Source organism: Shimia isoporae (genome assembly GCF_004346865.1).
In the GTDB taxonomy this organism is placed as follows: Bacteria; Pseudomonadota; Alphaproteobacteria; order Rhodobacterales; family Rhodobacteraceae; genus Shimia; species Shimia isoporae.
In genome coordinates this window covers 1-56,149 of sequence record NZ_SMGR01000001.1, presented here as the reverse complement: position 1 = coordinate 56,149, position 56,149 = coordinate 1, and the positions used below count along the sequence as shown (strand labels likewise).

Below are 56,149 nucleotides of genomic sequence, written 5' to 3'. Positions count from 1 at the left end.
CAGACGGTCCGCTTCGGCCTGAACCGCGCTGAGGTATTCGAATTCCGAAAAGCTCAACCCTGCATCGCGCGCCTGTTTGCTCCAGGCGCGGTGGCACAATTGATGTACTTGCTGTATCTGCTTGGCGCGGTCTGGCATTAGGGCTCCAACATAGTCAGCTTAACTAACTATATTAATCTGCCCCTGAGTCAATCCGACTTGCGCCCTCCCCCACTTTCGCTTAAACACCGCCCGTCCGCGTCTCTCATGAGTCGTTCGGGCCTGCTGTGCATTGCGCTTGGTGTCGGTTTCTTCGTCGCGCCCCTGCATCGTCGGCAGACACAGACAAGAAAAGACGACCTGATCTCTGGCGGGCGCAACATGCGGACCCGGAAGAAGACCGAGAGCTCTGAGGTGCATCAAACCTTTGCGGACCAAACCGCAAGCAGATTAGGAGATGGTCAGATGGATCTGATCGCACAGCTTGAGGCGGAACAAGTAGCCGCCCTGGGGAAAGATATCCCCGACTTCAAAGCCGGCGACACCGTTCGCGTAGGCTTCAAGGTGACCGAAGGTTCCCGCACCCGTGTGCAGAACTACGAAGGCGTTTGCATCAGCCGCAAAAACGGCGCGGGCATTGCCGGTTCGTTCACCGTTCGCAAGATTTCCTTTGGCGAAGGCGTGGAACGTGTGTTCCCGCTGCACTCGACCAACATCGACAGCATCACAGTTGTACGTCGTGGTCGCGTTCGTCGCGCCAAACTGTACTACCTGCGCTCGCGTCGCGGTAAATCCGCGCGTATCGCAGAAGACACCACCTACAAGCCCAAGAAAGCGTAAGGAGCGGTATCATGAAAAAAGACACTCATCCCGATTACCACTTCATCGACGTCAAAATGACCGACGGCACCATCATCAAGATGCGTTCGACCTACGGTTCCGAGGGCGACACTCTGGCACTCGACGTTGACCCGACCGTGCACCCCGCATGGAACGGCGGCAACACCCGCCTGATGGACGCCGGTGGCCGCGTGTCCAAGTTCAAAAAGAAATACGAAGGCCTGGGCTTCTAAGCACCGCTTTCATGTTTTCGGAAAACGCCGCTCCATTTGGGGCGGCGTTTTTTATTGCGCCAAAACAGGCGCAATTTCTGTCCCGCCAATTCCATATCACTTCACAACCAAAAGTATTGAAAAAATCACTTTTAAGATGAGTAAGACTCGCTTAACCCTAATGAAACGAACTAGAAAAGATCTTGGAAAATGGCAACTTATACGAATATCGAATCTGAAACTCTCCGCGATTATCTAACGACTGATTTCGCAGATTATCAGCAAAACAATACACCACGCGTTTTCCAAACGGCCGCCGGCGGCACAAACGTTGGCTTCTTCTTCGGGGAGGCCTTAGATGGCTCAATGCGTCTTTATGGAAACGATCTTGTCGTCGAGAACGGCGAGCTCGTGTCGGGTACGATAACATCCATAGATTTCAATGATCGCGGCTACGTTACCCTCGACAATATCTACGGCACCTCAGGACTTGGCCAACTGACCGGACTGAGTTGGTCTGCGCTCGAACTTCAATCCCTCTTGGACGCAGCAGCGGAGGGAGAGTGGTGGGTCTTCTCTGACGGTATTTTGGACTTGGTCGACACTGTCCACACAAAGACAACTGGTTGGGAATATTTTTCATTGGCAGACTACCCCGATGCAACAAAGTTTGTTTTAGGCAGAGGAGATACCTATTGCTACGTGAGTTTTGCAAACGAAGAAGCGCACGGGTCAATGACAATAAACGGCGGATTAGGGAATGACACACTAGCCTTTCTTGACCTACCGACAGACGAATTCGGAGTTTTGGGATCATTCACCATAAATCTCGAAGAAGGCACGTTCCAAACCCTCAACGGCATTACCCACCACTTTCTGAATTTTGAAACCGTGAACGCCACCCAAGCGGATGACACTTTCATCGGCTCCAAGGACGCAGAAAACTATATGCACGGCTATTCCGGGGACGATACTCTCATCGGTGGAAACCTGTCGGACACGCTCGAAGGCGGATACGGCAACGACTCAATTTTTGCGGGCGCCGGCGATGACATCATATACGGTACCCTGGACACGAACCTGTATACGGCGCACTCGGATACCATCGATGGTGGCGACGGTATCGACACTTTCTCGCTTCAATATGAGTGGTTGGACTCGCTGATTGATCTGACCAACTCTCAGCCTACGCATAATGGTTCTACCCACCATTTCACAGACGTGGAAAACGTAATTGCATCCTGGGGAGACGACACAATCATCGGAAGTGATGTCGCAAACAAAATTGAAGGAAGTGGCGGCGACGACTTTCTTTTTGGCGGTATTGGCGATGATACTCTTTTGGGCGGTTTCGACTCTGACCAGATGTACGGCGGCGCCGACAACGACCGGCTAGAGGGCGGAGACGGCTGGGACCTTCTGGAAGGCGGAGACGGCAAAGACGTTTTACGCGGAGACGACGGCTACGATACACTCATCGGCGGTACGGGTGCTGACATCCTGCACGGAGGCAACGGAAACGACACGGCCTTCGGCGGTCAGGGATCTGACCGGTTCTGGGGCGGCAACGGACAAGACTCCTTTGCTGGCGGCAACGGAAACGACAAAGCCTTCGGTCAGAACAACGACGATATCCTGGAAGGCGGCAACGGTGCTGATAGTCTGTTCGGCGGCAGCGGCTTCGATACGCTCACCGGCGGAGCAGGGGATGATCTTTTGAACGGTGGCGGCAACGGCGACACCTTCATTTTCAAAGACGGACACGGCGACGATACAATCACCGATTTCAACGAAGAAAACGATCTGGAAAAAGTCGATCTGTCGGCCATCAGTGACATCTCCGACATCAACGACTTGCTGACCAACCACATTCTCTCCTCCGTCGGAGGCGATGTGGTGATTGACACAGGGACAGGCACCATCACCCTTCAGCGCGTGGACATTCTGAAACTTGACGCGGACGACTTCATCTTCTGACGCTATTCTGACCCAACGGGAGCGCGATGCCGGCTCACTCGGTGCGCGCGCCCACCCAATCTCGAAATGTGTGGCTGAATCGGTCACCGCCACGGGTGTCTTGCGTCAAAGCCCCTTTGAAAACCGGTTTATCACCCGGATCGTCCTCATTCTCCCAACCGGATTTTCTGATTGGGAGTAGGCGTTTCTCGCAGGAGCAGGCCGTCATTACTGCGGATTGGCAAATTCGCTTTTTCGCAGTTGCCCCGGCCCGTCATTTCTCTGCCGCTGAAGTTCCCCAAGATAAAATTGCGGAATGCACGACAAACTGGCGCGCCGACCACGCTGCCTAGGCCATCAAAACAGCCGGAGCGCTGGCCTCGAGACCGAACACAGCCTCCTCCAAAAGGCAGACATTCCGACCGACGCTGGTGTATTTCCCAGTCGCCACAGAGACATAGCTACCCTTCTGTCTGATCGGGTATTCGTCGCGCCGATGAAATCCGCTTTTTGCTTGGTCGATGTCCGTGTCGCCCTGCGCAACGATCACGCCAGCCTTGACCAGTCGCAAGTTCGGCATTGGGAAGGTTGGGAACACCGTGCGAAATCCGGCCACGTTGTCCTCCAGAACCCTCTGGGCAACGGCCTGTTCGACTGGACCTGCCTGCAACGCCCGCCAGCGCGCCGGCAACGGTTGCAGCGGCAGCCTTTCTTCGATGCAGGACGGATACCAGGACAGAAAGGCATGTGGGCCAACAGGTGGCACAACCATGCTGCCAAAGGCCCCATGCGTGACCACGATGGATCCGATGTCCCGCAAAACATCGTTGCTTTCAACAACCACGCTGTACTTCAGCCGCAGGCTTTCCTCGGCGGCCACCTCCAATCCCATGGCAGCATCAAAGAGCCCCCGCGCTTCCCAAAGGCAATTCACCACCAAACCCGCAGTGCAGGTCGTCATCATGCCGTCCGTAGCCCGCAGGGACACGCTCATGGCTTCCGCACCCTTTGGCTCGATCGCCAGAACGTCACGGCCCAAGGCAAGCTCGATCCGGGGATGAGCCCGTACAGCCGCCTCGATCAGCGCGTTCAATCGCTGCTGATCCAAGCAAACTTCTGCACTCTCGAAAGCGCTCACAATAGCGTCCGAATTCACAGTCCGAGGCAATTCGGTGGGTCGGAAAAGCCTGTCGGGACGGGTTCCGACATACGTGACGCGCTGATCCCGCAGGCCTTCAAGAAACGCCCCCTCCAACCGTGCCCAGAACCTCGCCAAATCCTCCGGAGACAAATGGCTGTCGCGATGCACCAGATAAGTCGACGCTTTCGCTCGCAGCCCTGCCCAGTCAGGGGTCTGTCCCAGCAAACGCTCCACCGTTGGCGCAAAGGCAAGCGCATCCTGCACCATTCGCTCTGCCGTACGAAAGCTGGCATCCATTGCATAGAGCATGCCTGAGTGAATGCGTCCCTCGTAGTTGAGACTTGCTTTGCTCAACATAGCTTCAGCGCGATCCACCAAAGTGACTCGCCGCCCTCGTTGCGCCATCATCAGCGCCGCGAGTGATCCCTGTATACCTGCCCCGAGAACCAGAACATCACGCTGCATACTGATCCACCCCCGACCAGCGTAGGTCTGTTGCACGGCTGGCTTCCGCATCCGGTCCGCCCGCCGCAAGATACTCAAACCGTACGGGACCCTTGCTGCCGACGCTCTCCGCGAACCTTCCGCCATTTTCCAGCACGTCCGTCACCGCGTAGTTCGCGAGCGCGCTCTCGCCGAAACGTGCCTTTACCGCCTCGACCATGAGCTCTGTCGCATCCAGATACGCCTGCGACCCGAATTCCCACTGTCGATGCGTGCTCTCCGGATAATACCTCTTTGCCAATGCATCGACGGGTACAAAGGCCAGCCGTCCAGCCAGACCCAGTGAAAACAACCAGACCCGCTCCGAAAGGATTGTGCCGGGCGTTGCCTTGAACCGACACCGCGCATCTTGCGCCACTTGCCGGCGGATCACGCCCTTGAATGCGCCGTTAAATCGCCCCTGCCACACAAGCCGAAGCACATCGTCCAGCGTCCAACTGCGTGCATCTGGGTTTTCTTCCGCATTTAGCTCGTCACGGTCCTCAAGGCGGTTGCCGTCAAGATCGAAGGCCCGCACCTGTCCGCAGGCCAGCACCGCGTCCGGTTGCTGATCCAACGCGGCACAGAGCCGTCGGGTCGCCTCCTTGGTTGTACTGTCATCATGCGGCAGAATTTGCAGGTATTGTCCCCGTGCCAGCGTGATCAAGTCCGCAATATTCTCAACCCAGTTCATGTTGGATGCATCACAGATGACGCGCAGGTTTGCCACATCAGACAGCCTCTCCTGCAAGCGATAGCAAAACGCATGGTCCCCGTTGCGGTCCGCAAGGATGATCTCAACGTCACGCCCGGCCAATTCACGCACGTTTTCTTCGATGATCGCAAGAAACCGTTCGGATCGGTAAAGCGGGATAAGATGAGACACGCGCAAGTCCCTGCCGTCCGTCTTTCCGGTCGCGTTCAGAAAACGACGACCGCTAGAAATCAAACTTTTGAACAAACCGCGCATCCCGAGTTCCGACCTCACCTCCGAAGCCTGATGCCCTGCGTAGACTGAAACACAGCGCCAAGACAATGGAAACGTCGCCCCTTGCCCAGCCCGGCTACCCCTCAACGAAGAACGGGCCCTGATCAGGGCCCGCAATCGATTCACATGAAAGAGTGGCTCTCACCAGGCGTAAGTGACCAGTTCTTCATCACCACTGGTCTCGTATGCCGCGATCCGCTCCTTTGCGTGGTCCAGAAAAGCCGCCCGCGCCTCGGGCATCCAGCCCCGCATCCGCGCGAGGTTGTTGCCGTGATCGCCCCAGTAGTAGTGGCGGAAGTAACCGAGGTTCTCCAACAGGTATTTCTCCTCTTCCAGAACCTGCAACGCAGTAGGCATGACAAACTCACCTGACTTGACCTCTTGCTCCAGAACTGTTCCCGGCTGGATCGCCAGAGCCATTGGCGCAATTTCTTCAGGCTTCAGGATGTTCAAAAGGTCAGTGGTTTCCTTGATGTGCTGCTCTGATCCGTTTCGACCACCCAAGCCGAAGATGAAGGACAGCAAAACCTCGATCCCTGCGGCTTTGGCAAGCTCCATACCTTCAATGGCTTCCTGCGGAGTCATCCGTTTCTTCACGCGATCCAGCACAAACGGATCACCGGACTCAAGACCGGCATAAGCTTTTGTGACACCGGCCGCGCGCAGCGCTTTGAGTTCATCAAGCGATTTGCGCCGAAAGTCATTCAGACAACTATAAAGCGCGATGTTCTGGATCTCCGGAAAGGTCGCGTTGATCTTTTCGAGCACCTTCAAAAGGAACTCGGTCTTTAGAACCATCACGTTGCCATCAATCAAAAAGATTGATTCCACATGCGGATTGCGCGCGCGCAAGGCATCTATGTCGGCAAAAATCTCTTCCAGTTTCTTGCGGGTGAAACGCTTGTCGATGAACATGCTGCAAAAAGTGCAGGTGTTGTTGGAGCAGCCAAGCGTCACTTGTATTAACTCGCTCTCGGCTTCGATCCAGGGACGATAGAGTTTTCCTTCAAAGGGCATGATGCACTCCTTTCAAAGACGGCCTCCCAACCCGGGCGGCGTGTTCGGATCATCATGAAATAGCTGCTCTGCTGTCACGGAAAACCAGCGCAAACCGAAACGAGAATTCGGGTTTCGCGGATAATCGCCCAGACGTCTAAAGGCCTTCCAACCAAACCTTTCCTTTCCGAAAGCCGCCCTTGATCAGAAATCCGTCTCGTTCAACTTCGGGATATTCGTCGGCCCAATCCCGGAACTTGTCCTTGCTCACCACCCGTGCGCCCATTTCTCGTGCAGCCCGCAGGATCGTAGCATCCGCAGGCTCCCCCTTGGGCACCACCAACACGCGCTCCGGTGAAACGTCCAACGCCAAAGCAAACTCGGCGTCGTCCCAATAGTAATCTGCCACCAGATAGCCTGCGTTTGCGTCAAACATCACCCCAGGTACTAGTTCTGCCGCAATCAACCTATCCACAACCTCGCGCACGGCTTGCAGGTCAGGTTCACCATCCCGCCAGAAAAGAACATTGGAGCCATCAACGATCACATGATCTGCTTTCGCTTTCTCGGCACTGGATCGGCGTAGATGCGTCCACAGCCGTACCACCAGCCATCTTATGATCCGTGACAACAAGAAGGCCACACAAGCAAATGCAGCCATAAAGGCAATCACAAACCCTGCCTCGGGTTGCGAAAAAAATTCAGACATCAAATCACTCAAATAAGGCTCATCCAGTCAGAGGCAAACTTGCCTGCAACCAAGAACGCCTGCAACAAAATATTTTTTAATATCAGGTTGTTATGAAACTATGGAGTCACCAAAAAACCGGCACCGCGTTTCCGCGATGCCGGCCAATTTCTCGTCTGATCCAAATATCAGAAGTGTGCGGACTTCGTACCAGCAGGCACCTGCAGCGGCGGTGCGAATTTGGTCAGGTCAATGCCTTCGACCGCCTGCTTGTACTCTTCCAGAGTTGGCGTACGGCCAAGGATGGCAGAAAGAACCACCAGCGGGGTGGAACCCAGCAGGGATTCACCTTTCTTGGTCGCGCTGTCGGCAACGACACGCCCTTGGAACAGGCGGGTTGACGTCGCCAGCACTGTATCACCCTTTGCAGCCTTCTCCTGGTTACCCATGCAGAGGTTACAGCCCGGACGCTCGAGATAGAGAATGTTCTCGTACTCGGTGCGAGCCTGCTGTTTCGGGAACAGATCATCAAAGGTGAAGCCGGAGTAGCGTTCAAGGATCTCCCAGTCGCCCTCTTCCTTCAGTTCATCAATGATGTTGTAGGTCGGTGCCGCAACAACCAGCGGTGCCTTGAACTCGACCTTGCCGTTGGCAGCTTCGAGGTTCTTCAGCATCTGCGCCACGATCTTGATATCGCCCTTGTGCACCATGCACGAACCGACAAAGCCCAGATCGATGTGCTTCTCCGCTTTGTAGTAGGACACAGGGCGGATGGTGTCGTGGGTATAGCGCTTGGACACGTCCGCGTTGTTCACGTCAGGGTCAGCGATCATCGGCTCAACGATTTCGTCCAGATCAACAACCACTTCGGCAAAGTACTTTGCGTTTGCGTCCGGAGTCAGCGCCGGCTTCTCACCGGATTTGATTTCCGCAATACGCTTGTCCGCCTTGTCGATCAGGCTCTGCAGCATGCCGTTTTCATGCTCCATGCCTTTGTCCATCATGATCTGGATGCGCGACTTGGCCAGTTCCAGAGAGCCGATCAGGGTCTCGTCATTGGAGATACAGACAGAGGCCTTCGCCTTCATCTCTGCGGTCCAGTCGGTGAAGGTGAACGCTTGGTCCGCCAGCAGCGTGCCAATGTGCACTTCGATCACACGACCCTGGAAGACGTTGTCGCCGTGCTGCGCCAGCATCTGCTGCTGGGTTGCGTGCACCACGTCGCGGAAGTCCATGTGGTCGGCCATTTTGCCTTTGAAGGTCACTTTCACAGACTCAGGGATCGGCATGGATGCTTCGCCGGTCGCCAGCGCCAGCGCTACGGTGCCCGAGTCCGCGCCAAACGCGACGCCTTTGGACATACGGGTGTGGCTGTCGCCGCCGATGATCACGTCCCAGTCGCTGACCGTGATGTCGTTCAGCACTTTGTGGATCACGTCGGTCATCGCGTGGTATTCACCCTTCGGGTCGCGACCGGTGACCAGGCCGAAGTCGTTCATGAACTTCATCAGACGCGGGGTGTTGGCCTGTGCCTTGGCATCCCAAACCGACGCGGTGTGACAGCCGGACTGATACGCACCATCCACGATCGGCGACACAACGGTGGCAGCCATCGCTTCAAGCTCTTGCATGGTCATCAGGCCGGTAGTGTCCTGCGACCCGACGATGTTGACCTTTACCCGCACGTCGGAACCCGCGTGCAATGTTTTGCCCGGAGTGGTGCCCACAGCGTTCTTGTTGAAGATCTTCTCAACGGCAGTCAGACCCTGACCTTCGTGGCTGATTTCTTTGGATTTCGCGAACACCGGTGTTGGCTCAACGCCCAGCGCCTCGGCGGCGAATGTCTGCAGCTTCTTACCAAAGACGATGGCGTAAGACCCGCCCGCCTTCATGAACTCGACCTTCTGAGGGGTGAAGGCAGCGGACACATCCACCAGCTCGTCACCATCTTCGCTCAGCAGCTTCTGGTTCTTGGTGTTGATCTTGAGGACCGTGCCGGTTTCCACAGAGTACTTCTCTTCGAGAACCGGGTTGCCGTCGTTGTTCATTACGACGTTGCCGTCTTCATCAACTTTCTTGACCCAGTTCTTCAGGTCCAGACCAATGCCGCCGGTCACCCCAACTGTTGTCAGGAAGATCGGCGAAATGCCGTTGGTGCCCGCCACGATCGGCGCATAGTTCACAAACGGTACGTACGGGCTGGCTTGCTTACCGGTCCAGAGTGCTACGTTGTTCACACCGGACATCCGCGAGGAGCCAACACCCATTGTGCCTTTTTCGGCAATCAGCATGACCTGCTTGCCAGGATGCTGCAGTTTCAGCTCTTCAATGTGCTTCTGCGCGGCTTCGGAGATCATGCATTTGCCGTGCAGCTCACGGTCGGCGCGGGAGTGCGCTTCGGCACCTGGCGACAGAAGGTCGGTAGAGATATCGCCTTCGCCAGCCACAAAGGTCACAACCTCGATTTCTTCCTGCACGTCCGGCAGCTCGGTGAAGAACTCGGCCTTGGCGTAGCTTTCCAGCAGATCTTTGGCGACCGCATTGCCCGCGTCCAGCGCGTCCTTCAGACGGCTCATGTCCGCGTCATACAGGAACACCTGAGTTTTCAGAACCTCGGCAGCCTGCCTGGCAATGCCTTCGTCTTCACCCAGCGCCAGATCAATCAGAACATCAACCGAGGGGCCACCCTTCATATGGCTCAGCATTTCAAATGCGAACTCTTGGGAAATCTCGGCCACTTCGACGGAACCCAGAACGATCTCTTTCAGGAACGCTGCCTTCACACCTGCGGCGCTCGTGGTGCCGGGCAGGGTGTTGTAGATGAAGAAGTTCAACGCGCCTTCACGCGCTTCGTTGCCGGTGTCTTTGATCAGGTCGATCAGCTCTGCCACAAGCGGGCCGCCGTCGATGGGTTTCGGGCTCAAACCCTGCTCTTTGCGGGTTTCGATCTCTGCGAGGTAATCGGAATACAAGCTCATGATGATCCTAGCGATTTGGTGTTGGCTGATGCATGAACACCGAGTCTCAAGCTTATTTTTAAGGCTCGGGGGTTATTTGTATGCGGCTGTATACCAAACAGATATGACTTGCAAGCCGTTCCACAAGGTCAAAGCGGTCCGGAATAGGTCAAACTGTTTGCACTCATTGCCGCGTAGCGCCCTTCTGCCACAACCCGAGGGCCACTGCCAAACCTTTCAAACGGTCACAAGGCCGCACTAGGCAGCAATTGGCCGCGCGCCACCGCGTACCCGCATCAAAAGGGCAACCATGATCCCGATGTTGAGACCGTTCCACGCGATCCCGTTGATAAACGCCAGCCCGTAACTGCCGCTCACATCATATATCCAGCCAGACATCCAACCGCCCAGCGCCATGCCCATAATCGTTGCCATCATGACGAACCCGACACGGCTGCCGGCTTCTTTCGCGGGCATGTATTCACGCACAACCAAGGCATAGGCCGGCACGATGCCACCCTGCGCCAGCCCAAAGGCCGCGCTCACCAGATAAAGCGGTACAAGCCCGTCAAACGGCAGGAACAGGAAGAGCGCGAGGCATTGTAGAACCGAACCGATCAACAACGTGACAACACCGCCCAGCTTGTCCGCCACCAGCCCGCTCACCAGACGGGACACAACACCACCCAACAGCATAAGCGCAAGCATCTCCGCACCCACGGCTGGTCCGTATCCGAGATCCACACAGAAACTCACAATGTGCACTTGAGGCATGCTCATCGCTACGCAACAGCCGACGCCGGCAAGACCAAGCACCCACATCAAAACTGCAGGTTTGAAAGGGGCCGCAGCCTGACGCGCGTCAGCGGCCTGTTGCTGTGCCGCCAAAGCCTCTGCCGGCACGCGCGGGCGCAACAACAACGCGAGAGGCACCACAGCCAGCAGCGTTATCACCGCCAGTGCCACGAACACTCCGCGCCAACCATAGTCGGCCTGAACCCCACTCAGCAGCATCGGCCAAATCGCGCCCGACAGGTAATTCCCGCTCGCTGCAATGGCCACAGCGATGCCCCGCCGCTTTTGGAACCAAAGCGACACATCCGCGATCAGCGGCCCGAAACCGACCGCCGTTCCAAACCCGAGAAAGAAATGCACCAAAGACAGGATGGCCACCGAAGGGCTTACAGCGGCAAGCCCGTAGCTCACAGCGCTTAACACAGCTGCCCCGATCAGCGATTTCGTCACACCAAACCGGTCCACCGCCTGTCCAATGGCAAAATTACCGACCGCGAAACCGATCATCGTCAAAACGTAAGGCACACTCGCTCCGGCCCGATCAATCCCGAACTCGGCCTGAATTGACGGCATCACAACGATCACCGCCCACATGCCCACATTGGCAAAGACAGCGATCAAAAGAGTGATCGCGAGTCTTATCCAACTGTACCGGCTGTCGAGAACGGGATGGGTCATTCCGCCACGCTAGGGGGCAAAACCCGCCCTGTATAGCGCCAGAACGACATGTCCCTGCTGACAAACAAAAACGGGCCACCCCACCGGATGACCCGCCTCAATCTCATTCTGTCAATCTCAGGCCGAGTAACGGTCCATCACCGTTCGCGTCACCGCTTCCACGAATTTCTCGTTTTGCGTCAGCCCATGCACCCACTGCAACGTCCCCACACAGAAGACCTCGCCTTTGCCTTTCTTCATATTGGTGATCGCCGCGCAGCCGCGCACAAACTTGTCGAGGTTCTCAGGCGTCACCTCAAGTCCCAAGGTCTCGACGTATTGCACTGCGTCCCGCTCTGCCGGCCCAAGGAAATGCGCTTCTGGCGGATGGCCGTGATCGGTTTCCTCACCCGCAATCGCGGGAGCCAATGCAAGGATCTCAAGATCCATCGGCGCGCCATCTTCTCCCGTCGGATAGGGCAACCCGTAACGGAACGTGTACTCGATCCCGTCCACCTCGGAGCCAATCACCGGCACTGAACCGCCGAGGATGTCTCCGTAATACAAGTCCGCATCGGCAAAGGCCCAGTGCTTGTTGCGATATACCGTAAAGCCTCCGGACCCGCGCGGCGTCGCGCCGCCGATCATCGCGTAAACACCCTTGTGGCCGTTTACGCCCCAAGTGGTCACCGGCGGGTTGTTCGCCCCGTCATGCTGATGCCACCAGGTCGACGCCAGATGCCGCGTCGCCGGATCAGCCCATACCGGGTCTTTCTCGTGCTGGTGCTTGTAGCAAATCTGCACGCCGTCCTCGAACCGCACCTGCCAGTTGATGTTGCCCGCAAAGCGCGCAAACTTGCCGCCTGCCTCGATAAACCGGTCAAAGGCATTGCGGTTTTCCGGCGTGACATACTCGTCATGCCCCACAGTGACGCACATCTTGTATTTGTCGAGCAGGTTGGGATGCTCCACAAAATCATGCTGGCTGGCGTATTCGATATTATAGCCTTCCCGCTCCGCCCAGCGTGCAAAATGGCTGTCATAACCAGCCCAACCGGCCAGCATGTTTTTAAAGCTCAGGCCATTCGCAAGATAATATTCCGTAGACGGGTAACGGGGCGGTGCCCCAATCGGGAAATCTTCATACCGGCGCGGCTTCCAGCCCCATGTCGGCGTGCCTTCCGGCTGCCGGATAAACCCGCGCGCCCAAGGCCGGTGGATGTGCTGCGTGACCGAATAGGCGGTGTCGCGGGTTTCCATACCGCCGCCACCGGCTTCCGGCGGAATGCGATAGGCGCTGCCGCCGCCAAAGTCGGTATAGGCCAGCCATGTGCCGGTCGACAGAATGAACAGAATATCGCTGTTCGCACCGGGATCCTTGGCACGGAGCGTAAAAAACGCTTCCTGCTCAATCACCAACCCGTCGCGTTCAACCTCCAGCACAAGAATATAGCCGCCGGATTTCCAGTCTTCGGGAATGGTGAACCTGTGACTAACCGGCCAGCCGCATCCCTTCTCGTAACAATCAATCGGGGTCTCGTAGTAACCGGCGGTCAGGCCCTCCATGACCTCCTTGGTTTCCAACTCGGCGCCATCACGCTGGATGGTCAGCTTGTAGCTGTCTGCCGTGGTGTTCACATGCAGCGCCACCTCGTCACCGGGGGCATAGCTCATCTTGTCGGTATAGCCCCAGACCTCCAGGTCGTTGGGGTCATTGGACGGGAACTCATACCAATACGGCAGATTCATCACCCAGTTGCGCGCACCTTGCGTCGGCGGGATACGATCGCGCTGCAACGGCGAAACCAAGGCGCTTTCCAACCCGTCAAATGTCTCCGCCTCGGCCCTTGCACCAGTCAAAGCTCCCGCAGCAGCCGCAGCACCAGCCGCGCCTTTCAGAACCGTGCGGCGATCCAGTTTCCGTGGTTCCTGACCGTCCATCGGTTCGGTTTCCGGTGCTTTTTCGGGACCACTGCTATTGTCATGCTCAGACATGAGTTCTCCAAATAATTCTTAAAAAAATCAATTCGCTACCGCCGAAATACGGCGGAAAAATACTTTCGTTTCCGCGCAACCATCACGTGTCCTATTGCCAATGTCAAATGAACTCATGGCAACGAATGAACACGAATTCAGGTGCCGGCCACCTGTTGGTGCACTTCGATCACATTGCCTTCGGGATCGTGAAAAAACACCTGATGCCACTCTTTGGCAAACGCGGTTCCATAGTCTGAATACGGCACATTGTTTTCTTCCAGCACCTTCAGGAACGCCGCCAGATCATCGGTGCGAAACGCAATGTGACCCCGATCCACCGGATTGATCACCTGCCCGTTTACAAACGCCACATCCAGCCGCCGCTCCGCCAGATGCATCTGCATGTCCCCGTCCGTGGCAAAGCGGATCTTGCCATCATAACCTTTTCCGGAATCCGCCTCGGTCCGCGGAAACTCGGCTTGGGCGATATCATCGAGCCCAAGAACCCTGGTGTAAAAATCATGCAGCCGGTCCACATCTCGGGACACGAAATTGATGTGGTGGAATTCGAGTTTCATGGTCGGCTCCGCTAGAGACTTGGATGCCTACATAGAGCCGACATGACGCAACCGGTTCAACCCTCGCCGGACACCTTTGCCAAACTCTGCTCGGGAAACGGCGGCTCCCCATAACTATGGAACTCGCCATCCTCGGATTTGAACGCCCAGCGCGCGACCAAAAGCTGGTACTCGCGCTCATACCATTCTTCGTCGTCTTCAACGATGCGCGTGCGCCATGATCCCTGAACCCTGGTCGGAAGACGGACATCCCTGCGTTTGGGGGCCCTTGCGCCTTTCGGTCCATAAATGGTGGCATTCTCCCACATGTGACGCAGCAGCGTGACCAACTCGACGGCATTTTTCTTTCTGCGCCCGGCAAAGATCACATCAACCTCGACCCCGTTTGCCACAAGCCCTTTGATGATGATGTCCTGACGGGAGTTCTTACCGAACTTGGGAATCAGGTTCACGGTCAATTCCGTCGGGGGCTTTTTGAACAGCCCGCGATCTTCGTAGGCCGGAGTGACCATTGCAGGATTGGTGATGCGTTTCTTCAAGATTTCGGGTCCGGAGCTGCGCAGAGTGTAGGTAATGGTTAAGCAGCGCTATGTTTTGCCGAAATGCCTTAACAATTTATGTGCAGACCCAAGAGCAGCCCCGCAGAACGGGGCTGACGCTTTGCCGACGTAATACCGACGCTTTGCAGACAAGTGTTATTGGCCCAGCGCTTGCCCCAGATCCGCAATCAGATCATCCGCATGTTCTGCTCCAACAGAGATTCGCAGCAAAGTTTCCGGAATGCCTGTGTGCGGCTCAATCGTGTGGCGATGTTCGACCAGACTTTCCACGCCACCCAAGGAAGTCGCCCGATGAAACAGCTTCAGGCGTCCAGCCACTTTCAGCGCCGTTTCGCGATCGCCTTTGACCAAAAAAGACATCAGGAAACCAAATCCGCCCGGCATCTGCGTCCGTGCGAGGGCGTGTCCCTCATGGCTTGGTACCCCGGGATAAAGAACAGTTTCCACCTTCGGATGATCGCTCAAATAGTTTGCGATTTGCATGGCGTTATCCACCATTCTCTCGACTCTGATCGCCATGGTGCGCATACCACGCAGCAAGAGCCACGCCTCAAACGGCCCCATCACCGCGCCCGCACTGCCGCGGTCGGTTTCGATCTCTTCCCAGACCGGCGAAACTTCCTTGCAAATCAAAACGCCACCAAGCACATCCGAGTGCCCGTTGATCACTTTGGTGGTGGAATGCATCACGATATCTGCACCAAGTTTCAACGGGTTGGTCAAAACCGGAGAGGCTGCCGTGCTGTCTACGGCCAATAGGGCGCCACAGCTTTCCGCAGCCTTCTTCGCTGCGCCAACATCTGTGATCTTGAGCCATGGATTGCTCGGTGTTTCGACCCAGACAATATTGGCCGGTCCCTTGGAACAGACCGCCTCCAATGCCGCCGCATCGCTGGCATCCACTTCATCAACAACAATTTGCCGACGCTCGCAAAATTCGCGAACCCACTTGGTCGTGTTCCAGTAAATACCGGACTGGATCACAACCCGCCCGCCACTTGGAACAGTTCGGAAAAGCGCGGCGATTGCCGCCATACCGGAGGGAAACAACAACGCGGCAACACCGCCTTCGAGCTGCGCGAGAACGGTCTCGGCCTGACGCACGACGTCATTGTGAGGCCGCGCGTAAACGTTGTTTGGATTCAGAGGGTTATAGTATTCATCCCGCACATAGGTCGTGGCAGGTTGAATCGGTGGCACCACTCCACCGCTTTGCTCGTCGATCGCCCCGCCTGCTTGCGCCAACAGGGTTTCCGGCCGCATATCCTTGATTTCCATGATCTTTCCCTCTCGCTCTTGGCGCATAAATGATCCCAGCCAAACCAAACTTGCAACCCCACCGTATGCCCGTGTAACACCTCGTCATGGCCCGCGTGATACTCTTCAACAAACCCTTCGACGTCTTGTCGCAATTCACTGATAAAGGCACCGAAGGTTCCACGCGCCGCACGTTGTCCGAATTCATCGACGTACCCAAGGTCTATCCCGCCGGTCGCCTTGACCGCGACAGCGAGGGTCTGTTGGTGCTCACTGACGACGGCAAGCTACAGGCCCGCATCTCCAACCCCCGGCACAAGATGTCCAAAACCTACTGGGTTCAGGTCGAAGGTATCCCGGACGAAACCGCGCTGGCGGCTTTGCGCAATGGTGTCACTCTCAAGGATGGTCCGACAAAACCGGCGCAAGCAAAACGCATCGATGAACCCGCAGGTCTCTGGCCACGCACTCCACCCATTCGCGTACGTAAATCCGTGCCCGACAGCTGGATCGAACTGACCATTCGAGAGGGTCGCAACAGGCAGGTTCGGCGCATGACCGCCGCCGTAGGGCACCCCACACTACGCCTGATCCGCGCACGCATCGGGGACTGGTCGCTGGGCGACATCGAGAGTGGCCGCTGGCGCGACGCATAGTCACCTGAACATGGCAACAACTGCCCACTTTTCCTGTGGATAAACACCAAATATAGTGGACAGCAAACAACGACCGCCGTAACTGCGGCGGCACTAAACGGATCAAGGGCAACGGGCATGGCGCATATCATTGTGGTCGGCAACGAAAAAGGCGGCGCGGGCAAATCCACGCTGTCGATGCACATCGCAACCGCACTCACCCGCATGGGGCACAAGGTTGGTGCGCTCGACCTGGACTTGCGCCAAAAGAGCTTCGGCCGCTACGTAGAGAACCGGCGCAACTACGCCAAAGAGCATGGTCTCGAACTGCCAACGCCGGATTACCACGACCTCCCCGAAATAGATCCATCCTCGCTGCAACCAGGCGAAAACATTTACGACCACCGGCTTTCGGCCGCTGTGGCAACGCTGGAGCCTGACAGCGATTTCATCCTGATCGACTGCCCCGGGTCGCATACCCGTCTGTCTCAAGTTGCCCATTCTCTGGCGGACACATTGGTGACGCCACTCAACGACAGCTTTGTCGATTTTGACCTGCTGGCCCACATTGACGGCGATGCCGACAAAATCCTCGGCCCCTCTGTCTACTCGGAGATGGTCTGGAACGCCCGACAGCTTCGCGCACAGGCAGGCCTGCAGCCCATCGATTGGATCGTGATGCGTAACCGAATGGGCGCACAGCAAATGGTCAACAAGGAGAAAATGGGCAAGGCGCTGGACAAGCTGGCCAAACGCATCGGTTTCCGCGTCGCTCCGGGCTTCAACGAGCGTGTGATTTTCCGCGAACTTTTCCCGCGTGGTATCACTCTGCTGGATCTGCGCGACATCGGTGTGAAGCAGCTCAACATTTCCAACGTTGCTGCGCGTCAGGAATTGCGCGAACTGATCAAGGCGCTCAACCTGCCTGGCGTCACAGCCGATTTCTGATCGCCCCGTGACCGCGCCCACGGCCATAAACACGAGGCGCAATCGCCTGACTGTAATGGCGGGTCTTGCTGTCGCCGAGCTTTTCGCGGTGATCATTACTTATCAGGTCATGGCCTCTATCGAATGCCGCCAGACCGAGATTGAATTCGCCTGCCGTGCGTTGCGTTCCATGACCGCCCGCGGTCTTGCAGTGATCACGGTGCTGGCTTTGTGTTTCTGGCTGCGACCGCGCGCCTATCAAGCGCTGCGAGACAGCGCGAAATACACGCCGGGCCAAAGCATTTGGCTAGCGCTTCATACTCTAGGCGTCCTTATGATTTTTCTGCCGCTCCCTTTGTTCGGTGCGGCGGAAATCTCGCAGGAGTTCCTGCCGACGCTTCTCATCATGTCGCTTGGCGGAGCCTTTGCGGCCATGGGGGCGCTGTTCTGGATAACGCCTGCAAACAAGTGGTGGCGCTGGCTACGGTCGGAAGGGTATTTTCTGCCAATCGCTATTCTCGGCGCCTGCGTTGTGCCGGACCTTGCCGACTTGATCCGACCACTCTGGAACCTCTCCAACCTGTCCAGTCTGACGTTCTTTCTGGTTTTTCTCGTGCTTGTTGCACTTGGATTCGAGGTTGGTGTCGATCCGGCCACCTATGTCATCGGTTACGACGAGTTCTTCGTTCAAATTGCCGCTCAGTGCTCTGGTGTAGAAGGTATCGCGCTGATCACGATCTTCATGGCGCTATACGCCATGCTTATGAAAGATGATCTGCATATGCGCCGCTTCTGGCTGGTGCTTTTCCCGCTGGCCGTGCTTTGCAGCTGGTTCTTTAATATCCTGCGCATCGCGATCCTGATCATCATTGGGGCCGAAGTCTCGCCTGAACATGCATTGAACGGGTTCCACTCCTATGCAGGCTGGCTCATGTTTACTGCCGTTGCCCTCGCTGTTGTCGCTGTTGCGCACCGCTGGTCATGGCTACACCGGTCTCCCCGCGCCCCTGATCCGCAGACACGATTTGCCGAGGAAAGCCTCGCGGCACTTATCGTGCCGTTTATTGTGATGATGCTTTCGGGCGTCGTTGCGTCGGCCTTCTGGCCGACGCCATCCGATGCTTACCCCTACCGCGCTGTGGCGATGGCCTGCGCCTTATTGTACTTCCGCCCCGCTCTGCTGCGGCTGCTTCAGCGCCCTGAGGCAAAGTCAGTCCTGGTCGGACTGGCTGTTGGAGCACTCTGGCTGGTTACGGCGCCTGTCGCGATCAGCCAAGGCGAGCAACCTTCGGCCGTCTGGATTATGTTCCGTCTCATTGGCACCATCGCGCTTGTTCCCGTGATCGAAGAGTTGTTCTTCCGCGGGTATTTGCAAAACCGATTGTTGCGCGGCGGCATGATCTGGACTGTGCTGGCGCTGCTTTTGCCGAACTTGCTTTTTGGACTCCTGCACGAGCGCTACGTTGCCGGGATGTTGGCAGGCCTCGCCTTCGGCTGGCTCGCTATGCATAAACAGGGTCTCGCAAATGCAATCGCGGCCCATGGGGCCGCGAACGCTTTGATTGCTTTATATGCGCTGATCACCGCCAATTGGGCATTGATCTAGGAACCGATTCAATCCGCTTTTTTGCGGCGACGACGAAGTTCCCATACCAGCGCAAGCGTTGCCAGAACGGCAGCCAACGCCAGCAGGCCAGCGCCCGCATCGATTTCCGGAACGGCATTGGAGCCGCCCGTGCTACCGCCGGTGCTACCACCGCCCCAACGCTCGAACCAGCGCCACCACCAACCACTACGGCTACCGGAATCTTGCGCCAAAGCGGAAGTCGCAGTCATCAACGTTGTGCTTGCGGTAATCAGAGCCAACTTGGCTGTCGTTTTAAAACCCATAATCCCTCTCCCGGGAAAAACTAAACTTTGCGCCAAAATGCCACGACAGACGGGGGACAGGCAAGAGCAACGCCACATTTTCGCCGCAAAGCAGAGTGATTGTCTCCGCTCGGAAAACAATCCCCGCCAAACTTCCTTTTTGTTAGGGTTCGCCATCCCGCAATGCCTGGGAAACAGGCGTTTCGCCCGAATCGGGCACCCCGCCCAACCGCGCCAAAGTGCGTTTCAATTGTGCGACGTCTTCAGCAGAAAACCCATCCAAAAGACTTGCCTCATATCGCTCGGCCGTATCGCGCAGATCGCGATAGACAGTCTCTCCAGCAGCGGTCAGAACAAGCCACTCCACCCGCCGGTCCGTTTCGCTTGGAACGCGTTTCAGGTACCGCCGCTGGGCAAGTCGATACACAGCGCGGCTGATCTTGGTTTTATGGATTTTTGCACGGGTCCCTATCTCCGTAGCTGTCATTTCCCCGAACATCCCCAGGTGAAACAACACCCGCCATTCTGTCCGCAAAAGGCCATACCGGTCTTTGTAAATCTTCTGGAACGCAAGGCTGCTTTCCTCGGCGGCCTGATTCAGCAGATAAGGCAGGAAACCGAGCAGGTCGAACCCCTCGGTGTGGGCAGTTTTCGTCATGATTTCTCGCGCCTCCCGCTTGTTAGTTACAAAATCAACTATTACCGATGCAACCAAATTCGAGATGGAGACAAAAGTGACCAAACACACCCTCCCGACCCGCATGCAAATGGCACCGTCCATTCCCGGCCCCCACGAAGGCTACATGCCCGGCTTTGGCAACGACTACGAAACCGAGGCTCTGCCAGGGGCTCTGCCACAAGGCATGAACAGCCCGCAGAAGTGCAACTACGGCCTATACGGCGAGCAACTGTCCGGAACCGCCTTCACCGCGGAAAGCGTCGAACGCACGTGGTGCTATCGCATCCGTCCCTCGGTCAAACACAGCCACCGCTACGAAAAAATCGATGTGCCCCTCTGGAAATCCGCGCCAAATGTGGACCCAGATGTCACGTCTCTTGGCCAGTACCGCTGGGATCCGGTACCTCACACCGAAGAAGCCCTGACCTGGATCACAGGTATGCGCACCATGACCACGGCAGGAGACGTGAACACTCAGGTCGGCATGGCATCGCACATCTACCTCGTGAACACGTCCATGGAGGATGACTACTTTTTCTCCGCCGATTCCGAACTTCTGGTTGTCCCTCAAGAAGGCGTTTTGCGCTTCTCCACAGAGCTGGGCATTATCGATCTGGAGCCCAAGGAAATCGCCATTCTGCCACGCGGCCTTCTTTATCGCGTTGAAGTTCTCGAAGGCCCTGCGCGGGGTTTTGTCTGCGAAAACTACGGCCAGAAATTCGAGCTTCCCGGTCGCGGTCCAATTGGTGCCAACTGTATGGCCAACCCGCGCGATTTCAAAGCGCCGGTCGCCGCATTCGAGGACCGCGAAGTCCCTTCTACCGTGACCGTAAAATGGTGCGGACAATTTCACCGCACCAACATCGACCAATCCCCTCTGGACGTGGTCGCATGGCACGGGAACTATGCCCCGGTGAAATACGACCTGCGCACCTATTGCCCCGTGGGTGCAATCCTGTTCGACCACCCCGATCCGTCGATCTTCACCGTGCTCACGGCCCCCTCCGGTCAACCCGGAACGGCCAATATCGACTTCGTGCTTTTCCGCGAACGTTGGATGGTGGCAGAGGACACATTCCGCCCGCCTTGGTACCACAAGAACATCATGTCCGAACTGATGGGCAACATTTACGGCCAGTACGACGCCAAACCCAAAGGCTTCATTCCCGGCGGCATGAGCCTGCACAACATGATGCTACCGCATGGACCGGACAAAAACGCCTTTGAAGGCGCCTCCAATGCAGACCTGAAGGCGGAAAAACTCGACAACACCATGTCCTTCATGTTCGAGACCCGTTTTCCGCAGCACCTGACAGCCTTTGCGGGTCAGGAAGCACCTCTGCAGGACGACTATATCGATTGCTGGACTGATCTGGAGAAGAAGTTCGACGGCACCCCAGGCAAGAAGTGACCTAGGGGGCACCTGACCCTGTGCCAGTCAAAGCTCGTGACTCCGTCATTATATTTCCTGCAAAAGGAAAGTGACGGGGTCGCGACAGGGAGGAAACGCGCATGAATTCAGTCACGCTTTTGGGGACCAAGGGCGGGCCGGCGATCCGGCCCGGCACACGCATGCCCACGTCGATCCTTGTTCAGATGGATGGAATGACGGTTCTGGTGGATGCCGGCCTCGGAGTTGCGCGGGGTTTGTGTGATGCAGGTGTTGCCCTGACCGATTTGGATGCCATCATAATCACACACCTCCATTCCGATCATTATCTGGAACTCGGCCCGCTCCTGCACACGGCATGGACGGCAGGCCTTGCGCGCACGATCCCGATCTACGGCCCCACCGGACTGGCGCATTACTGGCACGGGTTTCTCAATGCCATGTCCTTTGACGTAGAACTGCGCCTGCGTGACGAAGGACGCCCGCCGCTGGAGCCATTGCTGGACGTGCATGTGCTTCAGGACGGCGAAACCGCATTGGGGGGCCTCAAGTTGACCGCCATCCGCAATGCCCACCCACCAATAGAAGACAGCTTTGCCCTGCGCTTTGAAGGCGCAAGCCAAACCGTTGTCCTCTCCGGTGACACCGCCCCGATCCCCGAAATGGTCGACTTTTCCCATAACGCCGACCTTCTGGTGCATGAAGCCATGTTGTCCGCTGGCATCGACGCGCTCTGCAAACGTGTCGGCAACGGCGACGACCGTCTGCGCATCCATTTGGAACGCTCCCACACGCCTGCAGCCGAGGCCGGCCGCATCGCCACCGAGGCTGGCGTCAAACGCCTTGCCCTCAATCACCTCGTCCCCTGCGACGATCCTGATTTCACTGACGCCCACTGGCAGGAAGAAACCGCCAGAACATGGGCTGGTCCCCTCTTTATTGGCACCGACGGGATGAAAATTCCGCTGGACTAAACGCACAAGGAAACGCGCATGCCTCTGATGAAAAGCTGGGTCGAAAGCGCCAACGCGCCCGACCACCCTTTCCCCCTGAACAACCTGCCTTATGGGGTCTTCTCTCACGCAGGCACCGAAGAACGCTGCGGTGTCGCGATCGGCGACATGATCCTTGATATGGCCTCTGCAGAAGACGCCGGGCTGGTGAAAGTAGCGGATGAACCTGTCTTTGACCTGCCATACTGGAACGACTTCATGGACCTCGGATCAGAGGCCTGGACGGCCCTGCGCGCGCGCCTGATCGCCTTGCTCGCCGAAGGCAGCTCGGAGCGAAACGCGGTGGAGCCGCATCTGGTCCCAATGGCCGAGGCCGATCTACACATGCCCATCGCCGTCAGCGAATACACCGACTTCTACGCAGGCCGGCACCACGCGTTCAACGTTGGCACCATGTTCCGCGGCCCGGAAAATGCCCTGCCGCCCAATTGGCTGCACATCCCGATTGGCTATAACGGCCGCGCATCCTCGGTTGTGGTCTCCGGCACCGACATTCGCCGCCCGTGGGGTCAGTTGAAGTCACCCGACCACGACCTGCCTGCCTTCCTGCCGTGCCGCCGCTTTGACATCGAACTGGAAATGGGCGCCATCGTTGGCACGTCCTCGGACGGCCCGATCTCCGTGCAGGAAGCGGACGACAACATCTTTGGCTATGTGTTGCTCAACGACTGGTCTGCGCGTGACATTCAGGCTTGGGAATACCAGCCACTTGGCCCGTTTCAGGCCAAAGCCACCGCCACCTCGATCTCTCCATGGATCGTCACCAAGGCCGCGCTGGAGCCTTTCCGCACCGAAACGCCAGAGCGCGAGTTCGAGCTTTTGGAGCACATCAAGGACGTCGGCCCGATGCTCTATGACATCGACCTTTCGGTTTCGATGGCACCCGAGGGACAGGAAGCGACCACCATCGCACGCACCAATTACAACCAGATGTATTACTCCGCGCCGCAACAGTTGGCGCATCATTCCACATCCGGCTGCCCGATGAACGTTGGTGACCTGCTGGGCTCAGGCACCATCTCGGGCCCAACCAAGCCCGAGCGCGGAAGTCTGCTGGAACTCAGCTGGGGCGGCAAGGAGCCGCTGACGCTCGACACAGGCGAGACCCGCACCTTTATCGAAGACGGCGACACGCTTACCTTGAGTGGGGAGGCCAAAGGAGATGGCTACACCATCGGTTTTGGCACCTGCGTTGGCACCGTACTTCCAGCGCTGGAAGATCCCTACAAACGCTAAACGCCGGAGCCCGCCATGACACACCGCCCTGAATATGTTGGATATATCGCGATGAGCCTCGACGGCTTCATCGCAACACCTGACGGCGGCGTGGAATGGCTGACGCCCTTCAACGAGGACATCGCGTCCGAAGGGGGCGACGGCGGTTACAGCGAATTCATCACCGAGATCGACGCGCTGATGGTGGGCCACGCCACCTATATTCAAGTGCTTGGCTGGGGCTGGCCCTATGAGGACCGCCCCGCCTACGTGCTAACGCACCGGCATGATTTCAAAGGCGATCACATCGCCGCTGCCGGACCTGTGTCCGACCTGAAAGATGCGATCGAGGCGGCGGACCATCGGCGTATCTGGATAATGGGTGGCGGACAAACACAGCGCACCGCCTTGGATGCAGGCATGTTCGACCGCATCTCCATCTTTCTTATGCCCACTCTTCTGGGCAAGGGGCTGCCCTGTTTCGCCGAAGGGCAGCAACGCAACCTCACTCTCACCGCCAGCACCGCGATGCCCGGCGGCATCATGAAACTCGACTATAATTTCAAGGATTGACCCACATGGCCAAGGCATTCGCGTCGCAAGGCGATATGACGGAAAAGAAAATCTCCTTCACCGAAGTCGGCGACGGCCTTTTTGCCTTCACTGCCGAAGGCGACCCGAACTCTGGCGTCATCATCGGGGATGACAGCGTCATGATCGTCGAAGCGCAAGCCACGCCGCGCCTTGCCAACAAAGTCATCGAATGCGTGCGCTCCGTCACCGACAAGCCGATCTCCCACGTGGTCCTGACCCATTACCACGCCGTGCGCGTGCTGGGCGCATCGGCCTATGGTGCGGACCAAATCATCATGGGCGACGCCGCGCGTGCGATGGTGGTCGAACGCGGTCAGGAAGACTGGGACAGCGAATTCCAACGCTTTCCGCGCCTGTTTGAAGGCCATGAAAGCATCCCCGGCCTGACCTACCCGACCACAACCTTCTCTGAGGACATGACCGTTTACCTTGGTAACCGCCGCGTGGACCTTATGCACCTTGGACGCGCCCACACTGCCGGCGACATCGTGATCCATGTGCCGGACCAGAACGTGATGTTCACCGGCGACATCGTGGAATACCACTCTGCGTGTTACTGCGGAGACGGGCATTTCTCCGATTGGGGCGACACACTGGATAACATTGCCGCCTTTGACGTGGACGCCATTGCGCCGGGACGCGGAGATGCGCTCATCGGCAAAGACATGGTCAACGCCGCCATCGAAAACACCCGCGATTTTGTCGAAAGCACATACCGTCCCGCTGCCCGCGTCGCGGCCCGCAACGGCACTCTCAAAGAAGCATGGGACGCTGTGCGCGCAGAATGTGACCCGAAATTCGGAGACTACGCGATCTATGAGCACTGCCTGCCCTTCAACGTCGCCCGTGCCTTTGACGAGGCCCGCGGCATTGACACACCCCGAATCTGGACCGCCCAACGTGACTTGGAAATGTGGGAGGCCCTTCAAGGTTAAGCCCTGTCTTTGATCCAGATCGTTGCAAGACTGACGCCACTCTGGAACCCTGCGCCGCAGACGAACGCGCGCTGTTGATCTTTGGGAGGAGACCCCATGAGCAAGATCTTTGAAACGCCGCTCTACCCCTACGCGCGGCACACCGATCAGGACGCGGCGGTTCCAGCCCGTCACAAGGTTGTGGTGATCGGCGCTGGCCCCGTTGGGCTCACAGCCGCCATCGACCTTGCCAATCAGGGTGTCGAAGTTGTCGTTCTGGACGACAACGAAAAAGTGTCCTTCGGTTCCCGCGCCATATGTTTTGCCAAGCGCCAACTCGAAATCCTCGACCGCATCGGCAGCGCCGATCCGTTTGTCGAAAAAGGTGTCGAGTGGGATGTCGGCAAAGTCTTTTTCGACGAACGCGAAGTCTACAAGTTCGACTTGCTCGCGGAGGAAGGGCATCGTCGCCCCGCCTTCATCAATCTCCAGCAATATCACTTCGAAACTTATCTCGTGGATCGGGTTCGGGAATTGCAGGCGCAAGGCGCGCCCATCGACGTCCGCGGCCGGAACAAGGTCGAAGCCATCGGGCAGCATGACGATCACGTTGCCCTCGAGGTGGAAACACCCGAAGGCAGTTACACGATCGAGGCCGACTGGTTGATCGCCTGCGACGGTGCCAACTCACCGACCCGCCGTATGCTGGGGCTTGATTTTGTTGGCCGCGTGTTTGAGGACAACTTCCTGATCGCTGACGTGGTTATGGAAGCCGACTTCCCGACCGAGCGCTGGTTCTGGTTCGACCCACCATTCAACAAGGGTCAGTCTGCCCTCCTGCACAAACAACCCGACAATGTCTGGCGCATTGACTTGCAACTGGGCTGGGACATCGACAAGGAACAGGAAAAGAAACCTGAAAACGTCATCCCCCGCCTGAAGGCGATGCTGGGCGAAGATGTGAAATTCGAGCTCGAATGGGTTTCAATCTATACTTTCCAGTGCCGCCGCATGGAGTATTTCCGCCACGGACGGACTCTTTTTGCCGGCGACTCGGCACATCAGGTCAGCCCATTTGGGGCCCGTGGCGCCAATTCCGGCATGCAGGACACCGACAACCTTATCTGGAAGCTCAAGATGGTGATCGATGGCAAGGCGCCTGACTCCCTGCTCGACAGCTACAACACGGAACGCGTCCACGGCGCTGACGAGAACATCATCAATTCCACCCGTTCTACCGATTTCATCACGCCCAAGTCGGACATGAGCCGCATTCTGCGGGATGCGGTTTTGGACCTCGCCGAAGACTACGATTTCGCCCGTCCGCTCGTGAACTCCGGCCGGCTTTCCGTGCCTTGCACCTATGACGGCTCGCCGCTCAATTCCGCGGATGCGCTGGCCGGGCCAACAATCACCCGCCCCGGCAGCCCCTGTCCGGATGCCCCTTTGCCTGACGGTTTCCTGCTGGATCACCTCGGCGACAGGTTCGTGCTTGTGACCATAGACGCCGACGCCCCCGACACCTTCGAAGAAGGCGGTGTCGAAGTGAAACGCCTGGCGCTGTCAGTGCGGGACGACCCTACCCTTGCACTGCAGCGGCGGTATCTCGGCGACGCGCCCAGCGGCGTTTACCTGATCCGCCCCGACCAGCATATCGCCGCCCGCAGGGAGACATTTGATGAACCGCTTTTCCGAGCAGCCCTGCGTCGTGCCACAGGCAAGGAGTAAGACATGTCCGACACATTGATCCTGACCCCGAACCTCGACAGTGCTGACGACTTTTACGCCGATCTGCTTGCAGCGCACGATGGCCTCAGCCGCGAAGCCTCGGACGCCCTGAATGCCCGCCTCGTTTTAGTTCTTGCCAATCACATCGGTGATCGCTCCGTCCTAGCTGAAGCCTTGGCAGCAGTCCGCCGCAAGGCCACATGAGCGAGACGGTCCTGTTCGATTATTGGCGGTCTTCTGCCAGCTACCGAGTGCGTATCGCACTCAATCTCGCGGGCATTCCCTTCAAGGTGGTGCCCGTTGATCTCGTCGAAGGCCATCACCGAAGCGCGGTCCATCTGGATCGCAATCCACAGGGTCTGGTGCCTGTGCTGGACATTGACGGGCTGCGCCTCACACAATCTTTGGCCATCATCGAGTATCTCGACGAAACCCGCCGCCTTGGCATTTTGCCCGAAGAACCGTCCGAAGCGGCAAAAATCAGGGCTTTGGCCCACGCGATCGCATTGGACGTGCATCCGGTCTGCAACCTACGTGTTGCCAAACACGCAGCGGCGCTCGCGGGAGGCGATCCCGACGAGTTGCGCGACTGGATGCAAACGTTCATTGGTCCCGGCCTTAATGCTTTCGAAGCGATGCTCGACCCTTTTGGTCAAACGCCGTTTTGTTGTGGAAACACACCTACGCTCGCGGACTTGTGCCTGATACCGCAGGTTTACAACGCCCGCCGGTGGGACGTAGATCTGTCGGCCTGTCCGAAAATTCTGAGTGTGGAGTCCGCCTGTCAGGCGCATCCCGCCTTTGCCGCGGCTCATCCCGATACGGTCAGACCCTAGTCTTCGGGACGCTCGTAGAGTTCACCGAGCAAAGCCAGCAACTGGTCGAACTTCTCCGGGCCCAGCCGTTCCCTCTGCGCATTCGCCAGAGCAAGCGCCTCGGGCATGTTTTCCGCAATCAGAGCCTCTCCGGCCTCGGTCAAAGTGATCACATGCCGGCGCCGATCAAACCGGTCCCGAACGCGCGTCACAAGGCCCTTTTCTTCCAGCTTCTGCAAAATCCTTGTGAGGCTTGGAAGAAGAAGCACTGCGCTTTCGGCAATTGTTGTCGGGTCCTGCGGGCCATCCTCAACCAGAACGCGCAGAACGCGCCACTGTTGTTCCGTCACACCTACGTCAGCCAGCATCTTGCGAACCGGTCCCATGACTTTGTCCCGCGCCCGCAGCAAGGCAATGGGCAGGGATTGTGACGTGGAAGGAATATCGTTTTGTCCGGTCATGGTTCTTTCATGCACCCCTGACATCAAAAACGCAAATCATTGCTTGTACGTCCGCGGAACGCTGCCTAGCCTGCGCATCTCAAGGCAACGAATTCGCTAGGGATATAGATATGGATTGGTCGGATTTCGCCCGCTGGGGGGCACGCATTTCAGACTGGGCAAAGACATATCACGACACCATTCGAGACCGTCCGGTTCGCGCCCAGGTTGCACCCGGAGAAATCCTGGCAGCACTTCCGGAAACACCCCCGCAACAGGGTGGTGCAATGGAAGACGTTTTTGCGGATTTCGAAAAAACCGTCATGCCGGGCATCACTCATTGGCAGCATCCACGCTTCTTTGCCTATTTTCCGGCCAACGCAACGCCGCCGTCGATGCTGGCAGATTATCTCGCCACTGTGATCGCACCGCAGTGCATGTTGTGGCAAACTTCGCCCGCGGCAACCGAAATGGAAACCCGTATGATCGACTGGTTGCGCCAGTCCATCGGTTTGCCTGCTGACTTCTCCGGCGTCATTCAGGACAGCGCGTCAAGCGCGACGCTCGCGGCCGTCCTGACCATGCGCGAACGCACCTTGAACTGGTCCGGCAACAAGGAAGGTCTCGCTGGGCAAGCACGCCTGCGCGTCTATAGTTCTATCGAAGTCCATACATCGATCGACCGCGCGATATGGGTCTCAGGCATTGGTCAGGACAACCTCGTCCGCATCCCAACCCAAGGCCCGAACAGGAGCATGGATCCTGTTGCCCTTGACGAAGCCATAGCAGCCGACATCGCCGCCGGATATCTACCGGCCGGCATCATCGCCAGCACAGGCGGCACCGGTACTGGCGGCAGCGACGACATAAACGCCGTCTGTGATGTAGCCGAGAAATACAACCTGTTTGTGCATGTCGACGCGGCATGGGCAGGCGCGGCCATGATTTGCCCCGAGTTTCGCGACATGTGGACAGGCGTCGAGCGCGCCGACAGCGTCGTCTTTAATCCGCACAAATGGCTCGGTATGCAATTTGACTGCTCGGCCCATTTCCTGCGGACACCCGAAGAATTGGTGAAGACGCTCGCTATTCAACCCGAATTCCTCAAAACTCATGGCAAGGACGGGATCATCAACTACTCCGAATGGTCCGTACCGTTGGGGCGCCGATTCCGCGCTTTGAAAATCTGGTTCGTTCTCCGCGTTTACGGGCTGGAAGGCTTACAGCAGATGATCCGCAACCATGTGGCCTGGTCCAATGACCTCTGCGAAACCATCCGCACTACGCCGGATTACGAGATCATCACTGAACCCGTTCTGTCGCTCTTTACTTTCCGCTATGCCCCGACGGGGGTGGCCGATCTGGACGACCTCAACCAGCGGCTGGTCAGCGCGGTAAATGACGATGGTCGCACCTACATCACGCAAACCCGCACCAATGACCAACTGGTAATCCGGTTTCAGGTTGGCCAGGTCGATGCAACCCAAGACGATGTGATTGACGCCTTCAAAGTCATTCAGGAAATCGCCAAAACGCTGTAGCACGTGGCTAATTCAAAGGCTGCTGGCATCCGCAAAATCACCTACGTAATTTCCCCGAATTGACCGGTTTTGCCCCTGCCTCCTACCATGAACACAATCACCCCGGTCTCTGTTCGGGGATGAGTTCAGGGAGGAAAACTCATGACAAAATCGCTCATCGCGGGCGCAGTCTCGGCATTGGCGCTGACCGCAACTGCGGCAATTGCCGACATCAAGATCGCCCACGTTTATGGCAAGACAGGCCCGTTCGAGGCCTACGCCAAACAAAGCCATGACGGGCTGATGCTTGGCTTGGAATATGCCACCGGCGGCACCATGGAAATCAACGGCGAAAAGATCGTCGTGATTGAAAAGGACACCCAGCTGAAACCCGACAACGGCAAGGCCCTTTTGGAGGAAGCCTATGGCGACGATGAGGTCGACCTCGCGGTTGGTCCTGTAAGCTCGGGCGTCGCTCTGGCTATGCTTCCGGTCGCAGAAGAATATGAAAAACTGCTGATCGTCGAGCCCGCAGTGGCAGACTCAATCACAGGTGCCAACTTCAACCGGTATATCTTCCGCACGTCGCGCAACTCGTCTCAGGACGCGGTTGCCAACGCGATCGCCCTTGCAGGTGAAAACGTCCACATTGCGACATTGGCACAGGACTATGCGTTTGGTCGTGACGGCATTGCCGCCTTCCGCGAAGCGCTCGAAGGACAAGGCCAGGGCATCGCTCATGAAGAGTACGTGCCGACCGACACGACCGATTTCACCGCGGCCGCAGAGCGCATCTTCACTGCTATGAAGGACCTCGAAGGCGACAAGAAGCTCTTCATCATCTGGGCCGGCGGTGGCAACCCAATGGGCAAAATTCAAGCGATGGACCCGTCCCGTTTCGGCGTCGAGATAGCGACAGGCGGCAACATTCTGGCGGCACTGAAAGCTTACAAGGACTTCCCGGGGCTCGAAGGCGCAACCTACTATTACTATGACATCCCGAAAAACGAAGTGAACGACTGGCTCGTCGCAACTCATCAGGAACGTTTCGGCACTCCGCCGGACTTCTTCACCGCAGGTGGCATGTCCGCAGGCATTGCTGTCGTGGAGGCCATCAAAAAGGCTGGCGGCACCGACACCGAAGAGCTGATCACCGCGATGGAAGGCATGGAATGGATGACGCCCAAAGGCAAGATGATGTTCCGCGCCGAGGACCACCAGGCGATGCAGCCCATGTATCACTTCAAAATCCGCGTGGATGACGATGTGGAATGGGCGATCCCGGAACTCGTACGCGAGTTGGGTATCGACGACCTGCCCATTCCGGTCCGCAACTAGTAAACTCCCCAATATCTGACCCGGCGGCTCTGACTGTCGCCGGGTTTCCTTTGTCACCGACACCGCGTCGGAAAGAAGCCTCATGTCACACGCTATTCTGGAAACCACCGACCTGACCGTTCGCTTTGGCGGCCATGTCGCAGTGGACCATATCTCCTGCAGCTTCAACACTGGAGAACTGACCGCGATTGTCGGCCCCAATGGCGCAGGCAAGACCACTTACTTCAACCTGATCTCCGGCCAGATCCCCGCGTCCGAAGGGCGCGTCATGCTCAACGGGCACGACATTTCTCGCATGTCTGTCGCCCAGCGCACGCATCTGGGCATCGGCCGCGCATTTCAGCTGACAAACCTATTTCCCAACCTGAATGTGCTCGAAAACGTGCGTCTTGTGATTCAATCCAAGGCCGGCCGTGGGTTCAACATGTTCTCGATGGCCTCCACACACGATGACCTGACGACCCCGGCTATGGAAATTGTCGACCGCGTCCGCCTGACGGATCAGGCGCATCAGATTGTCTCCGAACTGTCTCACGGCGACCAGCGCAAGCTCGAAGTGGCCCTGCTGATCGCGCTCGACCCGCTGGTTTATATGTTTGACGAACCCACTGCGGGCATGTCGGTAGACGAAGCCCCTGTCGTGCTTGATCTCATCGCCGATCTGAAACACCGCAAAGACAGGTCGATCCTGCTGGTTGAGCACAAGATGGACGTGATCCGCACGCTGGCTGACCGGATCATCGTTTTGCACAATGGTGCGCTGGCCGCCGACGGCGAACCCGCCGAAGTCATGGCCTCCGATGTTGTGCAGGAAGCCTATATGGGTCGCGATCTCGAAGGAGCATTGGCCAATGTCTGACCCAATCCTCAAACTCGACGGTGTATTCACCAACATCGCCCAATACCACATTCTGCAAGGGGTGGATCTCGAGGTTCCGCGCGGCCAGGTCACCATGCTTCTTGGTCGCAACGGCGTCGGCAAGACCACCACTTTGCGCTCAATAATCGGCCATTGGCGGGCCCACAAAGGCGCAATCCTTTTTGACGGTCAGGACATTACAAAACTGCCGACCCCTGCCATTGCGCGGTTGGGTGTCGGGTTTGTTCCCGAGGACATGGGTATTTTTGCCGACCTGACCGTTGAGGAAAACATGATCCTCGCCGCGGTTTCCGGTCCGATTGATCAATCCCGCTTACAGTGGCTTTTCACTGTGTTTCCCGCGCTGGAAACCTTCTGGAAAAAAGACGCGGGCACACTCTCGGGCGGGCAGAAACAAATGCTCACTATCGCCCGTGCCATGATCGAAGAGCGTCAGCTCTATCTGATCGACGAACCCACCAAGGGCCTCGCTCCGGCGATTATCACGACGATGGCCCGCGCCCTCAAGGAACTGAAAGATCAGGGGGCGTCGATCCTCTTGGTGGAACAGAACTTCGCTGTGGCCAAAGCACTTGGCGACACCGCCAACGTGATGGATGACGGTCGCATGATCTGGTCCGGGCAGATGTCTGAACTGGCAACCGACGCGGCATTGCAGGAACGGCTGATGGGCCTGAGCGTGGAGGCCCACTGATGCGCCTTACCACACTCGCCAACTCTGAAGAAACTGGAACACGAACCCCGAGGAGCCGCTCATGAGCGCCGCACCGGATCACACCCCGACAATGGCGCGCATGTCGCTGGGCGAGCGTCTCGCCCCACATGCGCCAGTCCTTTTGGTCATTGGCTTGATGCTACTCGGGCTGATTGCAATACCCGCCACATCAAGCTGGCTCACACTCACGGTTTCAGGCCTTGCAATGGGCATGATGATTTTCATCATGGCATCTGGTCTGACACTGGTCTTTGGCCTGATGGATGTCATCAACTTCGGCCACGGTGCTTTCGTCTCGGTTGGCGCCTTCGTGGGGGTCAGTTTCCTTTTGCTGCTCGAGCACATGACTGGCGCCAGCGCTCTGGCACTGAACCTCACTGCGCTCATGGTCGCGATTGTCGGCGCAATGGCCGCCACGGGTCTGATGGGCTGGGCATTCGAGCGGGTGATTGTGAAACCGGTTTACGGCCACCACCTCAAACAGATCCTTGTGACAATGGGGGGTCTGATCGTCGTCGAACAGCTCATTATCGTGCTTTGGGGACCGGAAGAAATCTACATCACCCGTCCCGAAGCGCTGAAAGGCGCGATCACCTTCGCAGGCGCGGCACTCGAAAAGTACCGACTTGTCGCAGTGGCAATCGGCATCGTGATCTTTGCCGCCATGCGCTTTGTCCTGCGTCGCACCAAGATCGGCCTGATCGTTCGAGCCGGTGTAGAAAACGGCGAAATGGTCGAGGCCTTGGGATACCGCCTGCGGATGGTGTTCATCGGCGTCTTTATTGCCGGTTCCGCACTCGCCGGTTTGGGCGGCGTTCTTTGGGGTCTCTATCAGGAAGTCATTACCGCCCACATGGGCAACCAGACCATGATCCTGGTCTTCATCGTGGTGATCATCGGCGGGCTCGGCTCCGTCGAAGGCTGCTTTATCGGCGCGCTTCTGGTGGGTCTGATGCAGAACTACGTTGCCTTCCTTGAACCCAAGGCTGCGCTGATTTCAAACATCGCCCTGATGGTCGCAATCCTGATGTGGCGTCCGATGGGGATGATCCCGGTGGTAAAGGCGAAATGACCATGCTGAGCAAACTTCTCTCCGGCGACATGCCGCGCTCCACCGTTCTGGCGGTCCTGCTTGTGGCTATTCTGTTTTGCCTTGCCTTCGCGCCGTTTCTATTCCCCGGCGTGCGCTCGGTAGACACCGCCGCCCGCATCTGCATCTTCATCGTTCTGGTGGCGAGCTACGATCTGTTGCTCGGATACGGCGGCATCGTGAGCTTTGCCCATACCATGTTCTTTGGACTGGGAGCCTACGGCGTCGCCCTTGCAAGCACGCACATGGGACGTGGATTTGACGCGCTCATTGTCGGCGCACTTGCGGGCGCAGCACTTGCCGCGCTCCTGGCCTTGGTCATCGGCCTGTTCAGCTTGCGAGTCCGCGCTATCTTCTTTGCGATGATCACGCTCGCTGTGGCCTCCGCCGTCGCAGTTCTGGTCAGCCAGCTTTCTGGCCTGACTGGCGGCGAAGATGGGCTGTCGTTCAAAATTCCTCGCGCACTGGGGCCTGCTTTCAAGTTCGCTGACGGCGAAATCCTCGGTGTCAAAGCCAACGGCAAACTGCTGAAGTACTACCTTGTATTCGGGTCCTGCCTGATCCTGTTCCTGTTGATGCTTCGCATCGTACACTCGCCCTTCGGTCGGGTTCTGCTCGCCATCCGCGAAAACGACTTCCGCGCCGAAGCCATCGGGTACAGAGTCGTGCACTACCGTGTCGCGGCCACCTGCCTTTCGGCTGCCATAGCAGCTCTGGCAGGAGCGCTTTACGCGATCTGGCTGCGCTACGTCGGGCCCGATACCACCCTCTCGATGGAGATCATGATCGACATCCTGCTGATGGTCGTGATCGGAGGCATGGGAACAATGTATGGTGCTGTAATCGGCGCGACCATCTTCGTGTTGGCGCAAAACTACCTGCAGGGCCTCATGGACGTTGCAGGCAGTGCCGTTTCAGCCCTTCCGATCCTGCCGGAACTGCTGAATGCAGACCGCTGGCTCCTGTGGCTGGGTGTGCTGTTCATCCTGTCGGTCTACTTCTTCCCAACAGGCATTGTCGGCCGCCTCAGGCAAGGCAGAACCTGACACGGCTCCCGACCGCGCGGCTCAAAGCCGCGCGGCTGCCTGCGCATAACCACCGGCGGCACCATCCACAAAGTGCATGTGGTTGCTTTCAGTGGCCGAGGGTACAAAACAGGTCATCATCGCCTCTGACTGCGCGTGCAAACCGTAACGCACCAACCCCGCGGATTTTGCCTTGCGCAACACCTTTTCTATCCGCGCCTGCGTTTCCGCGTCGCAATCAAGCGTCATCTTCAACCCATCGTCGAACTTTCGGAAATCCGCATTCTCGGCCACTTCCGCACGGTAGGCTGTGGGGTCGAAGTTGCCGACACCACGGGACTTCATCAGCGCCCAGATCAGCATGTTCTCGACAAGCAGCTTTCCCAGCTTCCATGCGACCGGACCACCTTGGCGCACCCGTGCTTCAATCGTCATCCCCGGTGGTGGAAAACGCGCCTCCGGCCCGACACGAGGTACAGGGTGCATTGCGCGAGGCTCTGTCTGGCTGGCCTCAAGAACGGCCTCCGCGATCTTCGCGAAACATGCTTCCGGCACGTCCTCTTGCGGCTCAACCACGAGCGACAGGATGGCACCGCGTTCCGACTTCACATTCGACCAACGACAGCTCAACCCGGTGAGATCCGGCGTGTCTTCTACCGCCGTGTCCTCATCGACCCCCATGTGGCCTGCTTTCATCTGTGCTTCGGCCCAGGCGAGACCACCGCCAGAGAACATTGCATAATCCACGCCCTTGCTCGGCGCATAGCGGGCCACGCGCACGTCACGCCCTGCCGCCCGCACATCTGCAACGGACACCATGGCAACCCGCAATTCGATTTCGAATTCTTTGCGCGCCCAGCGCCGAACAGAATCCAATGCCCGTTCTGCCGCCCGCCGCTGTGTCGGCCAGACTGCAAAACCTGCCCCGTCACCGCCAAACACAAAGGGAAGCGCAGCACCTTGTGCGGCGTTGATCTGCGCGGAAATCACGGCCGCGCCGACCATGTTCACGACCTTGTACCGCCCGCGTGCGATTTCGTGGGTCGACCCGACAACATCGGCAACCCCTACAACCCAATCATCCGGAAGCGGCACATACCGCTTCAGATCACTCAGGCTGTCGAAATCATCCGTGCGCGGCAGATTTTCGTAATAGTCCTGCGTTGATTGATTGAAAAACATTGTCCTAGAGCCCCTTTTTGGAACCCCTCCCTGAAAAGCCAGATGGCACCATTACGGTGTGGCGCAAGTTTTGGTGTTTACACATTGCTGCACACTCGCGTGAACACAGCCGCACAATGGCCCCTTGTCATTCCTCCGCCTTTCGGATCAAGTCGCGCCTCAGGGAGAGAGACTTCATGCGCAACGATATGATCCTGCTGTGCCTTGCTTATGTGCTCAGCCAGTTTTTTCGCGCCTTTCTGGCGGTGCTGACCCAGGTCCTTGAGGCGGATATCGGTGCAACTCCGGCCGACCTCGCTTTTGCGTCAGGCCTCTGGTTCCTGATCTTTGCGGCCATGCAAATTCCCGTTGGGGCTTGGCTCGACAAATACGGCCCCCGTCGCACGTCCGCTGTCCTTCTGCTGGTTGGCGGCGGCGGAGGCGCCGCGCTGTTTGCACTTGCCACGCAACCCATTCATGTCTCGATCGCCATGGGTCTGATCGGCGTCGGCTGCTCGCCGGTGCTCATGGCCAGCTACTTTATTTTCGCGCGCAGCTATCCTCCGGCCAAATTCGCGACACTTGCGGCGCTCATGCTGGGTGTCGGCTCGGTCGGAAACCTCGTCGCGGCTTACCCAACGGCCTTTGCTGTGGAAACCTTTGGCTGGCGCGCAACCCTCTGGTCGCTGGCAGCGATGAGTTCGGCGATCGCCGTCGGACTTTGGCAAATGGTGCAAGACCCTCCAAAAATCGACAGCGAAGAAAAAGGTTCTGTGCTGGACCTGCTCAAAATGCCGGTTCTGTGGTTCATCATCCCCTTCATGTTTGTGAACTATATGCCCACCGCCGCAATCCGCGGCCTTTGGATCGGGCCATATCTGGATGATGTCTTTGCTATGTCGACTGTCGGCATCGGGCAGGCCACGCTTGTCATGGGGATTGCCATGATCCTCGGTACACTCGCCTACGGGCCTGCGGACCGCATTTTCGGGACACGCAAATGGGTGATCTTCGGCGGCAGCTCAATGATGGTCGTGGCATTGCTTGCCCTTGTGCCATTCGTGGAAAAAAATGCGGTCCTCTCGGTCGCGCTTCTCTCAGCCATGGGATTTTTTGGCGGGGCCTTTCCCGTTGTCATTGCCCACGCACGCAGCTTTTTCCCGCCCCATCTTACAGGACGCGGTGTCACGCTCATGAACCTTTTCGGCATTGGTGGCGTTGGGGTCGCGCAATTCGGGTCCGGGCGTCTGCACGCTGCCATTGCGCCCACAGATCCGACCCTGGCCTATCAGGTTCTGTTCGGAGGATTCGCGGCCCTCTTGATTTTCGGCCTCGCGATTTACCTGTTTTCCCGCGACAGCACCGATTAATCCGCTAAAGCGGAAACCTGCGCATCAATCGCAAACGCAAATACGCCACATCAGCAATTTTCGCCATCCGCCCCCTTTTTCTTAGGGAAAAACGCGGCTAAGAGAGCGCGTCCTAAACAATGGAGACCTACCATGGGTTATCGCGTCGTCGTCGCTGGCGCCACGGGCAATGTGGGCCGCGAAATGCTGAACATCCTGGCGGAACGCCAGTTTCCGGTGGACGAGCTTGCCGTTTTGGCCAGCCGCCGTTCGCTTGGCACCGAAGTCACCTTCGGCGACAAAACCCTGAAAACCCAGGACATCGAGCAATTCGATTTCTCCGGTTGGGATATGGCGCTGTTTGCCATCGGGTCAGACGCCACCAAGAAATACGCCCCCATCGCAGCGGCCGCCGGCTGTGTCGTCATCGACAACAGCTCGCTCTACCGCTACGACCCGGACGTACCGTTGATCGTGCCCGAGTGTAATGCGGATGCGATCCACGGCTATTCCAAGAAAAACATCATTGCCAACCCGAACTGCTCCACGGCGCAGATGGTTGTCGCTCTGAAACCGCTGCACGACCGCGCAAAGATCAAGCGCGTTGTTGTCTCGACCTACCAATCCGTGTCCGGCTCCGGCAAGGACGCGATGGACGAACTGTGGGAACAGACCAAAGCCGTCTACAACCCCGTCAACGATGTGCCGCCAAAGGTCTACACCAAGGAAATCGCCTTCAACGTGATCCCGCATATCGACGTATTCATGGATGACGGGTCCACCAAAGAAGAGTGGAAAATGGTCGCCGAGACCAAAAAGATTGTCGACAAGGACATCAAAGTCACCGCGACCTGCGTCCGCGTACCGGTCTTTGTGGGTCACTCGGAATCGATCAACATCGAATTCGAGGATTTCCTTGATGAGGATGAAGCACGCGACATCCTGCGGCAGGCGCCCGGTATTATGGTGATCGACAAGCGCGAAGACGGTGGCTACGTCACCCCGAAAGAATGTGTTGGCGACTTCGCCACCTTCATCTCGCGCATCCGTCAGGACAGCACGGTCGAAAACGGCATCAACCTTTGGTGTGTCTCTGACAACCTGCGCAAAGGCGCGGCGCTGAACGCCGTACAGATTGCCGAGACGCTTGGCCGCGAAGTGCTGAAAAAGGGCTAAGCCCTGTCAGAAACGAGAATACAAAAGGCGCTCCGCTCGGAGCGCCTTTTTTGTTGCCGTATCCTGGAGGCGCCTGACGTCAATTCGTTGCACCTCGCCAAAACAAGCACTGCTCCGCCGATCCATGCAGCTCAGGCACCACTGACTTGCCAGCCTTCCTCGACACGTGTTCCCTTTGAGGCAACCCGTACCGAAAGGCTTTTTCATGACCAGACATTTTCTCCCCGTCGCCCTGACCACCTTTGCCTTGCCGCTCTGGGCGGACACAATTCCACTGAGCGCGCCAGTTTCCGCCGCCACTCTCTATGCCGACGGCGCCACTCTGACCCGCACGGCCACATTCACCGCCCCTGCGGGCTCTCATGACCTGCTGATCACCAACCTGCCCGAAGAGATCGATCCAACCACCGTACGGGTCGCCATCGACGGCGCGACGCTTGGCGCGGTTACAGTGCGCTTTGCCAAGGTGCCGCCGATCGCTGAATTGGACAGCGCAACGCTTGAAGCCGCCAAAGCCGAAGTCGACCGGATCGAGGCCGCCCTGCGCGCGACCCGCGACGAGCAGGCCGACGTGCTGATGCAGGCCGATGCGGCAAATGCCCGCCTTGGATATCTAAATCGCCTGCAAAGTCCTCAGGATGCGGCCAGCCCCGAAGCCCTGACACAAACCCTAGCCATCATCGGACAGGAAACGCTCAAAGCACGACAGGAGGCAGCAGCGTCGCAGCGCGCGGCCCGCGCGTTTGAACAGACCCTCGAAGACTTGGCTGAAGCTCTGTCCGATGCCCGCGCAACCGTAGAAGCCCTCACGCCGCCAGAAACCGAAAAATCCATGCTCGCCGCCGAAGTGTCCTCGGACCAGCCAATCAACGGCTCTGTAACACTGGTGCACCGCACCGATTGGGACGCTGGCTGGCAACCCGTTTATGATTTGCACCTCACAACCGGTGAGGCTCCGGAACTGCGCATTCATCGCAATGTCTTTGTCTTTCAGGACACCGGCGAGGATTGGAACGACGTAGACGTCACCCTCTCCACGAGCCGCCCCAACGCACAGGCATCCCCTTCCGGCTTGGCTCCATGGCGGCGGCGCATCGAGACACCTCAACCGGTAATGCCAAAAAATGCCGGTCGTCTGGCTATGGTCGACGAAGCCGAAAGCCAAATGGCGGAACCGGTGATGGAAACCGCTGCCATCCCAACCTTTGACGACGGTATCAACGCCACCTACGTCTATCCGACGCCGGTCTCGATCAACTCGGGCACCGAGGCACTTCGCCTCGCGTTGGATACAATCGACCTCACCTCAGATGTCTACGCCTTTGCCAACCCGATGCGGGACGAAACCGCTTTTGTCATGGCCGAAAGCGTCAACACCTCCGGCGAGCTGATCCTGAACGGAGCCGCCGACTTCTATCTCAATGACGTGTTTGTCACCCAAAATGAAATGCCATTGGTGGCGGCAGGCGATGACGTCAAACTATCCTTCGGCGCGATTCCCGGGCTGCGGCTTACGGACACGGTCACTCAAAAAGTCACCGGCGACAAAGGCGTGCTGACATCCCGCAACCAGCAAACCGAAACACGCATTCTTGCAGCCGAGAACCTTACTGACCAATCTTGGGCCCTGCGTCTTATCGGTCGCGTGCCGTACTCCGAGCAACAGGATCTCCTGATTTCCAGTCAGGCAACTCCCACGCCCACGAATCCGCAATACGAGGATCAGCGCGGCATACTGATGTGGGCGCACACTTTAGAAGCCGGTCAGACTTTCAATGTCGAGCTTTCTCACGAAATCCAGTGGCCGCTGGAGATGATCCTGCGCTGATCGCGCACCTGATTTGCCACAAAATGGTCAGGCGATTCTCCAAATCGCCCGACTCGCGCCCCAATCGGGGCCAGAATCGACGTTAAGAAAACTACAGGCCGCGCAAATTGGGCCAAGACGTCCAAAACGCGCAGCTCGTCCGGATTAGGGACCGGACATAGAGGGGCAGTCGCCTCCGGATACACAGCGAGCCTTATTTTGCTGGTGTTTGGTGGCCCTGCGGGACAGTTTTAAGGGGGTTAGCCCGGCAACCATCGTTGCCCGGGCCCGAATGCTGTGTTTCCAATTTTAGCCAAATTTACCGCGAATTTGACACAATTCGCGCCATTTCAGCCGCATTTCGCCCCCAACTTGATACTCAACGAAACACAGACACCGGCAATAACGCAAAACAGGGAAGTTCAAAAATGCCTAAGCGGATTTACAAGGAAGAGATCATGAACAACGCAGCACACACCGGCGGTTCTTTGGCTGACAAAGCACGCGAGCGTCGTCTTCGCGCCCTGATGGCCAGCAACCGCAACACCTCAAATATCTTCGCCTGAGAGCCACTCCCTTTCCCTCACACCCGTCTCTCTCCGAAGGTTGAACAGCCCGCGCACCCCTTGCGCGGGCTGTTGATTTTTAAGCATTATTTCTCTTTCTCCGTCGGCGCCCATTGATTTGCACAAGCGCAAAACCCGACTTCACCCCAATTCGAGAAAAATCCGAAACACAGGGAAACCTTTTGGGAACGTTCTTACGCCATTCTGGTTTTGGGTGATTTGGGGCTTTCACACCTGGGGTGAACAAATGACACATGTAACGCGGCTGCATTTCAATGAAGCAGTCCACGTGAACGAAGACGAACTGACGCGTCTTTACATCAAGATGGACTTTCGTCAGGCCGAGCGCCTGATCATTGAGGCAATCGACACCCTTTCACAGGGTCTTGCTGATGCAGAAACCGCGTACGGCAACGATGAAGAGCGTCACCTGATGGCTGCTTGCCGGAAAATCGCCAAGTCTGCCCAACGACTCGGCCTCGACACGCTGGCCACTGTTGCGCGAGATGTCCGCATCGCCATGCACCAGCAGGATCGGCACGCGTCCCACGCGACACTGGCCCGCCTGATGCGACTCGGTGAACCCTCACTGCGTGAACTTTGGCATATCAAGGCCATTCAAGTCTGACCCCACAGGTACCATGCGACCCTCCGGCAGGACTTGCAGGCGCTGCCACAGCCTATAGGCTGGCGCCGCAAGTCTTGTTCAAGGAAGCCGTCCATGTCTGCCACCCCCTCCCTGAAGTTTGCCGAAGCCTCTCGCGAAGGCACTGCTGCATTACCGCTTCATGTCATTGCCAAAGACGGTTTTGACAGTTGGATGGCGGGTCAACCTGACAGCATTCAGACATGGGTGGCCGCATCCGGCTTTTCTGGCGGTCTGGCAAAAACCCTGCTGATTCCGGATGCGTCAGGGTCTCCGATCATGGCCGTGGCCGGATATGGCGACGCCACCACCCGTGATCGCGGCCGTTTTCCTCTTGCAGCCATCGCCGCCGCACTGCCCAAAGGCAGCTATGTTCTCGCCAATGATCTGCCTTGGGGCGATTTGGAAACCGAATGTCTCGGTTGGCTTCTGTCGCAGTATGTCTTTGACAAGTACAAGAAAAAATCCGCCCATCAGGCGCGTCTGATTTGTCCTGCAGAAGTAGATGCAGACAAGGTCGAAGCTATTGCCACCGGCGAAGCCCTGACCCGCGACCTCATCAATACGCCTGCCTCAGACATGGGTCCCCAAGATCTGGAAGCCGCCACGGCTTCACTGGCATCGTCTTTCGGTGCCCCCCTTAAAGTCACGACGGGCGAAGAGCTGCTGACGCAGAATTTCCCGATGATTCATACTGTTGGCCGCGCCGCCGCGCCACATCGCGCGCCGCGCCTGCTGGATTTCTCGTGGGGGGATACCGGCCCGCTGCTAACTCTTGTCGGCAAAGGTGTCTGCTTTGACACTGGTGGCCTGAACCTCAAGCCTGGCGGATCCATGGCGCTGATGAAGAAGGACATGGGCGGTGCAGCGACCGTCCTTGGCCTCGCCCATATGATCATGGCGCTCAACTTGCCACTGCGCCTGCGGGTTCTGATCCCCGCAGTCGAAAACTCCGTGTCAGGTGACGCCTTCCGCCCCGGCGATGTGCTGACGTCCCGTGCGGGGCTGACTGTGGAAATCAACAACACCGACGCCGAAGGTCGCCTTGTTCTGGCCGACGCTCTGGCCTTGGGGTCTGAGGACAATCCGGATCTCATGATCTCTATGGCCACTCTCACCGGCGCCGCCCGCGTCGCCGTTGGCCCGGACCTCTCGCCTTACTACACCGACGACACCGCCATGGTGGCCGCTTTGGAAACCGCCGCCGCCGACATTTCCGATCCGGTCTGGCGCATGCCGTTCTGGACGCCGTATGAGAAGATGATCGAACCCGCAATTGCCGACCTCGACAACGCCCCCGCAGGCGGTTTCGCTGGCTCCATCACCGCCGCCCTCTTCCTGCGCCGTTTTGCCGAAGGCCAGCGCTACACCCATTTCGACATCTACGGCTGGAACCCGTCCCCTGCCCCCGCCCGCCCCAAAGGCGGCGTCGGTATGGGCGCACGCGCCATTCTTGAGGCACTGCCGAAAGTACTCGACCTGTGAATTCGGCCACTTTGGACAAACGCCTGACTGCGCGTATCGACACAAGAAACGGCAAAGTCGCCGCCGCTCACCTGCGCGGCAAAATCGAAGCCGATAACTTTGTCGAGCCAACGCAATATCGCGTCGCAATGGTGGTAACAGATCTTCTGTCCGACCCCGAAGGCGGCCGCGAACGTCAACTCATCCGGGGCGAGACAATCAACGTTATCCACGCTGAGGATGGAATGGCGTTCGGATACACCGACAAGGACGGTTACGTCGGATGGGTCGACATCGGCGATATCCTCAGTCATCCCAAACAAACGCCAACCCACTCGGTTGCCGCAGCCCGCAGCTACGCCAAATCCACACCGGGGCTCAAGGTTATGGGGCCGGTGACCCCGCTGCCTTTTGGAACACGTGTTGTCGTCATTTCTGAAGAAGACCGATGGGCACGGATCGCTTGGGACGGCGGCACCGTTACCCGTGATCTGTACATCCCAACCCAACACCTCCGCCCCATCGACACTCCCGAAACAGACCCCGCCGCCGTGGCCGAACGCCTGATCGGCACGCCTTACCTCTGGGGCGGCAACTCCTCTTTTGGCATAGACTGCTCCGGCCTTGTGCAAGCCGCCCTTCTGGCCTGCGCCACTCCCTGCCCCGGCGACAGCGACATGCAAGAAGCCGCCTTCCCCAACGCCACCGGCCCTTACCAGCGCGGCGACCTGCTGTTCTGGAAAGGCCACGTGGCCATGGTCACCGACCGCGACACGATCATCCACGCCAACGCGCACCACATGGCCGTGGCCTATGAGCCCATTGCGGACGCCATCGCCCGCATTCAGGCGCAAGGCGACGGCCCCGTGACCTCTCACAAACGCCCCAATTACGGAGCTTCTCATGAGTGATTTCTTCAAACCTGTTTCCGGCATGGAGTTGCCCCGCTTTGCCGGCATGCCGTCCTTTATGCGCCTGCCGAACATGGACTTCGATCACGCCCGCATTGCGGACGTTGACATCGGCCTGATCGGCGTGCCTTGGGACAGCGGCACCACCAACCGCCCCGGCCCCCGTCACGGCCCGCGCCAGTTGCGCGACGCCTCCACAATGATCCGCGCCCAGAACGGCGCCACCGGCGTGCGCCCCTTTGATATGGTGAATTGTGCCGATCTCGGCGACGTGGGGCCAAATCCCGCTGACATCCTCGACAGCATGGAGCGCATCACCGCCTTCTATGATCAGTTGAAACCGCATGGCGTCACGCCCCTGACCGCTGGTGGCGACCATCTGACCTCACTGCCGGTCCTGCGCTCACTGGCCAAAGATGCCCCTGTCGGCATGGTGCATTTTGACAGCCATACCGATCTCTATCACAGCTATTTCGGCGGCACGATGTACACCCACGGCACGCCCTTCCGCCGCGCGGTGGAGGAAGGCCTGCTCGATCCCAAACGCGTTGTTCAGATCGGGATTCGCGGCAGCACCTACGACAATGAAGACACAGATTTCGCCGAATCGGTGGGTATCCGCGTGATCCGAATCGAGGAGTTTTTTGCTCGGGGCGTGGCCGATGTGATGGCCGAAGCCCGCGAAATTGTTGGTGCCTCTGCCACGTATGTCAGCTATGACATCGACTTCGTCGACCCAACATTCGCCCCCGGCACAGGCACGCCGGAAGTGGGTGGTCCCAACAGTTTTCAGGCCCTTGAGGTTGTGCGTGAACTTGACGGTTTGAACATTATTGGCGCCGACCTCGTAGAGGTTTCCCCTCCCTTTGACGCCTCCGGAAACACCGCGTTCCTGGGCGTATCGATCATGTTTGAACTGCTCTGCGTGATGGCAGGGAACCTCACCAAGTAACGCATCCAAGCCGCCGCCGCATCATCATGTTCGCGCGTGTTTTCCACCGTTGACTCGAACGGCTTGCCGGACCGGCACACCTACGGTCCGAGCCAAGTTCCACGGGAGGTAAGTCTTTGATTTTTCAGTCGATAGACCGAATGAGCTTGCGCTCCAGAACCCGCAACACGGTCTTCAGGTCATGCCCGCGCTTAAGCACTTGGCCATCCATGCCGATCACCGCATAAAGCCCTTGCTTGTTGCGCAGCTTCGGCCGTTTTTCGATCCGGTACAACGGGTTTTCTGCTGTGCGTCGAAAGACCGAGAAAACCGCGACTTCCCGCAGGCTGGAAATCCCGTAGTCGCGCCACTCGCCTGCCGCCACCATACGACCGTACAAAGACAGGATCACTGACAGTTCCGTGCGGTGAAAGGCAACCTGTTCGGGCGCCTTGAAGGATGGGCGGATCGGGGTGGGAGGCTGGGCCGTCATAGCACCAGATTTCCTCTTCTTTTTAGATAAATCAACCCTGCCCTCATTCTGCCTCAATTAAATCGGCAAATGGCCTTGGAGGGAGCCTTTTTTCGCCAAAGGGAAAAGGCATCTTACCTTCATAGCGAAACTAAAACGCTACCTCCGGCGGCGCGGCGTTATTGCCCCCACCCAGTCTGTGCCGCCGGAGGCACTTTTGTTTTGCCAAAAGGGCCGCCCGAATTCGGGCGGCTTTTTTGTTGGTCTTTGATACGAATTGCACAGACACCCCTTGTAAAAAACCGGTACTGTCGCCGGACTGCATTCCTCTGCCCGGAGCCTGTCATGAGCAATTCCTCTCCCTTTTTCCCGGACACAATGATGGCGGTCGTGACCACCGGCACCGGCGGCTACGACAAGCTGTCCTATCAGCCCGTACCAACGCCTGTCCCCGGAACCGGAGAGGTGCTCCTGCGCGTGCGCGCGGCGGGCATGAACAACACCGAAATCAACACGCGGCTCGGCTGGTATTCCTCCTCTGTCACCGACAGTACCGACACCACCTCGACAGACGGCGAACGCGCCGACGGCGGCTGGAACAACGCAACGCCGTTCCCGTTTATTCAAGGCACCGACTGCTGTGGCGAGGTTGTTGCCGCAGGGCCTGAGGCCAAAACCGCAATCGGCACCCGCGTTCTGGTACGCGCCTGCATGCGCGAACGCGGCTTTGATCACATGGACAACATCTGGATGGGATCAGACTTCGACGGAGCCTTTGCGCAATACGTCAAGGTTCCGGCCTCCGAGGTCTTTCCCGTGTCTTGCGGTTGGTCGGACGCTGAACTTGCAACCATACCCTGCGCCTATGGCACCGCCGAAAACATGGTACACCGCGCCGGGGTTGGCGCCGGTCATCGCGTCCTGATCCCCGGAGCGTCTGGCGGCGTCGGTTCTGCGCTTGTGCAGCTTGTCAAACGGCGCGGTGCCGAGGCCATCGCCATCACCAGCGCGTCAAAACGGGACACCCTCATGGATGTCGGCGCAGACAAGGTCCTGCTGCGCGACGATGACCTACTTGCCGAACTTGGAGAACAAAGTGTTGATGTGGTCATCGATAACGTCGCAGGCGCTGGCTTTGGCACGCTGCTCAAACTCCTGCGTCGTGGCGGGCGCTATGCCTCTTCCGGTGCAATCGCGGGTCCGATTGTGGATCTCGACATGCGCGACATGTATCTCAAGGACATCCGTCTGATCGGCTGCACAGCGTGGGACGAACCGGTCTTTCCCAATCTGGTGGGCTATATTGAACGGGGTGAAATAAAGCCGCTTCTGGCCCAAACGTTTCCGCTGCGTGACATCGCCCACGCGCAGGAGGTCTTCCAGCAAAAAGGCCACGTCGGCAAGTTCGTTCTGATCCCACCGGAGTAGGCGTTTGGTTCGCTTCCCAGCGGTTTGCGGCGTGCCGTATGGCGTCTTCTGAATGGCCCCGGCCTCACGCAAAGCTGCCCTGACAGAACCACCCCGCCGACATCGTCCCGCCGTGCGCATAGTAAAGCCACAGCTTTTCGCCACTCGCGCAGCTGACCCGCCAGTAGTCCCGCACTCCACTGCGCCAATCCGGCTCATCCAACCACCACTCCGGCGCGATCCGCTCCGGTCCTGCCGCACCTGTCGCTACCATATCCCGCCCGCGCCAGCGGAATGTCTCCGGCAAACGTGGCACATCGGGCGCCATCACCGGCTCCGGTCGCCACATCAGCAGGGGCCGTGCCACCGTGGGCTTGGGCCAGTCATCCCGCCACGGTTCGGACCACGCCGCATGCTGCACCTGTGCCGATTTCTCGGGAATATGGCTCGCTCCCGGATGGCGCCGCGTGATCTGCTCCAACCCGATCCGCGCCCCGATACGGCCTATCAGGTCATCGATCACATGCGCCTCTGACAGCCGCTTCGCCGCCGCCTGCCGCGCCTCCAGATGACCCGCCGTATGACGCGCGTGCAATGTCTCCAGCCGCAACACCTCAAGTCGCAGCATGTCGATGCCAAAACCCGCGTCTATGTCATCAAGCTTCATCCGCAACAGGGGTCGCAGCCGGTCCGGATCGTCGCTTGCCCGTGCCAGACCGACCTCGACACCCTGCATGGTCTGGTCGGTACGGAACACCTGCAATCGCACCACCCGGGCGCCCTTGCCCTTCTTCCTGAGCCGGTCACACAGTGGCGGCAGCAACCGGTCGATCGCCGCCCAGACGTCTTCCTCAAGCCCGATCGGTTCGGGCAAGGTCATACGCACCGCAAAGGTCGGCTCCAGCGCTGCTGGGCTCACCGGTTCCGGCGCACTGCCCAGCGCCTGATCCAGCCGTAGCACGAGCCCCTTGCCAAACCGCCGCGCCAGCGCTGCGCGGGGCTGGCCGGTCAGATCGCCAATCTTGCGCAGCCCCAGCCGCGCCAGTTCCGCCTGCGTGTCTGCTTCCAGCCGCAGACCCGCCACCGGCAGATCCGCCAGCGCCGAATGTGTCTGTCCCGGTGACGCGATCCGGCCCACATCCGCAATGCCGGCAGCCACCGCCGGCGGCGTCCCGCCCCGTGTCCAGTGCCGCCGCTTGACTGCACGCGACCGCGTGGCCCGTGCTTCCTGCTGAATGTCGTCCCCGCTGCGATGCGCCATCGCGCCAGGCTGCGTCGCAAACCGCGCCAACGCCCAGGCCGCCCCCAATGTGTCCGCCACGCCTGCCCGCACCGTCAGGCCAAGGTCACCGCAATCCTGCGCCACTTGCCCAAGCAAACCCTGCTCACCACCAAACAGATGCGCACAGCCCGTCAGGTCGATCACCAACCCGTCCGGCGGCGCCTCCGCCACCCAGGGCGAAAACTTCCCCGCCCAGCGCCGCAGCACCTTGAGAAAAGCCGCCTCCGCCTGCACATTCTGCAACCGTGTGATCAGCTGCGGACAAACCGCCTGTGCATCGCGCAACGGCTGGTCCAGCGTCAGCCCCTCAGCTTCCGCCTGCGCATTCATGGAGGAAATCACTTGCATCTGGCCGGTATCACGCAGCACCGCCAAAGGCGCATCAAACGTGCCCCGCTCCATCCGGAGCAGGCGTTCGGCCCCCAATCTGGGAAACCAGAGAGACAGGATACGGCGGTTCGGCATGGGCAGCAGGCAGAACGGAATCGTGAAGTTTGTTCACTTTATGTTCTCATATTTTCCGCTTGATTCCCAGCCCCTCTTTGCGCTGCACTTCGACGGACACCAAACAAAGGAAATGCCATGCGCCGCCTGCTTCTCGCCACCCTCCTGACCGCCACACCGCTCATGGCTCACGACGGGGTCAAGGACCCGCAAGTCATGGCCCGCATGGACGGCATGGCCGCTATAGGTGCCGCCACCAAGACGCTCGGCGACATGGCAAAAGGGGAAACCACTCTGCATCAGGCCAAGGCCCGCATGGCACGCGACACAATTGTGCTGCAGGCCGGAAAAATCCCCGCATTGTTCGAAGCCGAAGCCGCGGACCCGAAATCAGAAGCCATGCCGAACATCTGGACAGACTGGGCTGATTTCACAGCCAAGGGCGAGGCGCTGAAAGCTGCGGCACAGGGTTTGGATTTCACGGACCAGGCCGCGCTGGCAGCCTCCATGCGCGCCCTCGGCGGCAGTTGCGCAGCCTGTCACAAGGTCTACCGAAAATAAAAGACCGCGCCCGACTTGGGCCGGGCGCGGCGGAATTCCGTCCGATGTTACCGAACCGGACAAACCTATCCGCAGCGAACCGCGAGAATCTTGCCATCCGCATCGTGGATCACATTCAGCCGGTTCTCGTGGAAATCCATTGTTGCCGGCGAGTTGTCTTCCATGACACGCACCATTTCCGGCACGGTCACGCCTTCCAGCGCCGAAACATCCTGACCGATCAGGAATTCAAAGGTCGCCGGATCACAGGTTTCGCTACCTTTGGACACGGTATCTTCCTCTTCGCCCAAACAGGCTGCCACCGTCACCACCGAAGCCAACGCCACAACCCATGTCTTAATACCCATGCTCAAACTCCTTGAACGCACATCTCTTTGTCGCAAACCGACTTTATTGCTTCGCCCCGATTGCGGAGTCCGGCATCGCGGCCTGTCATCATGTGCATAGAAGGTTGCATTAACCGCGTGTTTCAACCACGCTTTTCAAAATTTTAGGGAGGATAGGCGAAATGATGCGCACTCGTGCCGCAGTGGCTCTCGAAGCCGGCAAGCCGCTGGAAATCATGGAAGTGAACCTCGAAGGCCCGAAAAAGGGCGAGGTTCTGATCGAAATCAAGGCCACAGGCATTTGCCACACAGACGAATTCACCCGTTCCGGTGCCGATCCGGAGGGCCTGTTCCCGTCCATTCTCGGACACGAAGGTGCAGGCGTCGTCGTCGAGGTGGGCGAAGGTGTCACAACGCTGAAACCCGGCGATCACGTGATCCCGCTCTACACGCCCGAATGCCGTGAATGCCACGCCTGCCTGTCCGGCAAAACCAACCTTTGCACCGCCATACGCGGCACTCAGGGTCAGGGCCTGATGCCTGACGGCACCACGCGCTTCTCCATGCTCGATGGCACGCCGATCTATCACTACATGGGCTGCTCGACCTTTGCGAACCACACCGTGTTGCCGGAAATCGCATTGGCCAAAGTCCGCGACGACGCGCCCTTTGACAAGATTTGCTACATTGGTTGCGGCGTCACCACCGGCATCGGTGCGGTGATCAACACTGCAGGTGTGGAGATCGGCTCCACCGCCGCCGTTTTCGGTCTCGGCGGGATCGGCCTCAACGTCATTCAAGGCCTGCGCATGGCTGGCGCGGACAAGATCATCGGCGTGGATCTGAATTCCGACAAAGCAGAGATGGCCCGCAAATTCGGCATGACCGACTTCGTAAATCCATCAGACTTGCCCGAAGGGATGTCAGTCACCGACAAAATCATCGAACTTACCAAAACCGAGAAAGACCAGTTCGGTGGCGTGGATTACTCGTTCGACGCGACCGGCAACGTGCAAGTCATGCGCGACGCGCTGGAATGCTCTCACCGCGGTTGGGGTGTCTCGGTCATTATCGGCGTGGCACCGGCAGGCGCCGAGATCTCCACGCGTCCGTTCCAGCTTGTGACCGGTCGTGTCTGGAAAGGTACGGCATTCGGTGGTGCCAAAGGCCGCACCGACGTGCCGGGGATCGTAGACTGGTACATGGATGGCAAAATCGAGATCGATGAGATGATCACGCACAAGCTGACGCTGGACGAGATCAACCACGGGTTCGATTTGATGCACGAAGGCAAATCCATCCGCGCCGTCGTCGAATTCTAGGAAACACCCCCGCGCAGGCCCGTCTTTCAGGCTGGCCTGCGCTTCACTGCAACGCGCGGTGCTTTTATCCGGAGACACGGCTGACGACACCGACGCGAAACCGACGTTTTGCAGACGTTTTGCAGATTGGCTTTTCGCTCTTAACAAAACACGCAAAAGCGGCCTCACGCCGCCACAGCAGCCCTGTTTTCCTTGATCGGAAGATGCACGATTGCGCTGAACGCCCCCACGCCGACGCCGATCCACCACACCATAGTGTAGTCACCATAAGCATCGTACATGCGTCCACCGAGCCAGACCCCGAGAAAGCTGCCGAGCTGGTGGCTGAAAAATACAATGCCGTAAAGCGTTCCCATGTAGCGCAAACCGTAGAGATGCGCGACAAGACCCGAGGTCAACGGCACTGTCGCGAGCCACAGCGAGCCCATCACGAGCGAAAAAACAATCACGCTCGTCGGCGTAATCGGCATCAGAATGAACACTGCAGCCGCAATCGTGCGCCCCGTGTAAATTCCTGCCAACAGGTACTTTTTCGGAAAATGCTTACCTGCCCATCCGGCCAGCAACGTGCCGCCGATGTTGGCCAGACCAATCAATGAGATTGCCACAGCACCCAGCGCCGATGTCGAGCTGATTCCCAACCCGTCCAACATGCCGCCTGGCATGATCGGGCCACACATCTCTGTAATCATTGCGGGGAAGTGTGCGGTCACAAAAGCCAGCTGATATCCGCAACTGAAAAAGCCGAGAAAGATCAGCGTATAGGATGGATCCTTCAGTGCCTTGATAAGGATTTCGCCCATACTTTCCTGCAGTTCGATCTTCGATGCCACAGGGGCCCTCATCATCGGCAACAGGAGCAAAGTGCCAAGAATTGCCACCGCAAACAGCAGGAACGTCTGCTGCCATGTCATAAAGGTCAGCAACCACTCTGCCGTTGGTGCACCAAAGACCTGACCGGCAGAACCTGCGGCGGTTGCAATTGCCAGCGACATCGACCGGTTTTCGTCTGAACTCGCCCGCCCGACAACCGCCAAAATCACGCCAAATCCTGTGCCTGCGATCCCGAATCCAACAAGGACTTCAAGCATCTGATGGGCCTCTGGCGTCACTGCGAAGCTCGACATCACCAGACCCGCAGCATAGGTCAATGCGCCCAGAATAATCGCTTTTCGATCTCCGATTTTTTCGGCAATTGCTCCAAAAATCGGCTGACCGATGCCCCAAGCAAGGTTCTGGATCGCAATCGCGAGCGAAAACTCCGCGCGCAACCAGCCGAACTCTTCGGCAATCGGGATCTGGAACACGCCAAAACTGGCCCGCACGGCAAAGCTCACCATGATGATGATGCACCCAACGATCAAAACGGGGGTGAATATCGGGGTCTTGGACTGCATCGCGGGTCTCCTCTTCGCGCAGTCGGCACAGTGACCGTCGGCGCCCCACCGGTCAATTCAGCATTCGTTAACCGTCACATCACACACTCTTAATCGTTGTCGCAGGAGACTTTTCCTCGCGGCTTTCATGGGCTAAGGCCGTTCTATGTCGACCCTGCCTGAAATCTACGACGCCCGTATCAAAGCTGGCGAATTGCACCGCGACGACGCCCAAGAAGCAGTGCTGCCCCAGTTTGAGCGTATCCGCACCGAACTCGCGAAACCCGTCAAGAAAGGCTGGTTCCGCAAAGCCCGACCTGATGCTGTGCAAGGCCTCTATCTTTGGGGTGGCGTTGGTCGCGGCAAATCCATGTTGATGGACCTGTTCGTCGATAGCTTGGACGTGCCCGTTCGGCGTGTGCATTTCCACGCCTTCATGCAGGAAATTCACGACGCCATGCACAAAGCGCGCCAAGACGGCGTTGAAGACGCTATCGCGCCTGTTGCCAAGGCCGTTTCCGATTCCGTCCGCGTCCTTGCCTTCGACGAAATGCAGATAACTGACATTACCGACGCGATGATCGTGGGCCGTCTGTTCGAACAACTCTTTGCTGCAGGTACGGTGATTGTCACCACATCCAACCGTGTGCCCGACGACCTCTACAAACATGGACTCAACCGCCAGCTTTTCCTCCCTTTCATCGCCCTCATCAAGGAACAGATGCGGGTCTGGGAACTGGTCAGCCCTGTAGACTACCGACAGAATCGCCTCGCCGGCTCACAGGTCTATTTTGTGCAGGCAGGCACAGAGGCCCGAGAACAAATCAACGCGATCTGGGCCGACCTGACAGGCGGCACCGCAGACCGGCTTGTTCTGACGGTCAAAGGTCGGCAGGTCGAGATTCCGAAGTTCCGAAATGGGGTCGGCCGTGCCTCGTTTTATGACCTATGCGGTAAGATGCTTGGTCCTGGCGACTACCTCGCAATTGCCGAGGCGCTCAAGGTTCTTGTGCTTGAAGACATCCCTGCCCTGAGCCGGAATAACTTCAACGAAGCCAAACGGTTCGTGACCCTGATCGATGCTCTTTATGAGGCCAGGGTTCGCCTGATTTGCTCGGCCGCAGCGGAACCTGAGATGCTCTACCTCGAAGGCGAAGGCACTTTCGAGTTCGAGCGCACCGCGTCGCGCCTGCGGGAGATGCAGGACGCCGAGTGGGGGCATGACGCGACCTAGAAGTGTATGCATCTCACAAGTCTGTCGCAAAACCGTGGTTTGACACAAAGCCCCTTATTTTCCTACCCTGATGACAGCGCCTTCGTGCGCTGAACTGCTCGGCACTACACACCCGTTTTTTGAAACTCAGGGGGTCCCGCCATGCATCCGGATCTGAAAACCCGTCACCGCCTGTTTGTACAGGCAAGCCAAAGTTACGCCGTTGCCGATCGCGCATGGCGCATCGGTTTGCGGAATGCCCGCTCCCTTGTGCCAATTGCCGTTAGCAGCAAAGTCTCGACCCTCGGCGCACCCGGGTCACGTATTCGCAAGCTCTACGAGGATAGAGAGAAGGCTCTGCAACGGTTTCAGGTGGCGCACGTCAAATTCGACATCGCCCGCGCACGTATCGCGCAACAGCAGTAGTCGTTTCGATTTCCGGAAAATGGCAGGGGCACCAGGGCTCGAACCCGGGACCTACGGTTTTGGAGACCGTCGCTCTACCAACTGAGCTATACCCCTATCGTGCGGAATGTCCTAAGCCACCCATGCGGGAGAGGCAAGAGGGAAATCGTGCAATTTCGCGCGCCTCTGGTCATAACGTGACACCCGCGATATGACAGGCCAAAAGCCGAAGTACGAGACGCCCGTGAGCCTGAAAACCCTGCGCCGGAAAATTGCCAACAGCCCCCGCTTCAATCGAGCGATTGAGGGCATGTTTGCGTCCTATGTCCGCTTCGCCTTTCACTCTTCCAGATGGAGCCGCACAGGCTGCGAGGAGATGGATGCCTGCGTCGCGCGCGGCGAACCGGTAATTTTTGTAGTTTGGCATCAACGGCTTATCATGGCGCCGTACATGTTTAACGCCCCAAAGGGTGCGCGCATATGTGCCCTGACCTCCGAAGCGCGTGCCGGGCGGCTGGCCGGCCAGATTCTTGTTCGGCTCGGCTGGGAAACAATCGGGATGTCACTGGACAAGCGGCACGTCTCTTTGTCCCGCGAAGTGTTCAAACGTATCAAGGAAGGCTGCTCCATCGGTATCGCCGCAGATGGCCCCAGTGGACCGGCCCGGATCAGCTCCACGGTTCCTCTTGTCTGGGCGCGCACATCCGGCGCGCGTGTCTTTACGGTGGCCTTCGCTCAAAAGCGCATCGTGCGCTTCCCGACTTGGGACAAACAAATGCTGCCGCTGCCTTTCTCGCGTGGGTCCATCACCTGCCGGGAATGGACAGACCCGGTACCGCGCAAACCCAGTGAAGAAGAGATGGAAACCCTGCGCCTGAGTCTTCAGCGCTCGCTGGACGAAATCACCGATGCCGCCGATGCATCGCTCGGCAAACCTAGCGAAAACCCGAACCTGACGGAACAGTAACGCCTACTCGCTCTGCTCAGTGTAGCGCACGCGCATTTGCACGGCTTGCAGATATTGTGCCGCGCCGACCAACTGCTTCAGGAAATACTTGAGTCTCTCCGGCGGCAAATCGGCCGCCACGGCATCATCAAACCGCGCCTCGGCCTCGGTGTATTTCTCCTCCCCAATCAAAACCAGCGCGTCATAGAAAATCAGAAATGGCGCATCGGGGTATTGCAGCAGTGACTCATCCAAAGCAGCGCGCGCGGGTCCGTATCGCTCGGCATTGAGCAGGATTTGCGAACGTAGCTCATGGTCCCAATAGTCGGCATCATCCCTTTCAAAAACTTTCTCCAGACGGCTCATCGCCTCGTCGACCTGACCTGCATCTGACAGGAATTCCGCGTACCAATAGGTGAGATAATTGTCATATCCGACAATCTCCTCGGCTTCGGCTAGCGTCTTTAACGCATCAGCGGCCCGTCCGAGAGCGACCTGCGCCCGCGCGACACGGACATAACCGTCGCTGTCATCTGGGGTCAGTTCCACCACGCGTTCCCCATCCCGAAGCGCCTGCGCGGGACGATCAAGATTGAGCAAAATCAAAGACCTGCGCGAGAGCGAAGACACATCGTCCGGCGCTTCCTGCAACGCCCGATTGATGTAGGGCAATGCCTCCACCCACTTGTCTTCTTCCGTCAGGACATACCCAACGCCGTAGTTCGCGCTCACGTCATCCGGGTTGATCTCAAGCGCGTCCTCAAAAGCGTCAATCGCCTCGGCGTGAAAATCCTCGATGGAATAGAGCCAGCCTTTCTGCCGCATTGCCCAAGCGTAGGTTGGCGTGATCGCAAGCGCGGCATCCAAGTAGCCGACGGCCTCGACGAGAGGCAATTGCCCGGAGCGATACAAACTCGCTCCCAGCCCGGCCAAAGACTGCTCCTCCGGCTTGGTTTCCATCGCCTGCGCAAAGAAGCTTGCCGCTTCGCTGTAATCGTCACGGCCATAGGCAAGCCAGCCCAAGCCGTTGAACGCCTCCGCCGAGACCGGATCAAGCTCAAGCATAACATTGAATTGCTCAAACGCCTTTTCCTCATCACCGGCATCGTGATGGGCCCACGCGAGGGTCTCCATCATCTCGATCCTTTGCACCGCTGTGGCCCCGGTGGTCTGGAGAGCGTGCTCACAGATCTCGACAAGGCGCTCCGGCGTGTCGCTGTTTGCCAGACAAGCGCTCTCGTAGGTCTCTTCGCTGTTTGTCAGGAGCGGTTTGCCAAGCACAGGCTGCGCCAACAGGAAAAGGGCGGCTACGATTACGGAAATTCGGTTCATCAAACTGTTCTGTCTTCTCAATGTGTTGGCGCGAAGACTATCGCATTCGCCAGTTTTGAAAAGTCTGGTTTCACCACGCCGCCAGCTTTCGCTTTAACGCCAAAGAAAAAAGGGGCTGCGAATTGCAGCCCCTTTCTTTTGTTTGTCGTCTTGGCTTTGAGGCTTGGGAGCCCCGAACGCCTAACGGAGGTTTTGCTTGCG

The 56,149-nt window shown here is 58.2% G+C and carries 55 protein-coding genes and 1 tRNA gene (1 of these 56 cut by a window edge); 34 read left to right on the top strand and 22 right to left on the bottom strand.

Annotated features, from left to right (window positions below; genetic code table 11):
• A protein-coding gene (locus BXY66_RS00270) for a MarR family winged helix-turn-helix transcriptional regulator (protein ID WP_132858191.1) crosses the window boundary here: on the bottom strand, nt 1–138 show its start. 249 nt of this gene lie to the left of the window's left edge; 138 of the gene's 387 nt are visible here — the first part of the coding sequence; the start codon lies at nt 136–138; its stop codon lies beyond the left edge, outside the window.
• 306 nt (nt 139–444) lie between these two features.
• On the opposite strand from BXY66_RS00270, the gene rplS reads away from it, so the two are divergent.
• From rplS to BXY66_RS00255, 3 genes are all read left to right on the top strand, one after another.
• Entirely contained in the window at nt 445–819 is a 375-nt protein-coding gene (rplS, locus tag BXY66_RS00265) for a 50S ribosomal protein L19 (protein ID WP_132858190.1), read from the top strand.
• A gap of 11 nt (nt 820–830) precedes the next feature.
• On the top strand, nt 831–1,052 hold the full coding sequence (gene rpmE / locus BXY66_RS00260; RefSeq protein ID WP_132858189.1) for a 50S ribosomal protein L31: 222 nt from the start codon (nt 831–833) through the stop codon (nt 1,050–1,052).
• 189 nt (nt 1,053–1,241) lie between these two features.
• A complete protein-coding gene (locus BXY66_RS00255; RefSeq protein WP_132858188.1) occupies nt 1,242–3,008 on the top strand; it encodes a calcium-binding protein in 1,767 nt (588 codons plus the stop codon).
• Nucleotides 3,009–3,336: 328 nt separating this feature from the next.
• Here BXY66_RS00255 and BXY66_RS00250 read toward each other — a convergent pair whose 3' ends face one another.
• The 10 genes from BXY66_RS00250 to BXY66_RS00205 all read right to left on the bottom strand — a co-directional run bounded on the left by BXY66_RS00250 (nt 3,337) and on the right by BXY66_RS00205 (nt 16,085).
• Nucleotides 3,337–4,644 carry an FAD-dependent oxidoreductase gene (locus tag BXY66_RS00250; RefSeq protein WP_165929065.1) on the bottom strand — a complete coding sequence of 436 codons (1,308 nt, stop codon included), beginning with the start codon at nt 4,642–4,644 and terminating at the stop codon, nt 3,337–3,339.
• A complete protein-coding gene (locus BXY66_RS00245; RefSeq protein ID WP_165929064.1) occupies nt 4,583–5,497 on the bottom strand; it encodes a glycosyltransferase family A protein in 915 nt (304 codons plus the stop codon). The genes BXY66_RS00250 and BXY66_RS00245 overlap by 62 nt, the downstream gene beginning before the upstream one ends.
• A 243-nt stretch (nt 5,498–5,740) precedes the next feature.
• Nucleotides 5,741–6,616, bottom strand: a complete 876-nt coding sequence (locus BXY66_RS00240; RefSeq protein ID WP_132858185.1) for a radical SAM protein — start codon at nt 6,614–6,616, stop codon at nt 5,741–5,743.
• A gap of 136 nt (nt 6,617–6,752) precedes the next feature.
• A complete protein-coding gene (locus tag BXY66_RS00235) occupies nt 6,753–7,304 on the bottom strand; it encodes an NYN domain-containing protein (protein WP_243694256.1) in 552 nt (183 codons plus the stop codon).
• Between the two features lie 167 nt (nt 7,305–7,471).
• Nucleotides 7,472–10,261 carry a bifunctional aconitate hydratase 2/2-methylisocitrate dehydratase gene (locus tag BXY66_RS00230; RefSeq protein WP_132858184.1) on the bottom strand — a complete coding sequence of 930 codons (2,790 nt, stop codon included), beginning with the start codon at nt 10,259–10,261 and terminating at the stop codon, nt 7,472–7,474.
• 237 nt (nt 10,262–10,498) lie between these two features.
• On the bottom strand, nt 10,499–11,713 hold the full coding sequence (locus BXY66_RS00225; RefSeq protein WP_132858183.1) for an MFS transporter: 1,215 nt from the start codon (nt 11,711–11,713) through the stop codon (nt 10,499–10,501).
• 117 nt (nt 11,714–11,830) lie between these two features.
• On the bottom strand, nt 11,831–13,687 hold the full coding sequence (locus BXY66_RS00220) for a N,N-dimethylformamidase beta subunit family domain-containing protein (RefSeq protein ID WP_132858182.1): 1,857 nt from the start codon (nt 13,685–13,687) through the stop codon (nt 11,831–11,833).
• Between the two features lie 137 nt (nt 13,688–13,824).
• The gene (locus BXY66_RS00215) at nt 13,825–14,247 is read right to left on the bottom strand and encodes a VOC family protein (RefSeq protein WP_132858181.1); all 423 of its coding nucleotides are present in this window, start codon (nt 14,245–14,247) and stop codon (nt 13,825–13,827) included.
• A gap of 56 nt (nt 14,248–14,303) precedes the next feature.
• Nucleotides 14,304–14,786: a hypothetical protein gene (locus BXY66_RS00210; RefSeq protein WP_132858180.1), complete on the bottom strand. Its 483-nt coding sequence runs from the start codon at nt 14,784–14,786 to the stop codon at nt 14,304–14,306.
• A gap of 156 nt (nt 14,787–14,942) precedes the next feature.
• On the bottom strand, nt 14,943–16,085 hold the full coding sequence (locus BXY66_RS00205) for a trans-sulfuration enzyme family protein (RefSeq protein WP_132858179.1): 1,143 nt from the start codon (nt 16,083–16,085) through the stop codon (nt 14,943–14,945).
• Between the two features lie 86 nt (nt 16,086–16,171).
• On the opposite strand from BXY66_RS00205, the gene BXY66_RS00200 reads away from it, so the two are divergent.
• The 3 genes from BXY66_RS00200 (at nt 16,172) to xrtE (ending at nt 19,232) form a co-directional block, all read left to right on the top strand.
• A complete protein-coding gene (locus tag BXY66_RS00200; RefSeq protein ID WP_132858178.1) occupies nt 16,172–16,720 on the top strand; it encodes an rRNA large subunit pseudouridine synthase E in 549 nt (182 codons plus the stop codon).
• A gap of 117 nt (nt 16,721–16,837) precedes the next feature.
• Nucleotides 16,838–17,647 carry a division plane positioning ATPase MipZ gene (locus BXY66_RS00195; RefSeq protein WP_132858177.1) on the top strand — a complete coding sequence of 270 codons (810 nt, stop codon included), beginning with the start codon at nt 16,838–16,840 and terminating at the stop codon, nt 17,645–17,647.
• 55 nt (nt 17,648–17,702) lie between these two features.
• Entirely contained in the window at nt 17,703–19,232 is a 1,530-nt protein-coding gene (gene xrtE / locus BXY66_RS00190) for an exosortase E/protease, VPEID-CTERM system (protein WP_165929063.1), read from the top strand.
• A gap of 8 nt (nt 19,233–19,240) precedes the next feature.
• On the opposite strand, the gene BXY66_RS00185 is transcribed toward xrtE, so the two are convergent.
• Both BXY66_RS00185 and BXY66_RS00180 read right to left on the bottom strand, forming a co-directional pair.
• Nucleotides 19,241–19,516: a VPEID-CTERM sorting domain-containing protein gene (locus BXY66_RS00185; protein WP_132858175.1), complete on the bottom strand. Its 276-nt coding sequence runs from the start codon at nt 19,514–19,516 to the stop codon at nt 19,241–19,243.
• Nucleotides 19,517–19,658: 142 nt separating this feature from the next.
• On the bottom strand, nt 19,659–20,153 hold the full coding sequence (locus tag BXY66_RS00180; RefSeq protein ID WP_132858174.1) for a MarR family winged helix-turn-helix transcriptional regulator: 495 nt from the start codon (nt 20,151–20,153) through the stop codon (nt 19,659–19,661).
• Between the two features lie 103 nt (nt 20,154–20,256).
• On the opposite strand from BXY66_RS00180, the gene hmgA reads away from it, so the two are divergent.
• From hmgA to maiA, 8 genes are all read left to right on the top strand, one after another.
• Nucleotides 20,257–21,585 (top strand): homogentisate 1,2-dioxygenase, encoded by a 1,329-nt coding sequence (gene hmgA / locus BXY66_RS00175; RefSeq protein WP_132860280.1) that lies wholly within the window; start codon nt 20,257–20,259, stop codon nt 21,583–21,585.
• 101 nt (nt 21,586–21,686) lie between these two features.
• Nucleotides 21,687–22,538: an MBL fold metallo-hydrolase gene (locus tag BXY66_RS00170; RefSeq protein WP_132858173.1), complete on the top strand. Its 852-nt coding sequence runs from the start codon at nt 21,687–21,689 to the stop codon at nt 22,536–22,538.
• An 18-nt stretch (nt 22,539–22,556) separates the two neighbouring features.
• A complete protein-coding gene (gene fahA / locus BXY66_RS00165; protein ID WP_132858172.1) occupies nt 22,557–23,813 on the top strand; it encodes a fumarylacetoacetase in 1,257 nt (418 codons plus the stop codon).
• Between the two features lie 15 nt (nt 23,814–23,828).
• Nucleotides 23,829–24,365: a dihydrofolate reductase family protein gene (locus BXY66_RS00160; RefSeq protein WP_132858171.1), complete on the top strand. Its 537-nt coding sequence runs from the start codon at nt 23,829–23,831 to the stop codon at nt 24,363–24,365.
• 5 nt (nt 24,366–24,370) lie between these two features.
• Complete coding sequence (locus BXY66_RS00155; RefSeq protein ID WP_132858170.1) at nt 24,371–25,321, top strand: MBL fold metallo-hydrolase; 951 nt, start codon at nt 24,371–24,373, stop codon at nt 25,319–25,321.
• Nucleotides 25,322–25,417: 96 nt separating this feature from the next.
• The gene (locus BXY66_RS00150) at nt 25,418–27,028 is read left to right on the top strand and encodes an FAD-dependent oxidoreductase (RefSeq protein WP_132858169.1); all 1,611 of its coding nucleotides are present in this window, start codon (nt 25,418–25,420) and stop codon (nt 27,026–27,028) included.
• 3 nt (nt 27,029–27,031) lie between these two features.
• Nucleotides 27,032–27,232 (top strand): DUF2783 domain-containing protein, encoded by a 201-nt coding sequence (locus BXY66_RS00145; RefSeq protein WP_132858168.1) that lies wholly within the window; start codon nt 27,032–27,034, stop codon nt 27,230–27,232.
• Complete coding sequence (gene maiA, locus BXY66_RS00140) at nt 27,229–27,864, top strand: maleylacetoacetate isomerase (protein ID WP_132858167.1); 636 nt, start codon at nt 27,229–27,231, stop codon at nt 27,862–27,864. Before BXY66_RS00145 ends, maiA begins: the two co-directional genes overlap by 4 nt.
• Here maiA and hpaR read toward each other — a convergent pair.
• Nucleotides 27,861–28,304, bottom strand: coding sequence for a homoprotocatechuate degradation operon regulator HpaR (hpaR, locus tag BXY66_RS00135; RefSeq protein ID WP_132858166.1), 444 nt, complete (start codon nt 28,302–28,304; stop codon nt 27,861–27,863). The two genes, maiA and hpaR, sit on opposite strands and share 4 nt — an antisense overlap.
• Nucleotides 28,305–28,414: 110 nt before the next feature.
• On the opposite strand from hpaR, the gene BXY66_RS00130 reads away from it, so the two are divergent.
• The 6 genes from BXY66_RS00130 to BXY66_RS00105 all read left to right on the top strand — a co-directional run bounded on the left by BXY66_RS00130 (nt 28,415) and on the right by BXY66_RS00105 (nt 34,872).
• Nucleotides 28,415–29,824 (top strand): pyridoxal phosphate-dependent decarboxylase family protein, encoded by a 1,410-nt coding sequence (locus BXY66_RS00130; RefSeq protein ID WP_132858165.1) that lies wholly within the window; start codon nt 28,415–28,417, stop codon nt 29,822–29,824.
• A 141-nt stretch (nt 29,825–29,965) separates the two neighbouring features.
• The gene (locus BXY66_RS00125) at nt 29,966–31,141 is read left to right on the top strand and encodes a substrate-binding domain-containing protein (protein WP_132858164.1); all 1,176 of its coding nucleotides are present in this window, start codon (nt 29,966–29,968) and stop codon (nt 31,139–31,141) included.
• Between the two features lie 82 nt (nt 31,142–31,223).
• A complete protein-coding gene (locus BXY66_RS00120) occupies nt 31,224–32,000 on the top strand; it encodes an ABC transporter ATP-binding protein (RefSeq protein ID WP_132858163.1) in 777 nt (258 codons plus the stop codon).
• The gene (locus BXY66_RS00115; protein ID WP_132858162.1) at nt 31,993–32,715 is read left to right on the top strand and encodes an ABC transporter ATP-binding protein; all 723 of its coding nucleotides are present in this window, start codon (nt 31,993–31,995) and stop codon (nt 32,713–32,715) included. The genes BXY66_RS00120 and BXY66_RS00115 overlap by 8 nt, the downstream gene beginning before the upstream one ends.
• Nucleotides 32,716–32,776: 61 nt before the next feature.
• A complete protein-coding gene (locus BXY66_RS00110) occupies nt 32,777–33,808 on the top strand; it encodes a branched-chain amino acid ABC transporter permease (protein WP_132858161.1) in 1,032 nt (343 codons plus the stop codon).
• Between the two features lie 2 nt (nt 33,809–33,810).
• Nucleotides 33,811–34,872, top strand: coding sequence for a branched-chain amino acid ABC transporter permease (locus tag BXY66_RS00105; RefSeq protein ID WP_132858160.1), 1,062 nt, complete (start codon nt 33,811–33,813; stop codon nt 34,870–34,872).
• 21 nt (nt 34,873–34,893) lie between these two features.
• On the opposite strand, the gene BXY66_RS00100 is transcribed toward BXY66_RS00105, so the two are convergent.
• Nucleotides 34,894–36,033, bottom strand: a complete 1,140-nt coding sequence (locus BXY66_RS00100) for a DUF3095 domain-containing protein (protein ID WP_132858159.1) — start codon at nt 36,031–36,033, stop codon at nt 34,894–34,896.
• A 176-nt stretch (nt 36,034–36,209) separates the two neighbouring features.
• On the opposite strand from BXY66_RS00100, the gene BXY66_RS00095 reads away from it, so the two are divergent.
• The 8 genes from BXY66_RS00095 (at nt 36,210) to speB (ending at nt 44,883) form a co-directional block, all read left to right on the top strand.
• On the top strand, nt 36,210–37,382 hold the full coding sequence (locus BXY66_RS00095) for an MFS transporter (protein ID WP_132858158.1): 1,173 nt from the start codon (nt 36,210–36,212) through the stop codon (nt 37,380–37,382).
• A gap of 132 nt (nt 37,383–37,514) precedes the next feature.
• A complete protein-coding gene (locus BXY66_RS00090; protein WP_132858157.1) occupies nt 37,515–38,537 on the top strand; it encodes an aspartate-semialdehyde dehydrogenase in 1,023 nt (340 codons plus the stop codon).
• 205 nt (nt 38,538–38,742) lie between these two features.
• Nucleotides 38,743–40,365 (top strand): DUF4139 domain-containing protein, encoded by a 1,623-nt coding sequence (locus BXY66_RS00085; protein ID WP_132858156.1) that lies wholly within the window; start codon nt 38,743–38,745, stop codon nt 40,363–40,365.
• Nucleotides 40,366–40,772: 407 nt separating this feature from the next.
• Entirely contained in the window at nt 40,773–40,910 is a 138-nt protein-coding gene (locus BXY66_RS20370; RefSeq protein ID WP_165929062.1) for a hypothetical protein, read from the top strand.
• 247 nt (nt 40,911–41,157) lie between these two features.
• The gene (locus BXY66_RS00080; protein WP_132858155.1) at nt 41,158–41,538 is read left to right on the top strand and encodes a hypothetical protein; all 381 of its coding nucleotides are present in this window, start codon (nt 41,158–41,160) and stop codon (nt 41,536–41,538) included.
• Between the two features lie 93 nt (nt 41,539–41,631).
• Complete coding sequence (locus tag BXY66_RS00075; protein WP_132858154.1) at nt 41,632–43,041, top strand: leucyl aminopeptidase family protein; 1,410 nt, start codon at nt 41,632–41,634, stop codon at nt 43,039–43,041.
• Entirely contained in the window at nt 43,038–43,931 is an 894-nt protein-coding gene (locus BXY66_RS00070) for a C40 family peptidase (protein ID WP_243694255.1), read from the top strand. Before BXY66_RS00075 ends, BXY66_RS00070 begins: the two co-directional genes overlap by 4 nt.
• Nucleotides 43,924–44,883, top strand: a complete 960-nt coding sequence (gene speB / locus BXY66_RS00065) for an agmatinase (protein ID WP_132858153.1) — start codon at nt 43,924–43,926, stop codon at nt 44,881–44,883. The genes BXY66_RS00070 and speB overlap by 8 nt, the downstream gene beginning before the upstream one ends.
• Nucleotides 44,884–45,007: 124 nt before the next feature.
• Here the strand turns inward: speB and BXY66_RS00060 are convergent, their stop codons facing one another.
• A complete protein-coding gene (locus tag BXY66_RS00060; protein WP_132858152.1) occupies nt 45,008–45,355 on the bottom strand; it encodes a DUF2794 domain-containing protein in 348 nt (115 codons plus the stop codon).
• A 324-nt stretch (nt 45,356–45,679) separates the two neighbouring features.
• Here BXY66_RS00060 and BXY66_RS00055 point away from each other — a divergent pair, with 324 nt between their 5' ends.
• Nucleotides 45,680–46,762 carry an alcohol dehydrogenase family protein gene (locus BXY66_RS00055; RefSeq protein WP_243694254.1) on the top strand — a complete coding sequence of 361 codons (1,083 nt, stop codon included), beginning with the start codon at nt 45,680–45,682 and terminating at the stop codon, nt 46,760–46,762.
• Between the two features lie 64 nt (nt 46,763–46,826).
• On the opposite strand, the gene BXY66_RS00050 is transcribed toward BXY66_RS00055, so the two are convergent.
• The gene (locus BXY66_RS00050; protein ID WP_132858151.1) at nt 46,827–48,488 is read right to left on the bottom strand and encodes a Y-family DNA polymerase; all 1,662 of its coding nucleotides are present in this window, start codon (nt 48,486–48,488) and stop codon (nt 46,827–46,829) included.
• A gap of 117 nt (nt 48,489–48,605) precedes the next feature.
• Here BXY66_RS00050 and BXY66_RS00045 point away from each other — a divergent pair, with 117 nt between their 5' ends.
• Nucleotides 48,606–49,028: a c-type cytochrome gene (locus BXY66_RS00045; RefSeq protein ID WP_132858150.1), complete on the top strand. Its 423-nt coding sequence runs from the start codon at nt 48,606–48,608 to the stop codon at nt 49,026–49,028.
• A 65-nt stretch (nt 49,029–49,093) separates the two neighbouring features.
• Here BXY66_RS00045 and BXY66_RS00040 read toward each other — a convergent pair whose 3' ends face one another.
• Entirely contained in the window at nt 49,094–49,375 is a 282-nt protein-coding gene (locus tag BXY66_RS00040) for an I78 family peptidase inhibitor (protein ID WP_132858149.1), read from the bottom strand.
• 164 nt (nt 49,376–49,539) lie between these two features.
• Between BXY66_RS00040 and BXY66_RS00035 the strand changes: the two genes are divergently transcribed.
• The gene (locus BXY66_RS00035) at nt 49,540–50,676 is read left to right on the top strand and encodes an S-(hydroxymethyl)glutathione dehydrogenase/class III alcohol dehydrogenase (protein ID WP_132860277.1); all 1,137 of its coding nucleotides are present in this window, start codon (nt 49,540–49,542) and stop codon (nt 50,674–50,676) included.
• 164 nt (nt 50,677–50,840) lie between these two features.
• On the opposite strand, the gene BXY66_RS00030 is transcribed toward BXY66_RS00035, so the two are convergent.
• On the bottom strand, nt 50,841–52,073 hold the full coding sequence (locus BXY66_RS00030; RefSeq protein WP_132858148.1) for an MFS transporter: 1,233 nt from the start codon (nt 52,071–52,073) through the stop codon (nt 50,841–50,843).
• A gap of 145 nt (nt 52,074–52,218) precedes the next feature.
• On the opposite strand from BXY66_RS00030, the gene zapE reads away from it, so the two are divergent.
• Together zapE and BXY66_RS00020 are read left to right on the top strand one after the other, a co-directional pair.
• Nucleotides 52,219–53,286 carry a cell division protein ZapE gene (gene zapE / locus BXY66_RS00025; RefSeq protein ID WP_132858147.1) on the top strand — a complete coding sequence of 356 codons (1,068 nt, stop codon included), beginning with the start codon at nt 52,219–52,221 and terminating at the stop codon, nt 53,284–53,286.
• A 141-nt stretch (nt 53,287–53,427) separates the two neighbouring features.
• Nucleotides 53,428–53,691, top strand: a complete 264-nt coding sequence (locus tag BXY66_RS00020; protein ID WP_132858146.1) for a hypothetical protein — start codon at nt 53,428–53,430, stop codon at nt 53,689–53,691.
• A 20-nt stretch (nt 53,692–53,711) separates the two neighbouring features.
• Here the strand turns inward: BXY66_RS00020 and BXY66_RS00015 are convergent.
• Nucleotides 53,712–53,787 (bottom strand) — tRNA-Trp (locus BXY66_RS00015).
• A gap of 94 nt (nt 53,788–53,881) precedes the next feature.
• Between BXY66_RS00015 and BXY66_RS00010 the strand changes: the two genes are divergently transcribed.
• Nucleotides 53,882–54,637 (top strand): lysophospholipid acyltransferase family protein, encoded by a 756-nt coding sequence (locus tag BXY66_RS00010; protein ID WP_132858145.1) that lies wholly within the window; start codon nt 53,882–53,884, stop codon nt 54,635–54,637.
• Nucleotides 54,638–54,640: 3 nt separating this feature from the next.
• Here BXY66_RS00010 and BXY66_RS00005 read toward each other — a convergent pair whose 3' ends face one another.
• Together BXY66_RS00005 and BXY66_RS20540 are read right to left on the bottom strand one after the other, a co-directional pair.
• Complete coding sequence (locus tag BXY66_RS00005) at nt 54,641–55,948, bottom strand: tetratricopeptide repeat protein (RefSeq protein WP_132858144.1); 1,308 nt, start codon at nt 55,946–55,948, stop codon at nt 54,641–54,643.
• 17 nt (nt 55,949–55,965) lie between these two features.
• On the bottom strand, nt 55,966–56,149 hold a 184-nt coding region (locus BXY66_RS20540; protein ID WP_207911273.1), incomplete at its 5' end, for a hypothetical protein.

What these genes read in the sequence shown, in the direction of transcription:
- zapE (WP_132858147.1), top strand. Translation starts at nt 52,219, where the DNA reads ATGTCGACCCTGCCTGAAATCTACGACGCCCGTATCAAAGCTGGCGAA.
- rpmE (WP_132858189.1), top strand. Translation starts at nt 831, where the DNA reads ATGAAAAAAGACACTCATCCCGATTACCACTTCATCGACGTCAAAATG.
- BXY66_RS00255 (WP_132858188.1), top strand. Translation starts at nt 1,242, where the DNA reads ATGGCAACTTATACGAATATCGAATCTGAAACTCTCCGCGATTATCTA.
- xrtE (WP_165929063.1), top strand. Translation starts at nt 17,703, where the DNA reads ATGGCGGGTCTTGCTGTCGCCGAGCTTTTCGCGGTGATCATTACTTAT.
- BXY66_RS00040 (WP_132858149.1), bottom strand. Translation starts at nt 49,375, where the DNA reads ATGGGTATTAAGACATGGGTTGTGGCGTTGGCTTCGGTGGTGACGGTG.
- BXY66_RS00110 (WP_132858161.1), top strand. Translation starts at nt 32,777, where the DNA reads ATGAGCGCCGCACCGGATCACACCCCGACAATGGCGCGCATGTCGCTG.
- BXY66_RS00055 (WP_243694254.1), top strand. Translation starts at nt 45,680, where the DNA reads ATGAGCAATTCCTCTCCCTTTTTCCCGGACACAATGATGGCGGTCGTG.
- BXY66_RS00125 (WP_132858164.1), top strand. Translation starts at nt 29,966, where the DNA reads ATGACAAAATCGCTCATCGCGGGCGCAGTCTCGGCATTGGCGCTGACC.
- BXY66_RS00170 (WP_132858173.1), top strand. Translation starts at nt 21,687, where the DNA reads ATGAATTCAGTCACGCTTTTGGGGACCAAGGGCGGGCCGGCGATCCGG.
- BXY66_RS00050 (WP_132858151.1), bottom strand. Translation starts at nt 48,488, where the DNA reads ATGCCGAACCGCCGTATCCTGTCTCTCTGGTTTCCCAGATTGGGGGCC.
- maiA (WP_132858167.1), top strand. Translation starts at nt 27,229, where the DNA reads ATGAGCGAGACGGTCCTGTTCGATTATTGGCGGTCTTCTGCCAGCTAC.
- BXY66_RS00045 (WP_132858150.1), top strand. Translation starts at nt 48,606, where the DNA reads ATGCGCCGCCTGCTTCTCGCCACCCTCCTGACCGCCACACCGCTCATG.
- BXY66_RS00115 (WP_132858162.1), top strand. Translation starts at nt 31,993, where the DNA reads ATGTCTGACCCAATCCTCAAACTCGACGGTGTATTCACCAACATCGCC.
- BXY66_RS00145 (WP_132858168.1), top strand. Translation starts at nt 27,032, where the DNA reads ATGTCCGACACATTGATCCTGACCCCGAACCTCGACAGTGCTGACGAC.
- BXY66_RS00185 (WP_132858175.1), bottom strand. Translation starts at nt 19,516, where the DNA reads ATGGGTTTTAAAACGACAGCCAAGTTGGCTCTGATTACCGCAAGCACA.
- BXY66_RS00030 (WP_132858148.1), bottom strand. Translation starts at nt 52,073, where the DNA reads ATGCAGTCCAAGACCCCGATATTCACCCCCGTTTTGATCGTTGGGTGC.
- BXY66_RS00205 (WP_132858179.1), bottom strand. Translation starts at nt 16,085, where the DNA reads ATGGAAATCAAGGATATGCGGCCGGAAACCCTGTTGGCGCAAGCAGGC.
- BXY66_RS20370 (WP_165929062.1), top strand. Translation starts at nt 40,773, where the DNA reads ATGCCTAAGCGGATTTACAAGGAAGAGATCATGAACAACGCAGCACAC.
- BXY66_RS00020 (WP_132858146.1), top strand. Translation starts at nt 53,428, where the DNA reads ATGCATCCGGATCTGAAAACCCGTCACCGCCTGTTTGTACAGGCAAGC.
- BXY66_RS00160 (WP_132858171.1), top strand. Translation starts at nt 23,829, where the DNA reads ATGACACACCGCCCTGAATATGTTGGATATATCGCGATGAGCCTCGAC.
- BXY66_RS00080 (WP_132858155.1), top strand. Translation starts at nt 41,158, where the DNA reads ATGACACATGTAACGCGGCTGCATTTCAATGAAGCAGTCCACGTGAAC.
- BXY66_RS00005 (WP_132858144.1), bottom strand. Translation starts at nt 55,948, where the DNA reads ATGAACCGAATTTCCGTAATCGTAGCCGCCCTTTTCCTGTTGGCGCAG.
- BXY66_RS00235 (WP_243694256.1), bottom strand. Translation starts at nt 7,304, where the DNA reads ATGTCTGAATTTTTTTCGCAACCCGAGGCAGGGTTTGTGATTGCCTTT.
- BXY66_RS00155 (WP_132858170.1), top strand. Translation starts at nt 24,371, where the DNA reads ATGGCCAAGGCATTCGCGTCGCAAGGCGATATGACGGAAAAGAAAATC.
- BXY66_RS00100 (WP_132858159.1), bottom strand. Translation starts at nt 36,033, where the DNA reads ATGTTTTTCAATCAATCAACGCAGGACTATTACGAAAATCTGCCGCGC.
- BXY66_RS00010 (WP_132858145.1), top strand. Translation starts at nt 53,882, where the DNA reads ATGACAGGCCAAAAGCCGAAGTACGAGACGCCCGTGAGCCTGAAAACC.
- BXY66_RS00150 (WP_132858169.1), top strand. Translation starts at nt 25,418, where the DNA reads ATGAGCAAGATCTTTGAAACGCCGCTCTACCCCTACGCGCGGCACACC.
- BXY66_RS00215 (WP_132858181.1), bottom strand. Translation starts at nt 14,247, where the DNA reads ATGAAACTCGAATTCCACCACATCAATTTCGTGTCCCGAGATGTGGAC.
- rplS (WP_132858190.1), top strand. Translation starts at nt 445, where the DNA reads ATGGATCTGATCGCACAGCTTGAGGCGGAACAAGTAGCCGCCCTGGGG.
- BXY66_RS00220 (WP_132858182.1), bottom strand. Translation starts at nt 13,687, where the DNA reads ATGTCTGAGCATGACAATAGCAGTGGTCCCGAAAAAGCACCGGAAACC.
- BXY66_RS00240 (WP_132858185.1), bottom strand. Translation starts at nt 6,616, where the DNA reads ATGCCCTTTGAAGGAAAACTCTATCGTCCCTGGATCGAAGCCGAGAGC.
- BXY66_RS00225 (WP_132858183.1), bottom strand. Translation starts at nt 11,713, where the DNA reads ATGACCCATCCCGTTCTCGACAGCCGGTACAGTTGGATAAGACTCGCG.
- BXY66_RS00085 (WP_132858156.1), top strand. Translation starts at nt 38,743, where the DNA reads ATGACCAGACATTTTCTCCCCGTCGCCCTGACCACCTTTGCCTTGCCG.
- BXY66_RS00250 (WP_165929065.1), bottom strand. Translation starts at nt 4,644, where the DNA reads ATGCGGAAGCCAGCCGTGCAACAGACCTACGCTGGTCGGGGGTGGATC.
- BXY66_RS00195 (WP_132858177.1), top strand. Translation starts at nt 16,838, where the DNA reads ATGGCGCATATCATTGTGGTCGGCAACGAAAAAGGCGGCGCGGGCAAA.
- BXY66_RS00035 (WP_132860277.1), top strand. Translation starts at nt 49,540, where the DNA reads ATGCGCACTCGTGCCGCAGTGGCTCTCGAAGCCGGCAAGCCGCTGGAA.
- BXY66_RS00090 (WP_132858157.1), top strand. Translation starts at nt 37,515, where the DNA reads ATGGGTTATCGCGTCGTCGTCGCTGGCGCCACGGGCAATGTGGGCCGC.
- BXY66_RS00060 (WP_132858152.1), bottom strand. Translation starts at nt 45,355, where the DNA reads ATGACGGCCCAGCCTCCCACCCCGATCCGCCCATCCTTCAAGGCGCCC.
- hpaR (WP_132858166.1), bottom strand. Translation starts at nt 28,304, where the DNA reads ATGACCGGACAAAACGATATTCCTTCCACGTCACAATCCCTGCCCATT.
- BXY66_RS00095 (WP_132858158.1), top strand. Translation starts at nt 36,210, where the DNA reads ATGCGCAACGATATGATCCTGCTGTGCCTTGCTTATGTGCTCAGCCAG.
- hmgA (WP_132860280.1), top strand. Translation starts at nt 20,257, where the DNA reads ATGCAAATGGCACCGTCCATTCCCGGCCCCCACGAAGGCTACATGCCC.
- BXY66_RS00120 (WP_132858163.1), top strand. Translation starts at nt 31,224, where the DNA reads ATGTCACACGCTATTCTGGAAACCACCGACCTGACCGTTCGCTTTGGC.
- BXY66_RS00130 (WP_132858165.1), top strand. Translation starts at nt 28,415, where the DNA reads ATGGATTGGTCGGATTTCGCCCGCTGGGGGGCACGCATTTCAGACTGG.
- fahA (WP_132858172.1), top strand. Translation starts at nt 22,557, where the DNA reads ATGCCTCTGATGAAAAGCTGGGTCGAAAGCGCCAACGCGCCCGACCAC.
- BXY66_RS00230 (WP_132858184.1), bottom strand. Translation starts at nt 10,261, where the DNA reads ATGAGCTTGTATTCCGATTACCTCGCAGAGATCGAAACCCGCAAAGAG.
- speB (WP_132858153.1), top strand. Translation starts at nt 43,924, where the DNA reads ATGAGTGATTTCTTCAAACCTGTTTCCGGCATGGAGTTGCCCCGCTTT.
- BXY66_RS00200 (WP_132858178.1), top strand. Translation starts at nt 16,172, where the DNA reads ATGGCCCGCGTGATACTCTTCAACAAACCCTTCGACGTCTTGTCGCAA.
- BXY66_RS00105 (WP_132858160.1), top strand. Translation starts at nt 33,811, where the DNA reads ATGCTGAGCAAACTTCTCTCCGGCGACATGCCGCGCTCCACCGTTCTG.
- BXY66_RS00075 (WP_132858154.1), top strand. Translation starts at nt 41,632, where the DNA reads ATGTCTGCCACCCCCTCCCTGAAGTTTGCCGAAGCCTCTCGCGAAGGC.
- BXY66_RS00180 (WP_132858174.1), bottom strand. Translation starts at nt 20,153, where the DNA reads ATGACGAAAACTGCCCACACCGAGGGGTTCGACCTGCTCGGTTTCCTG.